The sequence below is a fragment of the Paraburkholderia caffeinitolerans genome (assembly GCF_902859945.1).
Lineage (GTDB): Bacteria > Pseudomonadota > Gammaproteobacteria > Burkholderiales > Burkholderiaceae > Paraburkholderia > Paraburkholderia caffeinitolerans.
This window is the reverse complement of sequence record NZ_CADIKL010000011.1, coordinates 171,110-217,755: the sequence shown is the minus strand read 5'-3', so window position 1 is coordinate 217,755 and position 46,646 is coordinate 171,110. Positions and strand designations below refer to the sequence as shown.

Here is a 46,646-nt window from a genome sequence, read left to right as displayed (position 1 = left end):
ACCACGAGCTTTCTCAGGTGGGCTTGGGTGGCTCCATCCAGTTTTCGGGCATCAGGTTTTGTCTTCATGCCCATATAACGCACCACGCACTATTTGGTGCACACGTCAGTAACTGGACCGCCGGGTTGAGCGCGGACGCGGTGCAGGTGCAGGTCGAGCGCGGCCACGTCGTGCTCAAGGGCTCCGTGGACTGGACATGGCAGAGCCAGGCGGCCGCGCGCGCCGTCGCCCAGTTGCGCGGGGTCGCGGGCGTGGTGAACCACATCGAAGTCAGGCATGCAGTGGCGCCGGACAAGATCAGCAAGGACATTCTCGAAGCGATGCGCCGCCATGCGGACCGCGAGGCGCGGCATATTCAGGTCACGGTCGACGAAGGCACGGTGAGGCTGTCCGGCAAGGTTCATTCCTTTGCCGAGCGCGCCGTGGCGCGTGGCGCGGCCTGGGCCGCGCCGGGCGTGCGCGCCGTGGTGGACGATCTGAGCGTGGAGTGACGCAATGGCGGCCGCGCAGGGTGGACGTTGCTCAGCCTGCCTGGCCGGCAGCGAGCGCGTCGCGCAGCGCGGCGGCAAAGCATTGGAACGACCGCAGCGAACCCGCGACGCTCTGGTATTTTTCGCGGCCGATCTGGCCGTCGAGCGTGACGAGCATGCCGGCGGAACGCGCGAGCGCGAGCAGCGCATTGGCGTCGTCGACGGCAATTGCGCCGGCAAGCGGAGCGGTGGACGGCGTGCGGCTTTCGGCGGTGGGCATGACGACGCTCCTTGGGGGTGAACGTTCGAGCGGAATTCGCTACGTCTTCAGTATGGACGGCGTGGCCGGGCCTCCCAATGAGCCGGCGCTGAAAGTGATGTAGGTCGTTTTTTGGAACCTGTAGGCGTCGGCCTACAGGGCTTGGCACCGGATCGGAGTCGATGACGTGATCGAGATCTTGACGCTGACAGCCAATCCCGCCGTCGATGTGTCGACGGCGGTGGAGCGCGTGATCGACACGCACAAGCTGCGCTGCGACACGGCAAGCCGCTATCCGGGCGGCGGGGGCATCAATGTCGCGCGCGTGATCCAGCGTCTCGACGGCGCGCAGGCCCACTGCCGCGCACTGTATCTCGCGGGCGGCGTGACGGGCGAGTTGCTGGAGCAACTGCTCGCAGCCGAGCGCGTGGACAGCCGAAGGCTGCATATCGCGGGCGAGACACGGGAAAACTTCTCGGTGAAGGAGCGTTCGACGGGCCGCGAGTTCCGCTTCGTGCTGCCTGGCGCGCCGGTGGAGGCTGCCGAATGGGTTAGCGCAATGGAGGCTTGCGATGCGCTAGTGCCTGCACCGCGCTACCTCGTGATGAGCGGCAGCCTGCCGCCGGGCGTACCTGCGCGAGCCTATGCGGATCTCGCGCAGCGGGCTCATGCACGCGGCACGCGGGTGGCGCTGGACACATCGGGTGCGCCGCTCGCGTTGGCGCTGGAAGCAGGCGTCTACCTCGTGAAGCCTAGCCTTGGTGAACTGGCCGGGCTGGCGGGGCGGCCGCTTGCCGACGAGGCGGCGCAACTGGCCGCCGCGCGCGAGATCGTGGCGCGGCGGCGCGCGGAAATCGTTGCGCTGACGCTTGGGGATCGTGGCGCGCTGCTGGTATCGGCCCAAGAAACGATACGCGTGAAGGCCCTGCCGGTATCCGTTTCGAGTGCGATCGGCGCGGGCGACAGCTTTCTTGCGGGATTGGTCGTCGCGTTGCGCCGGGGCGATGGGCTGGCGGCTGCGGCCCGTCTTGCGCAGGCGGCGGCATCGGCAACCCTGCTGACGAGCGGGACGGCGCTTTGCGACGCTGCGCAGGTACAACGGTTCTATGACGCCGGGCGCCCCGTGTACTGAGTGCGTGAGCTTTACAGCGGCATTGCAGCGGCGGCAAACGCGCTTCGCTTCCTTCGTGCGGTTCCCGGTCTCAGCGTGCCGTGCCGTCGCGCGTGGACGCGTATCTGGCGTGCGGCACAGCGAATCCCACTACGTCCGCGAGCAGCGCACGGCCGCGAGGATGGAAGCTGACCGCCGTGATGATGAAGAACGAGCCGGGCAGCGCAAGGACGGCAAGGAAGATCAGTCGCTTGTACATGGTTGCATCTCGCGGGGAAGCCAAGAATATTGGTTCAGCTTAAATCCCGTCTACCTCGCCCAATTGACCTGTATCAGCCGATCGCGCGCCGCGCCTTCAATGCGACAGCAGAACCGGCACGGTGGCCGATTCGAGCAGCGCGCGCGTGACGCCGCCGAGCACGTGCTCGCGCCATTGCGGATGGCTGTAAGCGCCCGCCACGACACAGTCGCAGCCGCTCGTCGCGCCCCACGAAATCAAGGTGTCGCCCACCGTCTCGTCCGCGTCGCTAAGGCTTTGCGCAAAGTCGACATTGACCGCGTGCCTGGCCAGCATCTGGTCGATGTTCGCGATGCCGGCGCCCGACGACGCCGCAGCGCGCGACGAAGCGGGCGTACCGATATGCAGCACCGTCACGCGCTTCGCGGCTTGCAGCAGGGGCATCGCGTCGTGCACCGCGCGCGCGGCTTCGCGGCTGCCGTCCCACGCGATCACGATCGACTCGCACGCGGCGCGCAGCGTTCCCGCGTAAGGCAGCACCAGCACCGGCCTGCCGGACGTCATGACCACGCTTTCCAGAAAGCACGCGCGCAGCGCATGGGCATCGTCGTCGGGACTCGCCTGGCCCGCGACCAGCAAATCGGCGTGGCGGCTGCGGCGGATGATCGGCTGTTCGGCATAGTCGTCGAATGCGATCCACTCGCCTTCCATGCCGGCGCGCCGCAAGTCGTGGCGAAACGATTCCTCCGCCGTGGCCTGCTGGCTGCGCCGCGCATCGCAGTATTCGCTGTAGTAGGGCGCGCAGCCGGCGACACTGAAGTACGCGCGCGCTTCCGGCGCGAACGGCGAGTAAAGGCCAATGAGGTGCGCGTCGAAGCGGCCCGCGAGCGTCAGCGCGAAGTCGAGCCGCGCTTGCGCGCGCTCGCTCGGGTCGAGATAAGCGAGCAGGGTCTTGTATGGCATGGCTGCGTCTCCTAGGGCGGTGCGTCTCGTTGTGCCGCGGGACGCGGGCGGACGAGCGGTAACACTAGCTTCGAGTGTTGTCGCTGGGATCGGGTCGATGTTCGATGCAAGTCAAACATCGACCCAGCGCGGCTTGTTTGATGCACGTCAACTGGAAGAGGGCCGCGCGCCGCAGAATCGCCTCACCAGGCCCGGACCATGCACGCGCCTCGTGCGTGGCGAGCGGGGCCGGCCAAACCGGAGAGCGGCATGCGGTGCATCCTGCGCCTCGCGTTCAAGCTGCTTGTCAACGACAGCGCCAAGTTCACGGCGCTGCTGATCGGCATCACGTTCGCGGTGTTTCTGATGGTCGAGATGACGTCCATGTTCGCGGGTATCCTCAACCGCTCGTCGTCCACCGTCATCAACGTGGGCGCGAAGGTCTGGGTGATGGACCCGGCGGTGCAGACGATCGCGAGTAGCATCGGCATGCCCGATTACGTGCTCGACGCCGTGCGCAGCATCGACGGCGTGAAGTACGCCGTGCCGCTCTATTCGGGCGCGGCGCTCGTGAAGCTGCACGACGGCACCTACCAGGCGGCCACCGTGATTGGGCTGGACGACACCACGCTCTATGGCTGGCCGAAGATGAAGACCGGGCGCATCGAAGACATCTTTGCGGAAGACGGCTTCATTGCCGTGCAGGACGCCGAGTTCTACAAGCTCGGCAGCCCCGCGCCCGGCACCGACTTCGAGCTGAACGACCACCGCGCCGTGGTGGTCGGCATTGCCGCGGTGGCGAGCGGCAGTCTGTTTGGCACCCCTACGCTTTACACGACGTACCGCCGCGCCATCCAGGACGTCCCGTCGACTCGCTACACGACCTCGTACATCCTCGTCGAGCCGAAGTCGACGGCCGACATTGCGCACATCAAGGCGCAGGTCGCCGCGCTCGGCTATGTCGCCTACACGAAAGATGAGTTCATGCAGCACATCGCCGACTTCTACAAGTACCAGACCAGCCTCGGCACCAACATTCTCCTGATGACAGTGATCAGCTTCGTGGTCGGCCTGTCGATCTCGGGGCAGACCTTCTACACGTTCATTCTGGAAAATCTCGAAAAATTCGGCGCGCTCAAGGCCATCGGCGCGAAGCGGCGCGAGTTGGTCGCGATGATCCTGTTCCAGGCGGCCTTCACGGCGCTCACCGGCTATGGCCTCGGCGTCGGCCTGTGCGCGGCGTCGATCAGCCTCGCGCGGCTGCGCATCCGCGACTACGCGGCCATGATCACCTACGGCAACCTCGCGATTGCGTTCGCGATGGTGGTGGTGATCGCCGCGCTCTCGAGCTATCTCGGCGTGCGCCGCGTGCTGCGCATCGAGCCGTTCGACATCTTCCGGGGCTGAAGCGATGACCGATTCGATTGCCATCGAGGCGCGTGCGCTCGACAAGTGGTTCGGCGAGGGCGCGGCGCGCACCCAGGCGCTGCAAGGCGTCTCCATGCAGGCGCGCTTCGGCGAGATGGTGCTGATCGTCGGGCCGTCAGGCAGCGGCAAGACCACGCTGCTCAGCGTCATCTCCGGGATTCTGCGGCCCGATGGCGGGTCCGTGTCCGTGGATGGCGTGGATCTATGGGCTCAGCCCGACGACCGGCTCGCGGAGTTCCGGCTCAACCGCATCGGCTTCGTCTTTCAGGACTACCATCTGTTTCCGCGCCTCACCACGGCCGAGAACGTGGCCATTCCGCTGATCCTCAAGCGGCGGCCCTGGGACGACGCGCTCGCCGAGGCGCAGCGCTATCTGGCGGTCGTGGGCCTCGAAAACCGTGCCGCCCTGCCGCCCGTGAAGCTCTCGGGCGGCGAGCAGCAGCGCGTGGCGATTGCCCGCGCGATCGTGAGCCAGCCCGACATTCTCGTGCTCGATGAGCCCACCGCCTCGCTCGACGGCGACACGGGACGCACCATCATCGAGTTCGTCAAGCATCAGGTGCTCAACGAGCGTCGCTGCATCATCACCGTCACTCACGACGCCCGCATCTTCGAGTACGCGGACCGCATCCTGCATATGGAGGACGGCAAGCTCAAGGACATCGTCCCCGGAGGCGCGCGATGAAGCATCGGCTTGTGTTCGCAGCGGCGTTGATCGGCTTTCTCGCGAGCGTTGTCGCGGCCTGGGTGTTCGGCATCCAGCAGCCGCCGCAGCCGCCGGTGTTCCAGCCGGCGGCCAATCCTTACGCGCACGGCGTCTATGCCACGGGCATCGTCGAAAGCGATCAGAGCGCCGGAGCGAACGTCAATCTCTATCCCGAAGTGACAGGGACGCTCACGCGCCTCTACGTGCACGACGGCGAGCGCGTGAAGGCGGGAGACGTGCTGCTCACGATCGACGATTCGGTGCAGCGCGCGAACGCGGAGCAGCTCGCCGCCCAGGCGCTTGCCGCGCAGGCCCTGCTCGACGAACTCAAGGCACAGCCCAGGCCGGAAACGCGCGACGTTGCCGACGCGCAGGTGCAGGCGGCCCAGGCCAACCTGAAGATGGCTCAGGACACCTATGCGAAGCAAAAGCAGGCATGGGACATCGACCCCAAAGCCGTGAGCCGCGACGTGCTCGACAGCGCGGAGAACGCCATGCACGTCGCGCGCGCCAACCTCGACGTGGTCGCGCGTCAGGACCGTCTCACGCGCGCGGGCGCGTGGGTCTACGACGTGCGCAACCAGCAGGGGCAGGTGGAGGCGCTGCGCAAGGCGGCCGCGTCGGCCGACGCGCTGCTCGCGCACTACACGCTGCGCGCGCCGTCCGACGGCATCGTGCTCGCGGTGAACACGGCGCAGGGCTCGTACCTGTCGCAGCAGGGCGTCTACGACACTTACACGCAGGGCATGGCGCCCGTCATCGTGCTGGGCACGGCGCCCGAGCGTCTCGCGGTGCGCTGTTACGTGGACGAGATCCTGATCTCGCGGCTGCCACAGCCGGGCCAGCTCAAGGGGCGCATGACGGTACGCGGTGCGAACATCGCGGCCGATCTCACGTTCGAGCGCATCCAGCCCTACGTAACGCCGAAGATCGAGCTTTCCGACCAGCGTGCCGAGCGCGTTGACCTGCGCGTGCTGCCGGTCATTTTCCGCATCGAGCCGCAGGCGGGCCTGCGTCTCTATCCAGGGCAGATCGTCGATGTGTACATTGCCGCGCGTTAAGCGAACTGCTTCGAGCGGGACGCGAGGGGGACGCCGTCGCGCGCGCGCGCGTGGCGCGCTGCTCGTATTCGCGTGGATCGGTGCAACAGGGCTGGCGGGCTGCGCCGTCGGGCCGGATTTCACGCGGCCGGCGCCGCCGCAGGTCGATGCGTATGTGCGTGGCGGCGCGCCCGCGTCCTTCGCGGCGGCCGGTGTCTCGCAGACCCTGCGGGCTGGCGTCGCCGTGCGCGACGACTGGTGGACCCAGTTTGGCTGCCGCGAGATCGATGCAGCCGTGGACGACGCGCTCACCGGCAACGCGACGCTCGATGCGGCCGAGGCATCGCTTCGGCATGCAGATCATCAGTTACGCGCCGGAGCGGGCGTGTTCTATCCGCAGGTGAGCGCCGCGGCCGGCGCCTCCCGGCAGCGCTATGTTCCGCTGCACGTGGGCTCCGGCATGGCGCCCTCGATTTTCAACCTGTTTACGCTGTCGGCCTCGATCAGCTATGCCGTCGATCTCTGGGGCGGCAACCGGCGGTTCGTCGAGGGGCTCGCGGCGCAGCGCGATGCGCAGCGCTACGCGCTGGAGGCGGCTTACCTCACGATCGAATCGAACGTCGTCAACACGATGATCGCGAGCGCCGGCTGGCGCGACGAGATCGACGCGACGCGCGAGATGATCGGGCTCGTGCGCGAGCAGGTCCGCATTGCCGAGGTGCGCGCGCGCGGGTACGGCTGCCTACGCGGCGGTGCTCACGCTGCAGAACGAGCAGGCCGCGCTCGAAGCCACCTTGCCGGTGCTGGAGCAAAAGCGCGCTCAGGCGGCGGATCTGCTGGCCACGTTGAGCGGCCTGCTGCCGGCGCAATGGTCCTCGCCAGAGCTTTCGCTGAACGAGATCACGCTGCCGGCGGATTTGCCCGAGACTGTGCCGTCGCAGCTCGTGCGCCAGCGGCCCGACGTGCTGCAGGCCGAGGCGCTGCTGCATGCGGCGAGCGCGGAAGTCGGCGTGGCCACGGCGGCGATGCTGCCGAACCTCACGCTTTCGGCGGGCGGCGGGCTTGCGGGTACGTCGCTCGCGTCGATGGGCGCGCGCGCAGGCCAGTCGTGGGCGCTGGCCGCGGACGTGGCCGCGCCGCTCTTCGAGGGCGGCACGCTCTGGTACGGGCGCAAGGCCGCGCAGGACGCTTACGACGCCTCGCGCGCACAGTATCGGCAGACCGTGCTGAGCGCCTTTGCGCAGGTGGCGGACGTGCTCTATGCGCTCGAGCACGACGCCGGCGCACTGGAGGCGCAGACGCGCGCGCTGGCGGCGGCGCGCGAGGCGCTGCGCTTGCTGCGCGCCGACTATCGCGCGGGAACGGTGGATTACCTCCAGATCCTCGTCGCCGATGCTCAACTGCATCAAGCGCAGATCGCCTGGCTCGAAGCCGACGCCCAGCGGCTCCAGGACACCGTCGCGCTCTATGCGGCATTGGGCGGCGGCTGGGGCGATGCCGGGGACGGCCCGCGCTGATCGACAGCTCGATGCGGCCATGGCGGTGCTCCGACCGCGTTTGTCTCTTGATGCAAATCAATGGCATGGCGCTGGCCAAACCGAAGATGGGCATCAGGCAAGGGAATGCGGCACCGGATATCCCGGGTGAGGAGGCCGACCATGTACGAGAAGATTCTGATGGCGTTCGACGGCAGCGAGACGTCGAAGCGTGCGCTCGCCGAGGCGCTGCGCATCGCGCGGCTGACAGGCGCGCAACTGTATGTAGCGAATGTGATCGACATTCTGGCGCCGTTCGGCATGGGCCTCGCGTACGTGCCGGTGGACCTGATCGCGATGTATCGGGAAGACGCCAAAAGGCTGCTGGAAGCCGCGCGCGACGAGGCGAAGGCGGCGGACGTGCATTGCGAGACGGAACTGCTGCAACTGCAAAGCGTAACCGACAGTGTGGCGGATTGCCTGAACCGCTGCGTCACGCGCGTGGGCGCGCAGCTCGTCGTGCTCGGCACGCATGGCCGGCGCGGCGTGAGACGCGCGCTGCTCGGCAGCGTGGCGGAGGAATTCGTGCGCGAGACGGACCGCCCTGTGCTGCTCGTGCGGGGCCTTTCATGAACGCCGCGTCCGCTTCAGTTGTCTGGCTTTCGCAGGTCACGCGCGCCGATCTCGCGCGCGTCGGCGGCAAGAACGCCTCGCTAGGCGAGCTGATCGCGAACCTCGCGCCGCACGGCATCAAGGTGCCGCCCGGCTTCGCGAGCACGGCGCAGGCGTATCGCGACTTCCTCGAAGCGAACCGTCTCGATGATGTGATCGCCGCCGCGCTGGACGATCTGCATGCGAAGCGGCGCACGCTTGCCGAAACGGGCGCGCTGATCCGCGCGGCGATCTTGCGCGGCGAATGGCCCGCCGCGATTGCGGACGCCATCCGCGTCGCCTATGCGGACCTGTGCCGCCAGAGCGGCCACGACAAGTTGAGCGTCGCCGTGCGCTCCAGCGCGACAGCCGAAGACCTGCCCGAGGCGAGCTTCGCGGGGCAGTTCGAGACCTTCCTGAACGTATCGGGCGGCGCGGCGGTGCTCGACGCCTGTCGGCGCTGCTACGCGTCGCTCTATACCGACCGCGCGATCAGCTACCGCCAGGCCAAAGGCTTCGACGCGCTGAAGGTCGCGGTGTCGGTGGGCGTGCAGCAGATGGTGCGCGCCGACCTGGGCGGCGCGGGCGTGATGTTCTCGATCGATACCGAGACCGGCTTCGGTCGCGTCGTCCTGATCGACGCGGCTTGGGGGCTCGGCGAGAACGTGGTGCAGGGCGCCGTCGATCCCGACGAATACGAGGTCTTCAAGCCGCTGCTGGACGACCCGGCTCTCGCGCCCATCGTCGGCAAGCAGCGCGGCGCCAAGACCCTCAAGATGATCTGCGTGCGCAGCCGCATGCAGCCGACCAGAAACGTGCGGACCTCGCTGGCCGAGCGCCGCGCCTACGTGCTGCAAGACGACGAAATCCTTAAGCTCGCGCGCTGGGCCTGCCTGATCGAGGCGCACTACGGCTGCGCGATGGACATGGAGTGGGCGAAGGACGGTGCAACCGGCGAGATCTTCATCGTTCAGGCGCGCCCGGAAACGGTTCAGTCGCGCCGCGACGCGGGCGCGCTCAAAACCTGGCACCTCGACAAAGCCGGGCCGAAGCTGCTCTCGGGCGTGAGCGTTGGCGAGGCGATCGGCGCGGGGCCCGTCTGCGTGATCGAGCAGCCGCGCGACATGGAGCGCTTCGTGGACGGCGCCGTGCTGGTCGCGCAGACCACCGACCCGGACTGGGTGCCGATCATGCGGCGCGCGGCGGCGATCGTCACGGATCACGGCGGGCGTACCTCCCACGCGGCGATCGTGAGCCGCGAGCTGGGTCTGCCGGCCATCGTCGGGACCGGCAACGCCACGCGCGTGCTGCGCAACCGCCAGAAAGTCACGGTGAGTTGCGCGCAGGGCGAGCAAGGCACGGTGTACGCGGGCATCGCGGACTTTCACGCGCGGGAGATCGACTTTTCGAACCTGCCGCCCACCCGCACCGCCATCATGCTCAATCTCGCCAATCCCGCGGCCGCGTTTCGCTGGTGGCGCATGCCCGCCGACGGGGTGGGGCTCGCGCGTATGGAGTTCGTGATCGGCAGTCAGATTCGCGTGCATCCCATGGCGCTGGTCCACTACGACCAGCTGAAGGACGAGCGGGCCAAGCGCATCATTCGCGACCTGAGCGCCGGATATGCCGACAAGACCGAGTACTTCGTGGACCAGCTCTCGCGTGCGCTCGGGCGCATCGCGGCCGCGCACTTTCCGCATCCCGTGATCGTGCGCATGAGCGACTTCAAGACCAACGAGTACGCGAACCTCGTGGGCGGCGCGCAATTCGAGCCGCACGAGGCCAATCCGATGCTCGGCTTTCGCGGCGCCTCGCGCTACTACTCGCCGCTATACCGCGAAGGATTCGCGCTCGAATGTCGCGCGATCCGCCGGCTGCGCGAAGAGATGGGCTTCGCCAATGTCATCGTGATGATTCCGTTCTGCCGCACGCCCGAGGAAGCCGACCGCGTGCTTGCGGTCATGCGCGAGAACGGCCTCGAGCGCGGGCGCAACGGCCTCGAAATCTATGTGATGTGCGAGATTCCCTCCAATGTCGTGCTGGCGCGCGAGTTCGCGCGGCGCTTCGACGGCTTTTCGATCGGCAGCAACGATCTCACGCAGCTCACGCTCGGCGTGGATCGCGACTCGGCGCAGCTCGCCGGGCTCTTCGACGAGCAAAGCGACGCGCTCAAGTGGATGGTGCGCACGGTGATCGCCGAGGCCCACCGTGCCGGCGCGAAGGTCGGCCTGTGCGGCGAGGCGCCTGCGCATCATCCCGAGTTTGCCGAGTTCCTGGTCGAGTGCGGTATCGACTCGATCTCGGTAAGCCCCGACAGCTTCGTCGCGCTCAAGCAGCGCGTCGCGGCCAGCGAGTCGGCGCGCGAACCGCATGCCGGCATGCCTGTGACGCTGGCCGGGCGGTTGCCGCTGTAAGGGGCTGCTGTGAGGGTTCGCGGTGAGCGTTTTTTGAGCAGCGCCGGACGGCTTTACATCGAGCTTGACGCTGCGGCCGGCGCGGTCTGGGCCGCCGCGTCCGGTTCACCGCATTGCGCGAGCAGCGCCGCGCGCGTGCGCTCGCGCAGGTTCGCCATGGCGCGCAAATCGTTGCCTTGCGCCTGCACCGGCGCCAGAATCTCGACCTCGATCTCGCCGCGCTCCGGAACCCAGTGCCCGTCGCGCAATGCCGCGCGTGCGCCGCGCAGCGCCACGGGTAACACCGGACGACCTGCCAGCACCGCCGCGCGAAACGCGCCCAGCTTGAATGCGCGCAGGCCGGCGGCGGCCACGAAGGTTCCTTCGGGGAAAAACAGCAAAGTCTCGCCAGCGCGGGCGCACTCGACGAGCTGCGCTTCGTCGGCGAGGCTCTGGCCATAGTCGTCGCGCGCGACGAAGCGCGTGCCGAGCGCACGCAGCAGCGCGCCGACGAACGGCTGGCGGGCAAGCTCGTGCTTGGCGACGAAATGAACCGGCGCGGGCAGTGCGGCGAGCAGCGCAATCACGTCGAGATAGCTCGTGTGATTGACGGCCAGTACCGGGTGCGCGGCGCGGTTGAAGTGCTGCGCGCCGTGCAGCGTCGTGTGCAGGCCCGCGGCGCGCAGCACGAAGCGGCACGCGCGCGCGGCCGAGCGCCAGCGGCGCCCGGGGTTGCGATCGAGCGTGACCTGCGCCCATACGACCGGAAGCGCCAGCGCGGCGAGCGATCCGCACCACAGGCCGCGAGCGATGTGCCGCAGCGAGTGGCAGGTGGCCCGCGCAAGCGGGGCCGCAGTGGCCGCTGCAAGCGTGAAGCCCTGGCGCCAGGGCGCGAACGCGCCCGATGGTTGGGCAGCGGTCGCGCCGTAGCGCAGACGCTCGATCGTTGCGGCGCGCCGGATCTTGCCGCCAGGCGTCTTGAGGATGCCATGCGGCGTGACCAGCACGACGCGCTCGGCGGGCGCGCCGCACAGCCGAAGCACTACGGCGTTGACGCGCGCGTGTAGATCGGCGCGTTCGGCTAGCTCGCCCAGCGCGGTCTCGACGATCACGACGAGGCGTTCGGTGCCCGCGAGCGGATCGGGCTCGCCACACGCGGCTACGCCGCCCGGCTCCACGCCGCTTAGTTGCCCGATCGCGTGCTCCAGTTCGTCGGGGAAAATGTGGCGGCCCGCACGGATGATGAGGTCCTTCGCGCGACCCGTGACGAAAAGCTCGCCCTCCGCGATATAACCGAGGTCGCCGCTGTCGAGCCAGCCGTCGCGAACAAGGCGTGCGGTTTGCTCAGGATTGCGAAAGTAGCCTGCCGTGGCGCTCGCGCCGCGAAACTCGATATGGCCGACGTGGCGTTCGGCGAGCGTGTGGTGTTGATCGTCGACGATGCGCAGGCGCGTATTCGCAAGCGCGTAGCCGCAGGCGACGAGCGCGAGGGCATCGGTGCCCGCGTAGGCGGGCACCGCCTCGCCGCGCATGGCGAGCGCTTCGCGCTGCACGCGGTCGACGCGCAGGCCGCGTGACGGTACGGGGAAGGTGACGGCAAGCGTGTTTTCCGCGAGGCCGTAGACGGGCGTGATGGCGCGCGCGTCGAATCCGAGCGGCGCGAAGCGCGCGGAGAAGGCGCGCAGCGTGTCAGGATTCACCGGCTCCGAGCCGCAGAACGCAAAGCGCAGCGAGGCGAGATCGAGCCCGGAGAGCGCATGCGCGGGCACGCGCCGCGCGCACCAGTCGTACGCAAAATTGGGCGCGGCCGTGATCGTCGCGCGGCGCTGCGAGATCGTTTCGAGCCAGACCGCCGGTCGGGCCAGAAACGCGAGCGGCGACATGGCGACGAGCGTAAAGCCGAAATAGAGCGGGGCGAGCCACGCGCCGATGAGCCCCATGTCGTGATAGAGCGGCAGCCAGCTCACGAGCGTGTCGTCGGGCTGCACGCCCATGAGCTCGCCCATCGCGCGGATGTTCGAAAGCAGGTTCGCGTGGCTCAGCATGACGCCTTTGGGGGCGCCGGTGCTGCCGGAGGTGTACTGGAGCAAGGCGAGATCGTCCGGACCGGTCTGGATCAGCGGTGCTTCGTCCTCGTTATGCGGCTGCGCCGCTTCAAGGGCCGTGTAGGTGAACACCTGATGCAGCGTCGGGACTTTCAGCCGGAGCAATTGCGCCACCGGGCCGAGGGACCCCGCGGCGATCAACGCCGAGACTCCGGCATTCGCGAGGATCGGCGCGTGTCGCGTGACATGCTCCTCGACCTGCGCGAGGCTCGTCGGCGGATAGATCGGCACCGGAACCGCGCCGCACAGCGCGAGCGCCGCGAAGGCGACGAAATATTCGATGCTGGTGGGCAGCATCAGCGCCACCCGCGCGCCCGGATCGACGCCACGCGCGCGCAGCGCGTTGGCCGTGCGCGAGGCGCGCTCGAACAGCGCGCCGTAACTGAGTTCCGTCGCGGCGCCTTGCTCGATGAGCGTGAGATGGAGCCGGTCCGGATGCCTGCGCGCGTGCCACTGGAGCACTTCGGCGAGTGTGCGCGCTTGCTCTGGTACGGCGGGTGCGCTGCGCGCCGCCGGTGCTGCTGGCGTTCCCGGCGTGGCTGCGCGCGTCGGGGCCTCCGCGCCCCGCTCGATGGCCGCGAGCAGGTCCGCCGGCGTGATGGCCGCGAACGCATCGGGCGGCAGCCGCACGGCAAAGGCTTGCTCGATCCGTTCGGCCAGTTCGGCGCGTGCGATGCTGTCGAATCCGAGATCGCGCTCGAGATGCGTCGTCATCGAAACGCGCCCGAGGCGGTGTCCGTCGCCGTGCAGCTCGCCGGCAAGCGTGTCGACGAGGCGCACGATGCGTGCGGCGCGGGTGTCCTGGATATCGTGGTCATCGTGCGGCGGCAAATGATTGCGTACGCCCGCGGGCAAATCGTCGTTCGTTGCGTAAGGCATGGCGGCAAGGCGCGCGTGGCGCAGGAAGTCAGTCGGGATCAGTCAGAAGGCTCGCGCGCGCGGGGAGGGCGGCGGCTGATACAGGTCAAGAAAAACACGATGCGCGCCTCATCCGACCATCGGGTTTCCGGATGACGGCGACAACTGATGCAAGTCAATCAAGCGAAGAACACGGGCGCTAGATTGAACGAGGAATGCGACTACACGCATGGACTCGTGGACTGCGAGTCACGGCACACACTCGAATGGTCAGGAGAATGAAATGAGCGATATCCCCCGGAGCATGCCGCTCCAGCCGGTTTCCCCATCGAGCATGGGCACGCGCATGGCGCAGATCGGCTTCGATCAACTCGCGGCCGCGCTGGCGCTGCAAGCGAAATGCATTGAACGCGATCGCGCCGCAGCGCAGCGCGTGGGCGACGCAATCATGCACGCGCGGGCCGGCTATGCGGGGGCCATCGCGCAGGCCTGGCAACCGATGATGCGCGAGTACCTCGCGGCGAGCGTGGCCCTGTGGGAGCAAGGTCTGGTTTCGGCTGCGCGAAACCAGGCGGCATACGGGGCGTTGCTTCGCGACGCGGTCTTCAATGCCGAGAATGCCTGGTGGCAGGCGAAACCGGCGCAGGTGACGCGGCAGGCCGGAACCGTGCCGCAGGCGGGCAACTGGATGACATGGCCGCGGCCGTTCATGGGCATGCGCCTGAACGGCGAGGCGACTCCCGAGCGCGCGCGGCACCACGCAACATCCGCCGATGCATGATCGTCGCGGCGCGGGGCGGGCACATCGAGTGGGCGCCGCGCATCTGCAAAACCGTGCGGGGAGTCCGTAATGAAAGTAAGTCCACAACCGAAGCAGGACGTACAGGACGAACGCGCGCTCGAACGCCCGGCCGCGGACCAGCACAGCGACGACGAGATCGCAGCAATGGCGCGCGCGGTCCTGCACTGGACGGCCGGGGTGCCGCAACGCGCCGTGGATGTCGAGGCGGAGGGCGGGCATATCTTCTTGCAGGGAACCGTCGAATGGGATTGGCAGCGCGAGCTCGCGATCCGGACACTGATGCAGTTGCGCAGCGTGACCGGCGTGACGAGCCGCGTGACAGCCCGCCGGCGCACCGATCCGGGCAGGATTGGCGAACGCATCCGCAAGGCATTGCAGTACTACGTTGAAGATGAGGCGGGCCGAATCCATGCCGAGATGAGCGAAGGGGTGGTGACACTCCGGGGCAAAGTGGGCTCGGAGGCCGAACGTGCCGTGGTTCGCGGCGCGGCGTGGTCGCAGCCAGGTGTGCGCGCGGTCATCGACGAACTCGTGCTAGCGTGACGCGGCACTTGTGCGCCGGGGCGGCGGCGCGCGCGATTTTCATGGGCATCGGCAGAAGCCGCCGAACTTCTCACGTCACACCGGAACAGCCGCTGCCGTGGCCAGCCATGGCACGACGTTCGCGAGGCTCTCGGTCCAGGATTCCCACCCATACGGGTTGTCGTCGAAAAGTCCCTCTCTTACAGGCGTGGCGAGCGCGCCATGGTCGAGCGGCTCGTCCAGCAGCAACTGCGGCCAACGGCAAAACGCATGTAAGGCGCGGTATTCGAGCTCGCTGACGGTCATGGTCTGGGCGACGCTGTCCAGCAGCGCAATGCCGGCAAGCGCCTCGTGATGGCGGATCAGATCGCCGACGGTCTGGGCGTCGTGGGAGTGCGCCTTGATGTAGTCGAGCATCTTCAGAACATCGCCGAGTTGAAGCAGCAACGCCCGGCGCCCGTAAGCGTCTTTCATGATTCACTCCTCGCGGATCAAAGATTCCGTCCCGTTCGACGCACCCGCACCGGGCGGACAGATGCAGAAACTCCGGGTCGCAGAACTTCTGCGCGCAACTGCAAAAAAGCGGCACGGGCATTTCAGCAGGCTGCCGTCGGCTTTGACACCAGCTCCGGCAACTGTCTCCAGCCAACCGGCGCATAGACGCTCCCGCCCGCGAGTTCGACCAACTCGGTGAAGCGCTGGAGCGTCGCGCCCGCCATGATGTGCACGGGCGGGCCGCCGAAATAGCTGTCGGTGCGCAGCCAGGGCGCACTCCGGTCGTTGATCTCCTGCACGCTGTAGGGATGCGCGTGCTCGCCCGTTTCCGGCGTGAGCAACGGCCCGTCGAAGGCGACCTTGAGAATCTGATCGGGTTCGCCGCCATAGGGCAAGCCGGCCTCGGACGTATAGGGCGAGCGCTCCCAACGGTCGCCCCACTGTTGATCGAGCGGCACGCGCGTGAAATATGCCCACGGCGCGTGCACATAGCAGAGACGGTAGGTCTCTTGAACCGGGGTCAAGTCGACGCGCGTAGTCATCGCCAGCATCCTGTTTCGCGAGCGCGGCATGGGCCGCTTACGCTGCCGCCGGCCTGCCGACGGTCTGCGCGAGAATCGGTGTCTCATCCTCGTTCAGGCGCAGCGCATCGGCGAGCAGCCGATGGTTGATCCAGCCGCGCACCACGGTGGCGAGCCCCTCGGAGGCACAGTAGAGCGAGACGTTCTGGCAGATCGCGCCGGTGGCGATGGCCGCGAACAGTTCGCGCTGCTGGCGCGGCGTGGCGAGCGCTTGCGAGCCGCGCAGCACGTACACGAGATCGAGCGGCGCCTTGCCCACGAAGTCCTGGTAGCCCGTCATGTTGCGCGCGTCCACGGCGTGCTTGAGCGCAAGCCGGTTGAGCTCGGGCTCATAGCGATAGACGCCGTGGGGCAGCGCGACATAGACATCGATCTCATTGAAGCCGTGCGCGGAGGGCGCGGTGTGGCCGCCCGTTTCGGCGCGGTTCACACCGTTCGCGGCCCAGAGCAGTTCGCCCAATGTGTCGAGCGTCATGGGCGTGTCCGCGTAGGCGCGGGTGCTCCTGCGCTGCGCGAGCGCTTTCATCAGCGGTGCGCCAGCGTCGTGTCGCGCTCGCGGCAGGTCGATGAAGGCGGGCGCTTCGCCGCTCGCGGGAGCGGGCGGGAGTAGCGGCGCGGGCTGGTAGTCGATGCATTGAAATTCGGTCATGGCGTTCTCCTGGTGCCCAGCACTCGGCATTCGCCGACGCCGGTGATGGGGGTTCTGTCATGCGGTGCGCGCGGCGGGGAGATCCTCGGCGCCGGCGCTCGCGGGCGCGCCGGTCGGCAGTACGCGCCGCCCATGCGTCTCGTTGATGATCTCCGCTGCGGAGAGGTAGAACGCAACGAGAGCCGTGAGGAGTCCCGCATATCCGCCTGCATGGTGCAGGGCCAGCGAGCCGGTCCATTCGCTGAACGCGAGCAGGAAGAACGTGACCCACAGCGCGGCGAACAGCAGTTGCAGCGCGCGCGCCGCGCGCCATGTGGCGATCCACATGTAGAACGTGAAGACGCCCCACAGCAGCAGATACCAGCCGACGAACGCCGGCACGACATGCTCGTGCAGAAACAGCAGATAGAGCGCGAGTGACCACCAGAACGCGCCGTAGGCAATGAACGCGGTGGCGCCGAAGGTGTTGCCGCGCGGAATCTCGATGAGTCCCGCGATGGCCTGCGCCGTGCCGCCGAACGCGAGCGCGCAGGCGAGCACGAGGCCGAGCGAGTCGCCGCCGAACCAGCCGGCGTTGATCATGCTGAGGAGCCACGTCGTGAGGGCGAATCCGGCGAGGCCGAGCGCGGCGGGGTTGGGGGCGGTGGGTTTCATGAGGACAGTCTCCTGGTTAATGTGCTGGCGCATTCAGGCGGCCTTGCTGAACTGGGCAATGACCGCGGGGTTTTCGACGGTCGAGGTGTCCTGTTCGATCGCCTCGCCCTTGGCCACCGAGCGCAGCAGGCGGCGCACGATCTTGCCGGAGCGCGTCTTGGGCATGGCTTCGCCGAAGCGGATCTCGCGCGGCTTGGCGATCGGCCCGATTTCGCGGCCGATCCATGTGCGCAGTTCGTCGGCCACGCGCTGCGCGTCGCCGTCGAGCGGGCACGGCCCCTTGAGCACCACGAACGCGACGATGGCCTCGCCCGTGGTCGCATCGGGGCGGCCCACCACGGCGGCTTCGGCCACCTGCGGATGGGCGGCCAGCGCGGACTCGATCTCGGCCGTGCCCATGCGATGGCCGGACACGTTGAGCACGTCGTCCACGCGCCCCGTGATTGTGAAATAGCCGGATTCGCTGTCGCGAATCGCCCCGTCGCCGGCGAGGTAGAGCTTGCCGCCCAGTTCTTCCGGGAAATAGCCGGCGCGGTAGCGCGCGGGATTGCCCCACACCGTGCGCAGCATCGACGGCCACGGCCGCTTGATGACGAGCAGCCCGCCGTGGCCGTCGGGCACGTCGCGGCCCGTTTCGTCGACGATGGCCGCTTCGATACCGGGCAGCGGCAGCGTGCAGGAGCCCGGCACGAGCGGCGTGACGCCCGGCAGCGGCGCGATCATGTGGCCACCGGTCTCCGTTTGCCAGAAGGTGTCGAGCACGGGGCATCGTCCGCCCCCGACCTGCGCGGCGAACCATCGCCATGCTTCGGGGTTGATGGGTTCGCCCACGGTGCCGAGCAGCCGCAGCGAGCCCAGGTCGTAGCGCGCCGGATGCACGTCGGGATCGGCCTGGGCCGCTTTCATGAGCGAGCGGATGGCGGTGGGCGCGGTGTAGAAGATCGACACCTTGTGGCGCTCGATCATCTGCCAGAAGCGGCCCGCGTTGGGCCAGGTGGGAACGCCCTCGAAGATCATCTGGGTCGCGCCCGCCGCGGTCGGGCCGTAGCAGATGTAGCTGTGACCCGTGATCCAGCCGATGTCGGCGGTGCACCAGAACACGTCGGAGGCGCGGATGTCGAAGGTCCACTTCATCGTGAGCGCGGCCCACAGCAGATAGCCGCCGGTGCTGTGCTGCACGCCCTTGGGCGTGCCGGTCGAGCCGGACGTATAGAGGATGAAGAGCGGATGCTCCGCGTCAACCCATTCGGGCTCGCAGGTAGCGCTCTGCGTGGCTTCGAGCTCGTGCAGCCACACGTCGCGGCCCGCGTGCCAGGGAATCGCGCCGCCGGTGCGGCGATAGACGATCACCGTATGCACGGTGTCGCCGCAGCCCATCGCGAGCGCTTCGTCGGCAATCGTTTTGAGCGGCAGATGGCGGCCGCCGCGCACCTGTTCGTCGGCGGTAATGAGCACGCAGGCGCCCACGTCGGCCATGCGCTCGTGCAGCGATTTCGCGGAGAACCCGCCGAACACCACCGAATGCGGCGCGCCGATGCGCGCACAGGCCTGCATCGCGACCACGCCCTCGATCGACATGGGCAGATAGATCATCACGCGGTCGCCGCGCCGCACGCCGCGTGCGCGCAAGGCGTTTGCGACACGGCAAACGCGAGCGTGCAGTTCGCCATAGGTGAGTGTGGTGAGTTCGCCGCCGTCCGCTTCGAAGACGATAGCGGTGCGGCTCGCACCGCCGTTCTCGAGATGCCGGTCGAGACAGTTGTACGACGCGTTGAGCAGGCCGTCGTCGAACCATTTGAAGAACGGCGCGTGCGATGAGTCGAGCGTGCGCGTGAACGGTTGCTTCCAGTCGAGATGCTCGCGCGCGAGACGCGCCCAGAATGCCTCTGGGTCGCGCCGCGCCTCGTCGACGAGCGCGCGGTAGGCGGCCATGCCGTCGATGGCGGCGCCCTCGATCAACGGAATCGGGGACATGGAGAGGGCGCTCGGCGCCGGTTCGGGTGCGGACATGGTCTTCTCGCGTGCGGGATGCGGTAAGGGCGCAGTGCAGATGCGCGCTGCCGCGCGACGCCTGGCGTTGGCGTGCGTATTGGCGCTGACGTCATGGCATCCGTTTGCCGCTTCAGTCTCGACGCCCGGCGCGGGCGCGCGATTGACTCAGATCAATCAGGGTTGTGCGCGTGGCCAGCGCGTCGCGGTGGATGCGCCAAGGCGCAGTGAATTGACCGAGATCAGTCGAAATGCGCATCGAGCGCCTATCCTGGACGGATCGAAACCGTGCCATGCGGAGCTGCGACGTGCCCACCAGCACCACCGATCCGAATACCCCGCCGACGCCCGCCGCCGAGGCCGCGCCCGTTGCCGCCGGACGGGTGAGCGCGGTGCGCGGGGCGGTCGTGGACGTGGTGTTCGAAGCGGGCCCGCTGCCGCGCGTGGAAGACGCGCTATGGATCGTCCGCGACGACGGCGCGCGGCTGACGGCGGAAGTCGAGGCGCATCTGGGCCCCACCGCATTGCGCGCGCTTGCCTTGCAATCGACTGCCGGATTGCGGCGTGGCACGCGCGTCGAGGCCCAGGGCGGGCCGCTCCAGGTGCCGGTTGGCGACGCGGTGCTCGGCCGCCTGCTGGACGTGAGCGGCACGGCCCAAGATGGCGGCCCGCCGCTCGACGCCACGGCGCCGCGCCGGCCGATCCATCGCGCAGCGCCGCCGCTCGCGGCGCTGCGCGGCTCCACCGAGATCTTCACGACCGGCATCAAGGCTATCGACCTGCTCGCGCCGCTCGCGCAAGGCGGCAAGGCCGCGATGTTCGGCGGCGCGGGCGTCGGCAAGACCGTGCTGGTGATGGAGCTGATTCACGCCATGGTGCAGCGTTACCAGGGTATCTCGGTGTTTGCGGGCGTGGGCGAGCGCTCCCGCGAGGGCCACGAGATGCTCACGGAGATGCGCGGCTCGGACGTGCTCGCGCGCACGGTGCTGGTGTACGGCCAGATGAACGAGCCGCCCGGCGCGCGCTGGCGCGTGCCGCTCACCGCGCTCACGATCGCCGAGCACTTTCGCGACGAGAAGCGCCAGAACGTGCTGCTGATGATCGACAACGTGTTCCGCTTCGTGCAGGCGGGCGCGGAGGTGTCGGCGTCGCTCGGGCGCATGCCCTCGCGGGTGGGCTATCAGCCCACGCTCGCGAGCGAGGTGGCAGCGTTGCAGGAGCGCATCGTCTCGGTGGGCGGCGCGGCGGTCACCGCCGTGGAAGCCGTGTACGTGCCCGCCGACGATTTCACCGACCCCGCCGTGACGACGATTGCCGCGCACGTGGACAGCATGGTCGTGCTCTCGCGCGCGATGGCCGCCGAGGGCATGTATCCGGCCATCGATCCGATTGCGTCCTCGTCGGTGCTGCTCGACCCGCTGGTGGTGGGCGCGGAGCACGCGGCGATCGCCATCGAGGTGCGCCGGCTCATCGAACATCATCGCGAACTGCAGGACGTGATTGCGCTGCTCGGCGTCGAGGAACTGGGCGCCGCCGACCGGCTGCTGGTGCAGCGCGCGCGCCGCCTGCAACGCTTCCTCACGCAGCCGTTCGCGGTGACCGAGGCGTTCTCGGGCCAGCCGGGGCGCTCGGTCTCGATCGCGGACACGCTGGCGGGCTGCAAGGCGATTCTCGCTGGCGAGTGCGACGACTGGCAGGAGCGCTCGCTCTTCATGGTCGGCACGCTCGCCGAGGCGCGCGCGAAGGAGCGCGCCTCGGCCACGGCTGGCGCAGCCGCATAGAGGAGGGCGCATGGGTCAAACGCTGCTCAATCTGACGATTGCCACGCCGCTCGACATGGTGGTGAACCACGCCGCGGTGCGTGCGCTGCGCGCTGAGGACGAAAGCGGCGCGTTCGGCATCCGGCCCGGCCATGCGGAGTTCCTCACGATGCTCGTGCCTTCGGTGGTGCGCTGGGTCGCGCCCGACGGAGCGCGGCGCTTTTGCGCCGTGGATGGCGGCGTCATGACCGTCATGGGCGGCCGCGTGGTGGCCATTGCATGCCGCGAGGCGATTGCCGGCGATTCGCTCGAATGGCTCGAGCGCGAAGTCGCGCGCGTGCGCGCGGCCCAGCTCGACGCCGAGCGGCGCGTGCGCGTGGAGACCGTGCGCCTGCACGCGCAGGCGGTGCGGCAGATGCTGCGCTATCTGCGCGGCCCGCTCGCGCCGGATGGGCAGGACATTCCGGCGGCAAAGGAGCGCGGGCAATGAGTGATCCGTCGCGAGCGCCCGATCCCGATCACGTGGCGCGCGCCGCACGCGACGCCGCGGGGCGCGCGGCACGCGGCCGCGCCCAGCCCGAACCGTCGCTCGGCAGCCGGCTGGGGCAGATCGGCATTCTCGGCTGGACCATCGTGCTGCCGACGCTCGCGGGCCTCGCGATTGGCCGCGTGCTCGACCGGCTGTTCGGCACGCGGGTGTTTTTCTCGGCGCCGCTGTTGATGCTTGGCGCTGCGGCGGGGCTCTGGTTCGCATGGAAATGGATGCATCGACAGGATTCTTCAGGATGACTGGACATTGGACGATCTGGGCTGTTATGGCAGGGCTTGCCACCGGAAGCGCGGTTGGCGCCGCGCACTTCGCGGCGCTGCGCTGGAACGCACGGCTCTTTGCGGCGGGCCGCACCGGCTTCGCGCTCGGCGCGCAGGCCGCGCGCTGCGGTTTGACTGCGCTGCTGCTGTTCGCGCTCGCGCGCGCGGGCGGTGCGGCCGTGCTCGCGGGCCTGGCCGGCCTGCTGCTCGCGCGTCATGCCGCGCTGCGCCTGGCGATGGAGGCGCGATGAAAGCCTCGCCGCTCGTCACCACGCCGCTCTGGCATCTCGGCGCGCTCTCGGTCACCGCGCCCGTGGTGGTTACGTGGGCGATCATGGCCTGCATGGGCATCGCCGCCACGCTGCTCACGCGGCGGCTCGCGCTGGCGCCTTCGAAAATGCAGACCGTGCTGGAGCTGCTCGTCACCACGCTCGACGCCCAGATCCGCGACACCATCGAAAGCGATCCTGCTCCGTACCGCGCGCTGATCGGCACGCTGTTCCTGTTCGTGCTCGTGGCGAACTGGTCGTCGCTGCTGCCGGGCGTGGAGCCGCCCACCGCGCATCTCGAGACCGATGCGGCGCTCGCGCTGATCGTGCTCGCCGCCACGGTTTTTCACGGCCTGCGCGCGCGCGGGCTGCGCGGCTATCTCGCGACTTTCGCCGAGCCCACCTGGGTGATGATCCCGCTGAACGTCGTCGAGCAGCTCACGCGCACCTTCTCGCTCGTCGTGCGCCTGTTCGGCAATGTGATGAGCGGCGTGTTCGTGGTGGGCATCGTGCTCTCGCTCGCGGGCCTGCTCGTGCCCATTCCTCTGATGGCGCTCGATCTGCTAACGGGCGCCGTGCAGGCCTACATTTTCGCGGTGCTGGCGATGGTGTTCGTCGGCGCCGCGGCGGGCGGCGCGCAGGCGGGCGCTCGCCATCGTGCACAGGGGCAGCCATGAACCTCATCGAAATCGTCAGCATTGCCGCCGCCGCGCTGGCGGTGTCGTTCGGCGCCATCGGGCCGGCGCTCGCCGAGGGCCGCGCCGTGGCCGCCGCGATGGACGCCATCGCGCGCCAGCCGGATTCCTCGGGCACCATCTCGCGCACGCTGTTTGTGGGCCTCGCGATGATCGAGACGATGGCGATCTACTGCCTCGTGATCGCTCTTCTGCTGCTGTTCGCCAATCCGTTCGTGAAGTAGGGCCGCGCCATGCATATCGATTGGTCGACGCTCGCCCTGCAGACCGTCAACGCGCTCGTGCTGGTGTGGCTGCTCGCGCGCTTCCTGTTCCGGCCCGTGGCGGAGATCGTCGCGGCGCGCCAGAAGGCGGCGCAGGCGTTGCTCGCGGATGCCGAGGCGAGCCGCAACGCGGCGCAGGCGGACCAGGCAGCCGCGAGCGCCGAAACCGCGCGGCTCGCGGCTTCGCGCGAGGCGGTGCTGCAGGCCGCGCAGGCCGAGGCTGATGTGCATAAGACCGCGCTGCTCGAAGCCGCACGCGTCGAAGCCGCGCAACTGCGCTCGGATGCGCAGGCCGAGCTCGAACGCGCGCGCACCGCGCAGGCCCGCGCCATCGAGGATGACGCGGCGCGGCTGGCTGTCGGGATCGCGGGGCGCTTGCTCGACCGATTGCCGCCGCAGGCGCGCGTGCAAGGCTTTATCGACGGCGCGGCCGAGGCGCTGGCCGCACTGCCACCCGACACGCGCGCCGAATTCGCCGCACATGGCGAGCCGCTTGCGCTTACCGCTGCGCGTGCGCTGAGCGCCGCCGAAGCAGCGGCGTGCGCGGCGGCATTCGGCGCGGCGCTCGGACGGCCAGTGACGTTGCAAGTGCGCGAGGATCCTGCGCTGATCGCGGGGCTCGAACTGACGAGCGCGCACGCGGCCGTGCGCAACCATCTGCGCCACGATCTCGACGCCATCCGCGAATCCTTGCTGGAGCACGGCGTTGAACGCCGCTGAGAACGGAACGGGCGAGAGCGGCAACTGGCTCGCGCGCCAGCGCGACGCGCTCGCCCGCGTGCGCCTGGCGCCGGACGCGCGAACCTTCGGACGCGTGGCGCGGGTCGCCGACGGCGTCGCGCATCTTTCGGGGCTGCCCGATGTCGCGCTCGACGAGACGGTGCGCTTCGCGAGCGGCGCGACAGGCTACGTGCGCACGCTCGACGCCGAATGCGCGAGCGTCGTGCTGCTGGACGGCGCGCAGGGCGTGGAGGCGGGCGAGCGCGTCGAGCGCACCGGCGCTGTGCTTCAGGTGCCGGTGGGCGAGTGTCTGCTCGGGCGCGTGATCGATCCGCTGGGCCGCCCGCTCGACCGTGGCGGGCCGCTCTCCCCCGGGCAGTGGCTGCCGGTGGAGCGGCCCGCGCCCGCCATCGTCGAGCGGGCCGCCGTGAGCGAGCCGCTCGAAACCGGCGTGCTGATCGTCGACGCCCTGTTCGCCATCGGACGCGGCCAGCGCGAGCTCATCATCGGCGACCGCGCGACCGGCAAGACCTCGCTCGCCGTCGACGCCATCGTCAACCAGCGCGCGAGCGACGTGATCTGCGTGTATGTCGCGGTGGGCCAGCGCGCCACGGCGGTCCTGCGCGTGATCGACGCCGTGCGCGAACGCGGCGCGCCGCAGCGCTGCGTGTTCGTGGTGGCGCCGTCGTCGGCATCGCCCGGCATGCAGTGGATCGCACCGTTCGCGGGCTTCTCGGTGGCCGAGGACTTTCGCGACCGCGGGCAGCACGCGCTCGTTGTGATCGACGACCTCTCGAAGCACGCCGCCACACACCGCGAGCTGGCGCTGCTCACCGGCGAGCCGCCGGGCCGCGAGGCGTATCCCGGCGATATCTTCTATCTGCATGCCCGGCTGCTGGAGCGCGCGGCGAAGCTGGGCCCGACGCTCGGTGGCGGCTCGCTCACCGCGCTGCCCATTGCCGAGACCGATGCGGGCAATCTCTCTGCCTACATTCCGACCAACCTCATCTCGATCACCGACGGCCAACTCGTGATGGACGCCGCGCTCTTCGCGTCCAACCAGCGGCCCGCCGTCAACGTGGGGCTCAGCGTGAGCCGGGTGGGCGGCAAGGCGCAGACAGGCGCGCTGCGCCGGGTGGCTGGACCGTTGCGGCTCGACTACGCGCAGTTTCTCGAACTGGAGATGTTCACGCGCTTCGGCGGCCTCACGGATGCGCGCGTGAGCGCGCAGATCGCGCGCGGCGAGCGGATTCGCGCCTTGCTCGCGCAGCCGCGCTTCAGCGCACTGGGTACGGGCGACCAGGTGACGTTGCTCGCCGCGCTCGCCGAAGGGGTGTTCGACGCGGCGCCCGTGAACGTGGTGGCACAGATTCGCGAGCGCCTGGCGCAGCGGCACGCGCGGGTTGCGGCAGTTAATCCGGATGACGAATCGTTGGCGAGCGTGAACGAGCTTCGCGAGTGGGTGCGCGAACGGATGGCCGATAGCACGGCCCCTGGCAAGCCTGGCAAGCCTGGTGACCCTGATGAGCCGGGCAGGGAGCGGACATGAGCGGCAGGCTCGGCGAGATCGAGAGCCGGATCGCGGCCACGCATCAGCTCGATGCCGTGATCGCGGCGATGCGCGGCATCGCGGCCTCGCGCTCGCATGAGGCGCACGCACGGCTCGCCGGCATCCGCGCCGCTGCGCAGACGGCGGGGGCGGCGATCGGCGAAGTGCTCGCTTTCGCGCCCGAAGGCGCGGCGGCCGGCAGCGCTGCGGCGCGGGACAACGCATCCGGCGGCGAGGTATGCATCGTCATCGGCACGGAACAGGGCTTCGTCGGCGCGCTCAACGACGAGTTGGCGGGACATGCGCTGCGCCACGGCGGCGCGCGTGCGTGCCGCTGGCTGCTGGTGGGTTCGCGGCTCGCGAGCGCCGCTGCATCGCGGGGCCTGGCCTGCGCCTGGTCCGCGCCGATGGTCGCGCACCCCGAAGCCGTTCCACCACTGGCGGTTCGCATGACCGATGCCGTCTACGCACGCTTCGCCGGCGGCATGCACGCCACGCGCGTGTCGGTGGTGAGCGCCCAGCCGGGCGAATCGCGCGTGCGCATCGCGCAGCGCACGCTCGTCCCGTTCGACCTCACGCGCTTTCGGGTGCCGCCGCGCCCGCAGCCGCCGCTCGTGAATGTGGCGCCTGCGCGGCTGCTGTCCGGGCTCGTCGAGTTCTATGTCTTCGTGCAATTGTGCGAAGCGCTGATGCTCTCGTTCGCCGCCGAGAACGAGGCGCGCGTGCGCGCGATGCTCGCGGCGCGCGCGAACGTGCAGCAGCGCCTGAGCGACCTCACGCAGCATTATCGGGCGCTGCGCCAGGAGGAGATCACCTCGGAGATCGTCGAGTTGAGCACCGGCGGCCAGGCCGCGCGGCGAACAACGAATTGACCAGGATCAGCCGCATGGCGGCGGGCTGCGCCATGCTACGAATTCGTATGGATAACGAACCATGGGGCGGACCATGAAAACGGATGAAGCACTCAAGCAGGACGTGGAGCAGGAACTGGCGTGGGACATGGCGCTGGACGCCTCGGGCATCGAGGCGGCGGTGAAAGAGCGCATCGTCACGTTATCTGGGCGGGTGCCCGGCTATGCGCAGAAGCTGGCTGTCGAGCGCGCGGTCGAACGCGTGGCCGGTTGCCGCGCGATCGTGGTGGAACTGTCGATCGATCCACATCCGGGCAACCAGCATCCCGACGCCGATCTGGCCGCCGCGATCATGGTCGCGTCGCGCTGGCAGGCGGGCTTGAGCGGCGACTCGGTGCGCGTGGAGGTCGAACGTGGCTGCGTGACCCTCATCGGCGACGTGGAATGGGGCTACCAGCGCAATACGGCCGAGAAAGTGGTGAGCCGCATGCGCGGCGTGGTGGGCGTGGCCAACCGGTTGAACGTGCGCAACAGCGACGCCGCGTTCGAGGTTGCGCAGCATATCAGCGCGGCGCTGGCGCGGCGGGCGCAACGCGAGTTCGCGGGCATCCACATCGACGAAAGCCAGGGCGTGGTGACGCTGAGCGGCACGGTCGCTTCGCTGCGCGAGCGGCGCGCAGCCTGCGGCGCGGCTTGGGCGACACGAGGCGTGCGGGCCGTGGTGGATCGGCTGGCTGTGCAGTGAACCGCGGTCAGGTACGGCGCGAGCGCAATCCGCATCGTTGATATGTGTCAATTGGATAGTGCCGATGGCGCGCACGATCAACGTGTCCGTGCGTAATCGTGCTGCGCGCCTCGAATATGAAAGGAGCCCTCGTCATGCAGAAGCATCTGATCGTGGTCGCGCATCCCGTCGAAGACAGCTTCACCATGAGCCTGACGCGGGCCTACGTCGGCGAGCTGATCCGTGCGGGCCACGACGTGCGCGTTCACGACCTGTATCGGATGGGGTTCGATCCCGTGTTGTCAGCACGCGAGCTGATCGACGGGAACGACGTGCACATCCGCATGGTCGACGTGCTGGTTGCGCAGGAGGACGTGCTCGCGGCCGATGTCGTGACCGCCATCTACCCGCTCTGGTGGATGTCGATGCCCGCGATGATGAAGGGCTACATCGATCGTGTGTTCAGCCGCGGCTTCGCCTACGAGGCGGAGCAGGGGAAAGTGCGCGGCCTGCTGTCCGGGCGCCGGGCGGCGGTGGTCACGGTGTCGGGCGCGCCGCTCGCCGCGCTCGTGCAGGACGGTCGTTGGCAGGCGATGGAACTGCTGCAGGACACGCACATCTTCCGCGCGGCAGGGTTCGAACTCGTTGGGCATCTGCACATCGACGAAGTCGGGCCGGCGCTGGCCCCTTCGACTGCCGCCGCCGATCTCGCGCGCGTGCGCGAGTTCGTGCGTGGGCACTTCGCTTCGGTGCATGCAGCATGAGCACGATCGCGAGGCGTGCGCGGCGTCCTGCCCCAAAGGAGCGGCAGGCGCTACCGCCGCGCGTGCGTCGCCTGATCGAGAGCCCGACCTACGTTCAGGCCGACGAGGACAGCGCCTTCCTGCGCCGCCCCGAAATGTGCGGCGTGCGCCTGCAACTTGATTACTGGAAAGCCGCCGAGAAGTTGCAGCAGCTCGGTATTCGCGACACGGTCGTGGTGTACGGCAGCACGCGCGTTGAAGCCCCCACTCGCGCGCGCCGCACGCTGGCCACAGCGCGCGCCAGGCTCAAGGCGGATCCCGCCGATGCGCAATCTCAGCGCGCCGTTCGCGCGGCCGAGGCGCGGGTCCGGCACAGCGTCTATTACGAAATCGCGCGCGAGTTCGGGCGGCTGGTCGGCAGCTCGGATGCAACGCCCAAGCTTGCGCGGCTCACGATCGTCACGGGCGGCGGCCCCGGCATCATGGAGGCGGCCAATCGCGGCGCGTCCGAAAGCCGCTCACCTACCGTCGGCATGAATATCGCGCTGCCCCGCGATCAGCTTCCGAACGCGTATCTGACACCTGAGCTGTGCTTCCGGTTTCACTACTTCGCCATCCGCAAACTGCATCTGCTGGAAAAGGCGAAAGCTGCGGTGTTCTTTCCGGGCGGCTACGGAACCTGCGACGAATTATTCGAAGTCCTGACACTTTTGCAAACCCGCAAGATCGAGCCGCTTCCGGTGGTCCTGGTGGGCGAAACCTACTGGCGCGCGCTCGTAGATTTCGAATTAATGGCCGAAGAAGGGATGATCGCGCCGGGCGATCTCGCGCTATTTCGTTTTTGCGAGAGCGCGGAGCATATCTGGTCGGCCATCCGCGGGTGGTACGACGCAAGAGGATGACCGCATGCGGACGCAGGCGCGTGCGGTGCTTTTCAAGGCAAGGAGGAGTGATGAACTGGCTCGCAGAATATTTTTCGCGCAGAACCCCGGTGGTCAATATGTCGATGTGGGCGTATCCGCCGCTTTTGCTTGGCCCGGAAGGGCCGGTCGCACAGCAGCCGCATTGCTTGCCGTACCCGGGCGTCGAACTGGTCTTCAGTCCCGGCGAGGCGGTGCGGCGCGGCGCGCACAGCGACGAGTTGCCGGCGCGATATGACATGCGGGGGCCGGCCGCGCCGCAGGCGCGTGAAATGGCCCATGGCCGTGCGTTCTTCCAGTCGATCGAGATCTTTGCTCCGTCGCGTTACAACCGCGATTTCCTCATCCGGGTGAACGACGCCTTCGCCTTCGTACCGGTCTTTTCCGCCGATGGCGCACCGGGCTTCTTCGGCAGTTGCGTGGAGCAGTCGGGCGCTTCCCCCGCGCAGCAGCAGATGCCGCTGCCATGGTGCTTCCGGGGCTATGTCAGCATTTAAATCAGGAGTGCAATTCAATGAAAACCGATATCGAATTGAAGCGCGACGTGGAAGCCGAGTTCGCGTGGGACAAGTCGATCAATCTCGCGGAGATTGGCGTGGAAGTGTCAAATGGCGTGGTCACCCTTTCAGGGCATCCGGCCAGCTTCGCGCAGAAACTCGCGGCGGAGCGGGCGGCGGGCAGAGTCTCTGGCTTGCGCGGGATCGTCGTCGAAATGGAGGTGCGCCTGCCGCGCCACGACGCGCGCAGCGACGAGGACATCGCGAGCACAGTGCGCTCGATTCTCGAATGGACCGTCGGACTGAACAACCAGAACGTGCAGGTGCAGGTCGAGAAGGGCCGGGTCACGCTGTCGGGCGATTGCGACTGGGGCTACCAGAGCCACGCCGCGCAAAGTGCGATCGCGCATCTGCGTGGCGTGACTGGGGTCACCGACAAAATCCGTATTCGCGGCGAGGCCTCGGCCGAGGACATCGCAAGCGGCATTCGGGATGCGATTCAGAGGCACGGGGATCGCGAAGCGAAGCATATCGGGATCGAGATCGATGACGGCACGGCCATCCTGACCGGCAAGGTCGCTTCGCACGCCGAGCGGCGTCTCGTGTGCGGGGCGGCGAAGGCCACGCCGGGCGTGCGCGCGATCGTTGATCTTCTGGACATCGAATGAATGGCAACCCAGGGAGCACGGCGATGTATCGCTTGTTTCGCCGATTCGAATGGCTGGCGTTCGGCGTGGTGACGGCGTCGGCCATTGCTTGCGCGGGTTTCATCGTCGTCGAGCGATGCGGCGGCGTGCCCGTGCAGCGCTTCCTCGATGCGCTCGCCGCCAATACGTCTGCTGACAACGCGCTCGCCTGCGCGCAGGCGAGCCAGTCGGCCCCGTGTGCACAACTTCAGGCCGAATGGAAGGGGGCGCAATGAACGCTGTCGCATGCTTCGCGCGCCCGTGGCATTTCATGGAGGTGCGGTAGCCATGAGCGCTCCATCGCGAATCCTCGTGGTTTTCTATTCGCGCAGCGAGACCACGGCCGAGTTTGCCGGGCGGCTTGCAGCCGAACTCGATGGCGATTATGAACGGCTGCAGGAGGTCGATTTCGGGCGGCGCGCGGGACCGTTCGGATTCCTGCGCTCGATTCTCGACGTGGTCCGCAAGCGCCCCGCGCACTTGCGGCCGATGACGCATGCGCTCGCGAATTACGACGTGGTGCTGGTCGGTACGCCGGTGTGGGCCGCCCGCGCCTCGACGCCGGTCGCGACCTGGCTTGCGCAGCACGGGCACGAGGTGCGCGCCACGGCGTTCTTCTGCACGATGGGCGCGCGCGGTAGCGAAGACACGTTCGCGCAGATGCAGCAGCTCGCCCACCGCGCGCCGCTCGCCACCTGCGCGATTTCCGCGCGCGATATGCAGCGCGATGTGGCGGTGGAGAAGGTGGCCCGCTTCGTGCTGGCGATCAAGGATGCGCTGGCCGCGCGCGAACGCGAGGTGGTGGTCCGATGAACATGGCGTCGGAGCAAGCGGTGCGCGAACTGCGCTTCGATTACGTGCTCGTGGGCGGCGGCATCGCCAGCGATGCACGCCGCGCTTCACATTCCCGCAACATGCCGCTGCCGGGCATGCAGCAGCCGGATCGCGTCGCGCGCGGCGATCCACGCCTCGTTGGTCGGCTCGACCACCACCGTCACCGCGCTCGACGCATGCGAGATCACGTGCGCATTCGCGGCGTTCGCCGCCGGGTCCAGCTCGACGCCTAGCCAGCCGAACGCCGCACAGATCCGCTCGCGCAAAGCCGCGCAATGCTCGCCGATGCCGGCGGTGAAAACCAGCATGTCGAGACCGCCCAGCAGCGCGGCGAGCGCGCCCATCTCGCGCACGATCCGGTGCGCGTACAGCGCGAGCGCGTCGTGCGCGCGGGCATCGCCGCTCGCCTCTCGCGCGAGCAGCTCTCGCGGATCGGACGAGATGCCGGACACGCCCTTGAGCCCCGACTCGTGATAGAGGATCCGGCCGAGCGCTTCGTGGCTGAGGTGCTCGACGTCTAGCAGATGCAGCACGGCGCCGGGATCGAGCGTGCCGCAGCGCGTGCCCATCATCAGGCCATCGAGCGCGGAAAACCCCATCGTCGTCGCGACGCTGCGCAGCGCGCGCATGGCGCACAGGCTCGCGCCGCCGCGGAGGTGGGCCGCAATCACACGGCCCTGTGCGCGCGAGCCGAAGGTCTCGTCGAGCGCGACGCTCAGGTATTCGTAGGACAAGCCATAAAAGCCATAGCGGCGCACGCCCTTGTCGAACCATGCATGCGGCAGTGGCAGCAGTTGCTCGTTGTGCGGCAGCGTCCGATGGAACGCCGTATCGAATACCGCAATCTGCGGGACGCCCGCAAAGGCGGTGCGCAGCAAGGCGATTGCATCGAGGCTATGCGGCTGATGCAAAGGCGCGAGCGGCGTGAGCCGGCGCAGCGCGCCGAGCACGCCGGCGTCGACGATCACCGGCGCCGCATACTGCGCGCCACCGTGCACAACGCGATGCGCGACGGCGCCCAGCGTGAGATGCGGGAGCCGCTCGCGCGTCCAGTCCACGATCTCGCGGAGGGCCCGGCGAAACGGGTCCTCGCCGGGTGCATTTTGCAGCAGGCGCTCGGGGGCCGCGTCGAAGCGGATCGCGATGCCATTGGCCGCGTCGATCGCTTCGCCTTCGTGCAGCGGCTGGCGCTGCGGGTCGCCATGCGCCGGCCAGGCGAACACGGCGAACTTGACGCTCGACGAACCGGCATTGATGACAAGCAGTGCAAGCGTGCGCATGGGTCTCCCCGGTGCGGGTTCAGGCGCCTGCCGACGGCGGCCATCGCGTGGCTCGGTGTCTGCTCCGGCAGTTGGTGCAACGCAGTGTATGTCTGGGGGCGCCCGCACGCTTGACTCAGATCAACGAGGCCCGCGCGCGGCGAACCCACAGTGGAGCGGTTGTGGCCGCGGGTCATCGCCGGATGGCGCGCGACGCGGTGCCTATCAACTGGCCGGATCGAAACAGGGGAAGAATGATGAAAGCTGCCGTGCACGATGCCGAAACGCGAATCGACGAGCGCGCGCGCGTCTCCCTTGGCGCGCCTGCCAGTGCCGCCGATTGCGCCCGGCCGGAGACGTTATCGGGCGACGAATGGAACCGGGCGGCCCACTCGGCCATGGCCCTCATGACGTTTGGCCTCTCGCCGATTTCGCTTGCGCTCGCCGCCATCGACTGGGGAGCGCATCTCGCGATTGCGCCCGGCAAATGCTTCGACCTCGCCACGCACGGGTGGCTCGCCGCGAGCTTCTTTCCCGCCGCTGTGCCCGTTGCTGGCGCGGACGCTGATGAGGAGGATGAAGGCGGCGTTGCGGTGCACGCAGGCTTGGCCGACCCGCGCTTCGCGGCCGCCGCGTGGTCGAACTGGCCTTTTCAGCTGTATCGCGATGCCTTTCTCGGGGTTCAGCGCTGGTGGCGCGAGGCGACGCGCGGTGTTCCGGGCGTCGAGCGGCACCATGCGCAACTGGTGGGCTTCGCGGCGCGCCAGTGGCTCGATGCGTGCTCGCCCGGCAATTTCATCGCCACCAATCCGCTCGTGCTCGATACGACGATCCGCAACGGCGGCGCGAATCTCGCCGCCGGCCTGCGCAACTGGCTCGAAGACGCCATGGCCATGGCCGGCAGCCTGGCCGGCGTGCATCCGCGCGGCGCGCAGAGTTTCGTGCCGGGCCGAGACGTCGCGCTTACGCCAGGCCGGGTCGTGTGGCGCAACGAGATCTGCGAGCTGCTTCAGTACGATCCGGCGACAACTGGCGTGGCCCGCGAGCCGATCCTGATCGTGCCGTCGTGGATCATGAAGTACTACATCCTCGACTTGCAGCCGCACGACTCGCTGATCCGCTTTCTGGTGGGAGCGGGCTTCACGGTGTTCGCGATTTCGTGGCGCAATCCGGGCGCAGAAGCGCGCGATCTCGGCCTCGACGATTACCTGCGCGACGGTTTTTTCGCCGCGCTCGAAGCAGTGCGCGCGCGGTGCGGCGAGGCCGTGCACGCGATGGGCTATTGCCTCGGCGGAACGCTGCTCGCGATCGGCGCGGCGGCGCTCGCACGCGATGGCCGGCGCGACGCGCTGCGCTCGATCACGCTGCTGGCCGCATTGACCGATTTCAGCGAACCGGGCGAGCTTGGGCTCTTCATCGATGCAAGCGAGCTTTCGGCGCTCGACGCGCTGATGTGGCGGCAGGGCTACCTGGACGGCGCGCAGATGTCGGCTGCATTCCAGTTGCTCAATGCCCGCGATCTGATCTGGTCGCGCATGATGAGCGAGTATCTGCTCGGGCGGCGCACGAAGCCCAACGACCTCATGTCGTGGAATGCGGATACGACCCGCATGCCGTATCGCATGCATACCGAGTACCTCACGCATCTCTTTCTCCACAACGACCTCGCGGCGGGCCGCTATTGCGTCGGCGGCCAGCCGGTCGCGCTCTCGGATATCGAGGCGCCGATGTTCGTCGTCGGCACCGAGCGCGATCACGTCTCGCCGTGGCGCTCGGTCTACAAGCTGCATCTGCTCACCCACAACGCGCTCACCTTCGTGCTGACGGCGGGCGGCCACAACGCGGGCATCGTCTCCGAGCCCGGCCATGCGGATCGCTACTATCGGTGCGCCACCCGCGAGGCCGGCGCGGCGTACCGCAGCCAGCATGAATTCGTGAAGGGCGCGCCCGTGGTAGAGGGGTCCTGGTGGACCTGCTGGCGCGACTGGCTGCGCGAGCGCTCGACGGGCGAGGCGCCGGCGCGCACGCCGGCTGCGGGACTGGGCGCGGCGCCCGGCGAATACGTGCTGCAGACTTGAATCAGGGGCGAACCCGGCACGAACCCGGCACGAATCAGACGATTCAGGCACGCACGGCGCGGGGCCCGCGCGGGTTCGCGTGCTGGCGCGAGCGGGCGGCAGCCTCGGCCTTTGCGAAAGTCGCCTGCAGCGCGGGATGCACGTCGGCGCGCCAGCGCTCGCCCGTGAACAGCCCGTAGTGGTCACACCCGTCCACGTCGAGGCGCTGCCGCGCATCCGGCGCAATGCCGCTGCACATCTCGAGCGCCGCGTGTGTCTGCCCGGTCCCGGTGACGGCATCGCGCGTGCCCTCCACGCTCAAGAGCGCGACATCGCGCAATGCCGCCGGCTCGACGAGCGTGCCGCTTGCAGCGCTTCCTGCGTTTGCGCTGCTAGTGCCGCTAGTGTTGGCCGTGCCGTCCGCGACGCGCCATGTGCGGTTCGCGAGCAGCGCGCGCTGGAACACGATATCGATGGTGTCGAGAAAGTACTCGGCGGGCATGTCGATCAGCGCGGTGTATTCGATCAACGCCCGGCGCGCGCTGGCCAGCGCGCGGGCGTCGCCGTGCGAGCTGGCATGGGCGTAGCGATCGATCAGCGAAACGTACCGCTGCGGGTAGACGATGGCGATCTCGGCCTGCTGCAGATAAGTCGGAAACACCCGCCGGCCGTGCCCCGCGAACCCCGGCGGCACGACATCGATCAGATGGCGCTCGCACCAGTCGAGCGTATGCGACGCGGCGGCGAGACCGAGCGTGCCCGGATTGATACGCGCGTCGAGCGGGCCGCCTATCAGCGTGATGCTGGCGGGCGCCGCCAGTGCGCGCTGCGCGCGCAGCGCAAGCGTGCCGAGCGCGGGAAACGTGGATTGGCAGACCGCGACAACGTGCAACGGCCGGCCGTCCTGTTCAAGCTGGCCGATGAAACCGTCGAGCATCGCCACGTATTCGTTCAGGCCGAAGCGTCCCGCCGCGAGCGGCACGTCGCGCGCGTTGACCCAGTCGGTGACGTAGACGTCGCCATCGGCGAGCAGCGCCTCCACGGTCTCCCGCATCATGACGGTCGCATGGCCGGCTAGCGGCGCGCACAGCAGCACGGCGCGTGCGGCGTTGGGGCGCGCGAAGTGGCGCAGGTCGCAAAACGGCGTGCGCGCGACGATGCTTTCCTCGACGGCGCAGCGGCGGCCCGCGAGCGTGATGGCGTCGATCGCGAACGGCGGCGGGCCGTCCGCGAGGCCCAACAGGGGCTCGTACAGATCGGCGTAGCAGGATGAAGCGGCGTGCGCGAGCGGGGGCGCAGGCCACGCCTCATAGGCGCTGCGCATGGATTGCGATGCCGCGCGCCATGCGCGCAGCCATTGGCGCTGCTGTTCGACCAGGGCATACCACATGGTTGACCTCACTGGCTTGCGGCCTTTTGTTGGCCTGAGCGGCCTTGGCCCGCCACATGCGAGTGAGCACGACGCGCTCGCGCAATGGCGGCCATGTTGTCTTCCGGCGTTTCACGCATCGTAGGCGCAATGAGCGCCCGCAGCTTCGCGAGCGGACGCGCGTTCAGCACGTCCGCCTTTTCGAGCCAGCCCCGGCGCGCCTGGTTGACGCCCAGGCGCAGGTCGTCGAGTCCGGCCACGCTATGTGCGTCGGAGCCGATCGAGACCAGCACGCCATGATCCTTCGCCATGCGGCAGGCCGTGTCGGTCAGGTCGAGGCGTTCGGGCTGGGCGTTGAGCTCGAGAAAGCAGCCGCGCGCCCGCGCCTTGCGCACGACGCGCAGCATGTCGATATCGCACGGTTCGCGGCTGCCGATCAGGCGGCCGCTCGGGTGCGCAAGCAGGGTGAAGCAGGGGTGGTCCATCGCACGCAGGATCCGCTCGGTCTGTCGCTCGCGCGGCAGGTCGAAATGGCTGTGTATCGCACCGACCACGAGATCGAGGCGCGCGAGGATCGAGTCGGGCAGATCGAGGCTGCCGTCTTCGAGGATGTCGACTTCGATGCCCTTGAGCAGCGTAATGCCCGTGAGTTGGGCGTTGAGCCCGTCGATCTCGTCGATCTGCGCGGCGAGCCTGGCGGCCCCGAGACCATGTGCCATGGCGAGGCGCTTCGAGTGATCCGTGATGGCGAGCCAGGACAAGCCGCGCTCGCGCGCGGCAAGCGCCATTTCGTGCAGGGAGGCGCGGCCGTCGCTCGCCACTGTATGTGCGTGCAGGTCGCCGCGCAGATCGGCGCGGGTGATCAACGCCGGCAATGCGCCGGCGCGCGCGGCGTCGATCTCTCCCGCGTTTTCGCGCAGCTCCGGGGGGATCCAGCAGAGGCCGACGGCCTCATAGACGGACGCCTCGGTCTCGCCAGCAATGCGGGTGTCCGCGCGAAAGACGCCATATTCGTTGATCTTGAGGCCGCGTTGCTGGCCGAGCCGGCGCAACGCCACGTTGTGCGCCTTCGAGCCGGTGAAGTAGACCAGCGCGGCGCCAAAGCTCGCGGGCTCGACCACGCGCAGATCGACTTGCAGACCGCCGCGCAGCACGACGCTGGCGCGGGTCGGGCCTTGCGCGAGCACCTTGGTGACGTCTTCGTAACTGGCAAAGCGGCCCGTGACGGCAGCCGGATCGCGCGCGCTCGCCACGATGTCGATGTCACCCACCGTGTCGCGCAGCCGCCGCAGGCTGCCTGCCGCCTCGACGCGCTCCACCTGCGGCGAGGCGGCAAGCCAGGCCAGCAGCGGCTCTGCACGCTGACTCGCCTGCACGAACGGAAAGCGGCGCGCCTTGTCGAGGCGCGCCTGAATGTGCGCGAGGATCTGCGCTTCGGTCTGCTTGCCGAAGCCGGGCAACTGGTGGATCCGGCCTTCGGCCGCGGCGCGCTCCAGTTCCTGCAGCGATTGCACGTGCAGTTGCTCGTAGAGCTTGCGCACGCGCCTGGGCCCGAGGCCCGGAATGTGCAGTAACGCCGTGATCGCCGACGGCATTCCGGTGCGCAGTTTCGCGAGCATCGAGCAGGTGCCGGTGCTCACGATCTCCTGGATCTTCAGCGCGAGGTCGTCGCCGATGGCGGGAATCGCCCTCAGGTCGGCGCCCTGAGCCACCATCGTCCGCACGTTTTGCGTGTATTCGCTCACCGAGCGGGCGGCGTTGCGGTAAGCGCGCACGCGAAAGGGATTGCTGCCCTGAATGTCGAGCAGGTCGGCTATCTCGCTGAATACTTCGGCGATATCGGCATTGTGGATGGGCATGATTTCGGCGGGTTTGCGCTGGTTTATCGGTTGACCGGATCGATGCGCCGGTGCGCAAGCGCGTCGAGCAGCGGCGTCCAGAAGGCTTCGGTTTCGTAAGCGGTGGGGTCGCCCCCGGTGTCGAAGCGGATCGCCAGCGCACGCTCCGTGGCGCTCAGGGGCTCGGCCCGCGCGAGTTGATCGGCGAGCACGGCCGGGCCGGCGTCGGACGCATCGCGCCCCAAGGCCGCCCTCGACTCGACGCGCGCGAAGAGCGTCGCGCGATCCGCCCTGAAATCGAGCAGGACGATGCGCACGCCCAGACGGTGCGCGAGCGCGATGAATGCGCTGCGGTTGCGTTCGCGCAGGAATGTCGCATCGACGATCGCCGTATAGCCGCTTTCGAGCACGGTCTGCGCGTGGGCGAGGAGGCCGCTGTAGATCGCATCCACCTGGCCGGCCGTATAGGCGCAAGCGGGCAGCCGCGCGGCATCCGGAACGCCGGCGAGACGCTTGCGCTCGGCATCGCTCGACAGGCGGATCGCGCCAAGCCGCTGCGCGAGCGCGCGGCTCGCGAGCGACTTGCCCGAGCCCGAGACGCCATGGCACAGCAGCAGCGAGGGCCGCGCATCGCTCATGCGCGCCGCGACGCCCGCCGCCACGCGCCGATAGCGCGCGGATTCGGCGGCATCGCCGCGCAGGCGCGCCACCAGCGCGCGCACGAGGGCGCGCCAGGCCGTATAGAACGGCAGCACGCGCAGCGCCGCGTAATCGCCAGTTGCGGCCAGCCATGCGTCGAGCAGCCGATGCGCGCAGTCCTCGCGTCCGTGGGCGATGAAATCCATGACCGCGAACGCGAGATCGCTCGCGACGTCGATCCAGCGCAGCGCGTCGTCGAACTCGATGCAGTCGAACATCAGCAGCCGGTTGCGCCAGCGGATCAGGTTGTCCAGATGCAGATCGCCGTGGCAGGCGCGCACGAAGCCGTTTGCGCGGCGCTCGTCGAGTTGCGGCGCGAGGCGCGTCAGCTCCGCCTCGCACCACGCGCGCAACGCGGCCTCGGCCGGCACGGCGGGGTCGAGCGCGTCGGCGAGCGGCCGCCATTGGGCGGTCACGCTGGCCGCGCTGCCGTAGCGTGCGCGCGGCGCGCGGCGGGGCGCGTGCAGGTGATAGTGCGCGAGGCGCGCCGCCAGCGCGTCGGCGTCCGCGAGACCGTCGCCGCGGCGCGTGCAGCGCGCGGAGAGCATTGCACCAGCGTCGAAGCGGCGCATGCGCACCGCGTATTCCAGCACGCGGGCATGCGAGGCATGGCGGCGGCCTGCATGCGCGGTCGACGCGGTGTCGAAGACGCAGCGGCGGCGCCGCGCGACGAGCGGCCATACACCCAGATAGAGCGGCCCGGCCAGCGCCCGGTTGAGCGTGCACTCGGCCTGCGCGCAGCGGCGGCGCCGCGCAAGCCGCGTGAGATCGGCGAAGTCGAACTTGACCGGCTTGAAAAGCTTGTAGGCGTAGCGACCAGCGAGAAATACGACCGACAGGTGCGTCTCGATGCGCCGGATGCGGCCAGCGGGATGCGGGTAGGTGCCTGCGCGGCGCAAGGCGCGATCGACGCGGCGGGCGTCGCGGCGCGCCTTGCCGCCGCTTAGCGCGAAGGGAACGTGGTGTGCGCGGGACATGGCAGGAGCACAGGTAGCGGCGCATACGCGCGTGCGGCGCACGCGCGCTCGAGCGTGATGACGCGCATGTGGCGTGCGCGGCGCGAGCCGAACAGCAGGTGGTGCAGGAGAGGCGGCAGGGTCATGATCGTAGCTCCGGGTCGAGCGGGCGCACATGGACAGACGGTGCGCCGGCTAAGTGCATTCGACCCGACCGGGGCGTGCAGCCGCTTGACCTGCATCAATCCGAATCGGAGAGGGCGCTCTTGATCGAAGTCAATTGCGCAAGGCGTCGGCGGCGCAACATAAAAGCCGCCAACGCTGGCGCGTACCGCGCCGGCCCATTTCCGAACGCCGATGGAGGGAACATGAAAGCACTGGTCTACAACGGTCCGGGCCGCTTCGCGGTCGAAACGCGCCCGATGCCGGAATTGCGGGAGCCCGGCGACGCCATCGTCAAGATGTCGAAGACGACGATCTGCGGCACCGACCTGCACATCCTCAAGGCCGACGTGCCGAGCTGCACGCCGGGGCGCATCCTCGGCCACGAAGGCGTGGGTGTCGTGCACGCGGTGGGCAGCGGCGTGAGCACGCTTGAACCCGGCGACCACGTGCTGGTGTCGTGCATTTCCAGCTGCGGGCAATGCGAATACTGCCGCCGCGGCATGTACTCGCACTGCAAGACGGGCGGCTGGATTCTCGGCAACCGCATCGACGGCACCCAGGCGGAATACGTGCGCACGCCGCATGCGCAGACGAGCCTTTACAAGATCCCCGCGGGCCTCGACGAAGCGGCGCTAGTGATGCTCTCGGACATTCTGCCAACGGGCTTCGAGTGCGGCGTGCTCAACGGCAAGGTCGAGCCGGGCAGCACCATCGCCATCGTGGGCGCGGGGCCGATCGGGCTGGCGGCGCTCTTGACCGCGCAGTTCTACTCGCCCGCGCAGATCATCATGATCGACATGGACGCGAACCGCCTCGAATGCGCGAAGCGTTTCGGCGCCACGGCGTGCATCGATCCGCGCGCGGCGGATGCGGTGGAAGCGGTCATGAAGCTCACGGACGGCGTGGGCGTGGACTGCGCCATCGAGGCGGTAGGCGTGCCCGCCACCTTCGAGCTGTGCGAGCAGCTCGTGGCGCCCGGCGGCACGATTGCGAATATTGGCGTGCATGGCGTGAGCGCGTCGATCTTCCTCGACAAGCTCTGGGACCGCAACATCTCGATCACGACGCGTCTCGTCGACACGGTGAGCACGCCCATGCTGCTCAAGACCGTGTGCGCCGGGCGCATCGATCCGGCCCGGCTCATCACGCACCGGTTTGCGTTCGACGATGTCCTCCAGGCGTACGAAACGTTCTCGCACGCGGCCAGCACGCAGGCACTGAAGGTCATCATCGAAATGTGAAGCGGGGCGGCGCACCGTGACGAAAACGTGAGAGAGGTCGGATCATGAGCTCGCGCGCGATCTCGCAAACAGGTAACAAGGCCATGCCATATCCGCAAACGCGCACCGATGCCCCGCGCGCGGCAATCATGGGCATGTGTGGGGGAGCGCCACGTATTCAGCTTCTGCCACCGGGAGAGCAGCCGGTGGGGCAGCAGGGTAGAGCGGTTGGCAAGGGCCGCCGGCGCTGCGCAAAACAGCGTGGGTCATGTACGGCGGCTTCGGGACTGTCGAGCGTTGCAGTCGTCTTCTACAAGGAGATTCTCGATCATCGCGGATTCCCGCACCGGTGCGTGCTGATGCGCGTGCCCGGCGAGTCCGTCGAACGCGACGACGCCATCGCGGGAGCCATTTTCGAGTTCGAACGGATACAGTGCGTGAGCCACTGGAACATTGCGGCGGACGGCTACGAGGTCGAGACGCAATCCGCCGTTGTTTAGCGCGGAACCATCATCTCCGGCTGCTTCTCTATCGTTTTCTGGATTTCGCTCGTGACGGCTCCAATGAGCGTCCGGTAGCCTCACTCGCCTTTGCTCATGTCGCTCTCCCCGAGACACGCCGCCCGCGTGAGCCGGGGCGAGCGTGGCTTCGGCCCCAACCTTGCGTCAGGCCGCCTTCACCGGAATTTTTTTGGCTTTTCGCGCTTCCGCTAATTTTGGTAGCGTCCCGGTCAGCACGCCTTTCTCGAAACTCGCTGCGATCTTTTCGTGATCGACGCCTTCCGGCATCTGGAAGTAGCGCTCGACGGCGCCAAAGCGGCGCTCGTGGGGGAAGTAATCCTTTTTCTTTTCCTCCTGCTTCTTGCCCTCGATCGTGAGGCCACCGTTAGCGCGCTTCACGTCTATGTCGGCGATAGCATTGTCTTCTCCGCCGACATAGATCGTCCGGATAAGCCGTGTGTCATATGCGGTGAGGCCCGTGAGCACGAGGAAGATGCTGCGAGACCGGTCTAGCGCAGCGGCATGCCGTTTCGTGTGATCTGGACGGCGGTTGCCTCGACGTAGTCGACCTTCACGCTGTCGCCTGGCTTGAGCCCGTCGATCAGGCTCTCCGACGTTGCCTGCAAGGTCATCGTGCGCGTCGGGCCGCGCACGGTGAGTTCGTGCTTGTCGGGGTCGACCTGCACGACGGTCGCCACCTCTTCGACCCTGTACAGCGACAGGGACGAACCGAGCGGCACGCCCGATGTGAAGCCTTTGTCGACGCGTTCGCGTATCCCGTTCGAATTAGATTTGTCGGCTCGCAGCAGCAATGCCTTGCTGAACGTGACGGCAACGGTGTCGCCGAGCTGTAGCCTGGCGACGTTGCCGAGGCTGGGGTCGACTATCACGTCCACGGGTTTGCCGTTATCTTCGAGCAGCGTGATGCTGTTGCGTCCGGTATCGATGGCAAAGACCACCGCATTCGCATGCCTGACGCTGGCGCCCGAGACGGCGTTGGCGGACGCCGCCTGCGCGATTGTTTCGTCGGCGGCTGCCGTGCACATCGATGCCGCGCCGATGGCGAGCGCCGCTACGCCGGCAAGCATGCCACTTCGACAGATGCGTTGCATGGTGCTTTCTCCGTGGTGTGAAAACCGTATGCTCGCCCTCGAGTGCGCGCGCCTCTGCTCGAGCGCAGCACATGATCGCCACCCAAGGAAAACACCCGTTCCAACACCCAGATTTGCTTGTTTCCACGCCGTCACGATTGATGTGTATCAATCGTTTCGCACGCGCGAGCACCAAAAGAAACCCCACGCTCCGAAAGACGTGGGGTTGTCAGCAATCTGAGTGGCTCCTTCGTCTGAAAGCCGCCGTGGCGTTGGCGGTGGGGTTCAGTGAAAGGCCAGACGTGCGACTACGCGCGTAATTTCAACCAGCAGAATTCGACTATTCAGGGGCATGCGCCTGACTGTTCGATCCTCGCGGAGAGAGGGGAAGCATGCGTGGCAGGATATTTTGGGTCTTGAAAACCCGATGTGCCAGGATTCCGGCCACGTGCAGGCCAATCAATGCAGTGAGCCCGTAGGCCGTCAGCGAATGCAACTGCCCGAGCAGGTGCGAGAGCTCGCGGCTTCTCGGTATCAGCGCAGGCAACGAAAAGAGTCCGAAGCAACTGGCGGCGTGTCCCGCCGCATTGGTCTTCATCCACCCGAGCAGCGGTATAGCCAGCATCAATATATAGAACAGACGATGCACGGCCGTTTCCACGAAGTGTGCTGGCGTGCCCACCTTGTTGACCGATTTCGGCAACCGGCCCCGCATACGCACACGGTTTACCAGGCGAATCAGGACGAGGCCCAGGACCGCAATGCCGATCGACTTGTGCAGGGTGACCAGATCCTCCCGGTCGTCGAGCATCCAGCCGATGACGAGATTTCCGGTCAGCGCAACGGCGAGCAGCCAGTGCAGCAGGCTGACCGAGAGGGGATATCGCGAGATTTTTTCCATGGACTGTGTTCGATCCTCGAGTGAACGTGCGAATCAGTCAACTGAGCAGGTTGTGATAATGCTTCCGTGTATTGTTGATTTCTTGCAGCGCTTTCTTCGCGCCATTCATGTCGTTCACACGGATGGCCTGATCCACCTCGGCCAACTGTTGCCGTAACGCTTGCATGCCTTCGTCGTAGGTGCGCTGGTCGTCGCGCCAGGTCTGACGACTCGCTTGCTGCTCGTCGCGTTCGAGCCGGGCCACATAGCCGCTTAGTTCTGGCATCGTGGTGCTGGCCATCGCGCCCTGCATGGCCAGCTTCATGTCTTTCATCAGTGCCTTGATCTCACCTGCCTGTGCGAACGACGGGGCGGCAAGAAGCAAAGCGCACAACAGCAAGCCCGCGCGAAGGGAGAGCGGAAGCCTGGCCATGTTCGTAGTCGTTTCTTGAGTGTCGATGCGGGAAGCGTAGGGGAGACAAGGTTAACGCAGGCTTAAGGACGTGCCATGCCCGGCCGATCAAGAGTTGGTGGTGTGGCCTTGGCCTACGTCATCGGGCCGCTTCAGCGAGCGTCGCCACGCGAGCTTGCGGTGCTCGATCAGTATTTTCCGGTCGATCTTCGTAAGCAAGTAGACGAAACCGAGCAACGCCAGTGGCGCGATCACGAACCAGACGCTGAAATAGCCGCCTTCGAGCTGAAATCCCGGGTCGCAACCGTACCCACCCATCATGCCAGGACTGTAGCTGGCATTGTTGGCGTTATTCGGGGCGTTGCGTTTGTCGGCGAACGCAATGGAGACGCCGAGACCGATTAGCAGCGCGATGCTGCCCTCCCATATTGATATGGATAACGAAATATTGTTCATGACGGAACTCCGCTCTGTGACAGGAAGAGAACTTTGACGGTTACCGTGAGAGGCCGCTTACGTCGCGAGAACCTGGCGAGATTGACCTGTATCAACTGCCGTGTACCGCCCACTCCTATTCTTACTTCATCGATGCGGTGTAATCATCCTGTGCCGGACGGCGCGGTAACCCGCTTGCGGGCCATGTGGGCCATGGGGCGAATTCGACAATGAACGCACGCATGCCGCTCAGAATGTTCGTCGCCATAGATACATCAGACGTTTCACACGACGTGCTGAGGTTTGTTCGCGACGTGGCGCCAATCAATAGCGTGGTGTGCATCGTCAACGTGGCACCGGGCGAAGCGTCGGTTTTGCTGCCCGAAAATGCGGCCATTCCGGTTCCCGAGTCGTCGCGCGACGATCGGGTGCAGGATAGGTACGATGCAAAGGATGCGCTTGCGGACGCGGCGGACTTCTTCGCGAACGCCGGCATTCGGGCTGACACACAGACGATCGAGATGTCCTGGCACGACGCGGATATCGGACACGCCATCGTCGCTGCGGCGACTGCGTGGCACGCGGAGCTTGTCGTCGTGGGGGCGCGGCAGCACCGACGGTGGCTGCGCTTGATCGAGGCAAGCGTCTCCGGAGCATTGACACGGCTGTGCCATTGCCCGCTGATGATCGTCCCGCATGGCTGGTCCGGTGGCGAAGGTGATTGGCCGGCACGGATGCTCTTCGCGGTCGACGCCGCGGAAGATGCACGGCATTGCGCAATGTATGGGTTGCGCTTCGCGGTGCCGAACTCGCTTTTGCGCGCGGTATGCGTTGCCGCGCCTGCCCCGGTATGGCCGGTTGAGCACCGTGAAATGGAGGACTTCGATCGCGGCGCGAAAGCCCTTGTGGCAGCCAGGCAGGTCCTCGAGCGAGCCTCGATCAACGTAACGACGGCTACTATCGGCACCGCTGAAACGAGCAACGACATCGCACGCGTCTTGGTTCGTGAGGCGGCCGAATGGCATGCGGATCTGCTGATCATGGGCATGCACGGTAGCCAGGGGCTGAAGCGTCTCGTGGTGGGCAGCGTCGCCAGTCAGGTCGCCCATCTTGCGCAGACGCCGCTGCTGCTGGTCGACGTCCCGGATGCGCCGGATGCTTGAGGCCGCATGCTGGCGCGACCCGTCTCCCCGAAGGGGGGCGGTGCCCATTCCCTCTCATTCCATTGCCGGCGGTACGAGAAGCAGGGGAACGGATGTGAGCCTCGTGGCCCGCTCCGCGACACTGCCAAGCAGCCAGCGTGTCAGGCCGCGCCGCCCATGTGTGCCAAGCACGAGTAGTTGCGCATTCCGGCGCTTCGCTTCGCGATCGAGCGTATGCGATACGTCGTCAAATGAATTCGCGGTTTTGACTATCGCGGTTTCGACGTCCCATCCTTCCTGCCTGCACGCAGCGAGATCGGCGCGTGCTTTCGCGACAGCCACGCCGCCGGCTGCGCTCAGCAGTTCCTCGAGCTTTCGTTCGAAAGCCCCGGTGCCCGGTACCAGCAACTGGTCGACCACATAGATCGCGCACCAGTGCGCGTAAGGCGTGGCAAGCGCCGTGGCCGTCCGCAAGGCGGTGAATGATGCCTCGCTGCCATCGGTCGCGAACAGAATACGCGACGGAACCTCACCCTCATCCGCCGCGTAGCCTGCGGGCACGAGCAACACCGGCCAGCGAAGCAGACGTCGTGCGAACGGCGCGGAAACCTCGCCTGCCACCCAGCGCATGAGGCCTCGAGGGTGGCTCGTGCCGAGAACGACCATGTCGGCCGGCCAGCGCGATGCGGCGTCGGCGATCGCGTCCACGACATCGCCCCCGTCCTTGCAAAGATCGATGACCTCTGCGTCGATGCGCGATCCGCAGCTGTGCAATGCATCGAGCGCCAACTGGGCGGCGTTTTCCGCGTCGCGGTGAATTTCGTCCCTCGCGGCGTCGAGCTGCTCGGCCGCCCAGGTCCCGAGCGGCACGAGGGATCGCGGGTTCTCCGCGACGCTCACGATGCGCACCGAGATGTCGGGGCGCATCGCAGGGCGCGATGCAGGGCCCAGCAGTTGGCCTAGGTATCGAAGCGCGGCCATCGACGCTGGCGACGCGTCGACGGCGACCAGGATGCGCGCAATGGGCGCGGGTGCGCTGGAGTCGATTGAGGGAGTCGTCATGGCTGTCTCGATCGGTAGTGAGGGCTGGCACGCTTACCGTGAACGCAAATCCGTCCGCGCGATTGATGAAGATCAATCGTGTGCGGTTCCGGGCGCGCATGATTCGAGTTCGACTGAACAGGACGCATAGCGGCCATGCGGGACGTCATCCACTCACTGAATTTTGTCTGGCTTGCAGTGTGCGTGACCGGCTTGGTTGCAGGCCTTGCGCTGGATGGAGCCGGCTTTCCTGACGCCGCTCGCCTGTAGTGGATGGCCGGCGCTTTGCCGGTTCTGGCGTCGCTCGGCGTCTCGACGGCCAGGGCATTGCGTCGCCGAGAGGGCGGTGTCGATATTTTTTCGGTGCTCGCCATCGCATTCGCGCTGCTTCTGGGCGAATGGCTGACGGCTGCGGTTATCGCCCTGATGCTCGCGAGCGGCCGGGCCCTGGAGGCCTATGCGGACAATCGCGTGCGCTGAAATGACCGCGCTGCTGAGCCATGCGCCACGAAACGCGACCCGTCTGGAAGCGGGACAGTGGAACAGGGTGTCGCTGGAGCATTTTGCGGTCGGCGACCGCTTGATGGTGCGTCACGCGGACATCGTGCCGGTCGGCGGAACGCTGGCTGGAAATGCCGAACTGGACGAGTCGACGCTGACTGGAGAGTCGCATCTGTGCACGCACGAAGGTGGCGCGACGGCGCGAAGCGGCGCGATCAATGCGGGGCCGACGTTCGAGATGATCGCGTCGGCCACCGCGGCGCACAGCACCTTTGCCGGCATCGTGCGGATGGTGGAAATGACGCAGCGCGACTGCAGTCCGGCCGTGCGGCTCGCTACGCCTGGTGGTTTGTCGCCTGCACACTCGTGATGGCGGGCGGAAGCTGGATCGG

General features: G+C 67.8%; 49 protein-coding genes and 3 pseudogenes (1 of these 52 cut by a window edge). 32 read left to right on the top strand and 20 right to left on the bottom strand.

The features are described 5' to 3' along the window. On the top strand, positions 1-491 hold a 491-nt coding region (locus tag HV773_RS14040), incomplete at its 5' end, for a BON domain-containing protein (protein ID WP_175195308.1). A gap of 31 nt (positions 492-522) precedes the next feature. On the opposite strand, the gene HV773_RS14035 is transcribed toward HV773_RS14040, so the two are convergent. Then, the gene (locus tag HV773_RS14035) at positions 523-750 is read right to left on the bottom strand and encodes a hypothetical protein (RefSeq protein ID WP_129563723.1); all 228 of its coding nucleotides are present in this window, start codon (positions 748-750) and stop codon (positions 523-525) included. Between the two features lie 166 nt (positions 751-916). Between HV773_RS14035 and HV773_RS14030 the strand changes: the two genes are divergently transcribed. Then, on the top strand, positions 917-1,861 hold the full coding sequence (locus tag HV773_RS14030) for a 1-phosphofructokinase family hexose kinase (protein WP_129563722.1): 945 nt from the start codon (positions 917-919) through the stop codon (positions 1,859-1,861). Between the two features lie 70 nt (positions 1,862-1,931). Here the strand turns inward: HV773_RS14030 and HV773_RS14025 are convergent, their stop codons facing one another. Together HV773_RS14025 and HV773_RS14020 are read right to left on the bottom strand one after the other, a co-directional pair. Further along, a complete protein-coding gene (locus tag HV773_RS14025; protein WP_160113480.1) occupies positions 1,932-2,099 on the bottom strand; it encodes a hypothetical protein in 168 nt (55 codons plus the stop codon). Between the two features lie 96 nt (positions 2,100-2,195). Continuing rightward, complete coding sequence (locus tag HV773_RS14020; RefSeq protein WP_129563721.1) at positions 2,196-3,041, bottom strand: universal stress protein; 846 nt, start codon at positions 3,039-3,041, stop codon at positions 2,196-2,198. A 249-nt stretch (positions 3,042-3,290) separates the two neighbouring features. Between HV773_RS14020 and HV773_RS14015 the strand changes: the two genes are divergently transcribed. The 6 genes and pseudogenes from HV773_RS14015 to ppsA all read left to right on the top strand — a co-directional run bounded on the left by HV773_RS14015 (position 3,291) and on the right by ppsA (position 10,734). Further along, entirely contained in the window at positions 3,291-4,427 is a 1,137-nt protein-coding gene (locus tag HV773_RS14015; RefSeq protein WP_129563720.1) for an ABC transporter permease, read from the top strand. A gap of 4 nt (positions 4,428-4,431) precedes the next feature. Then, on the top strand, positions 4,432-5,133 hold the full coding sequence (locus HV773_RS14010; protein ID WP_129563719.1) for an ABC transporter ATP-binding protein: 702 nt from the start codon (positions 4,432-4,434) through the stop codon (positions 5,131-5,133). Beyond that, entirely contained in the window at positions 5,130-6,215 is a 1,086-nt protein-coding gene (locus HV773_RS14005) for an HlyD family secretion protein (RefSeq protein WP_129563718.1), read from the top strand. The genes HV773_RS14010 and HV773_RS14005 overlap by 4 nt, the downstream gene beginning before the upstream one ends. Continuing rightward, positions 6,193-7,711 (top strand): annotated as a pseudogene (locus HV773_RS14000) (efflux transporter outer membrane subunit). Before HV773_RS14005 ends, HV773_RS14000 begins: the two are co-directional and overlap by 23 nt. 141 nt (positions 7,712-7,852) lie before the next feature. Further along, positions 7,853-8,302 (top strand): universal stress protein, encoded by a 450-nt coding sequence (locus tag HV773_RS13995; RefSeq protein ID WP_129563716.1) that lies wholly within the window; start codon positions 7,853-7,855, stop codon positions 8,300-8,302. Beyond that, the gene (gene ppsA, locus HV773_RS13990) at positions 8,299-10,734 is read left to right on the top strand and encodes a phosphoenolpyruvate synthase (RefSeq protein ID WP_129563715.1); all 2,436 of its coding nucleotides are present in this window, start codon (positions 8,299-8,301) and stop codon (positions 10,732-10,734) included. The genes HV773_RS13995 and ppsA overlap by 4 nt, the downstream gene beginning before the upstream one ends. A 53-nt stretch (positions 10,735-10,787) precedes the next feature. Here the strand turns inward: ppsA and HV773_RS13985 are convergent, their stop codons facing one another. Continuing rightward, the gene (locus tag HV773_RS13985) at positions 10,788-13,697 is read right to left on the bottom strand and encodes an AMP-binding protein (protein ID WP_227875506.1); all 2,910 of its coding nucleotides are present in this window, start codon (positions 13,695-13,697) and stop codon (positions 10,788-10,790) included. Between the two features lie 262 nt (positions 13,698-13,959). Here HV773_RS13985 and HV773_RS13980 point away from each other — a divergent pair, with 262 nt between their 5' ends. Both HV773_RS13980 and HV773_RS13975 read left to right on the top strand, forming a co-directional pair. After that, entirely contained in the window at positions 13,960-14,457 is a 498-nt protein-coding gene (locus tag HV773_RS13980) for a hypothetical protein (RefSeq protein WP_175195306.1), read from the top strand. A gap of 69 nt (positions 14,458-14,526) precedes the next feature. Further along, entirely contained in the window at positions 14,527-15,021 is a 495-nt protein-coding gene (locus HV773_RS13975) for a BON domain-containing protein (RefSeq protein ID WP_129563713.1), read from the top strand. Between the two features lie 75 nt (positions 15,022-15,096). Here HV773_RS13975 and HV773_RS13970 read toward each other — a convergent pair whose 3' ends face one another. The 5 genes from HV773_RS13970 to acs all read right to left on the bottom strand — a co-directional run bounded on the left by HV773_RS13970 (position 15,097) and on the right by acs (position 19,353). After that, complete coding sequence (locus HV773_RS13970) at positions 15,097-15,474, bottom strand: hypothetical protein (RefSeq protein ID WP_129563712.1); 378 nt, start codon at positions 15,472-15,474, stop codon at positions 15,097-15,099. Positions 15,475-15,596: 122 nt separating this feature from the next. Next, on the bottom strand, positions 15,597-16,037 hold the full coding sequence (locus HV773_RS13965) for a hypothetical protein (RefSeq protein WP_129563711.1): 441 nt from the start codon (positions 16,035-16,037) through the stop codon (positions 15,597-15,599). A gap of 37 nt (positions 16,038-16,074) precedes the next feature. After that, the gene (locus tag HV773_RS13960; RefSeq protein WP_129563710.1) at positions 16,075-16,725 is read right to left on the bottom strand and encodes a nitroreductase family protein; all 651 of its coding nucleotides are present in this window, start codon (positions 16,723-16,725) and stop codon (positions 16,075-16,077) included. A gap of 57 nt (positions 16,726-16,782) precedes the next feature. Beyond that, positions 16,783-17,379, bottom strand: a complete 597-nt coding sequence (locus HV773_RS13955) for an acetate uptake transporter (RefSeq protein WP_129563709.1) — start codon at positions 17,377-17,379, stop codon at positions 16,783-16,785. 33 nt (positions 17,380-17,412) lie between these two features. After that, positions 17,413-19,353, bottom strand: a complete 1,941-nt coding sequence (acs, locus tag HV773_RS13950; protein WP_227875546.1) for an acetate--CoA ligase — start codon at positions 19,351-19,353, stop codon at positions 17,413-17,415. Positions 19,354-19,676: 323 nt separating this feature from the next. Between acs and atpD the strand changes: the two genes are divergently transcribed. From atpD to HV773_RS13875, 15 genes and pseudogenes are all read left to right on the top strand, one after another. Beyond that, a complete protein-coding gene (atpD, locus tag HV773_RS13945; RefSeq protein ID WP_377729888.1) occupies positions 19,677-21,149 on the top strand; it encodes a F0F1 ATP synthase subunit beta in 1,473 nt (490 codons plus the stop codon). Positions 21,150-21,159: 10 nt separating this feature from the next. Further along, positions 21,160-21,522: pseudogene (locus tag HV773_RS13940) on the top strand (F0F1 ATP synthase subunit epsilon); the annotation flags it as partial. Continuing rightward, entirely contained in the window at positions 21,408-21,917 is a 510-nt protein-coding gene (locus tag HV773_RS37395; protein ID WP_377729886.1) for an AtpZ/AtpI family protein, read from the top strand. The pseudogene HV773_RS13940 and the gene HV773_RS37395, both read left to right, overlap by 115 nt. Beyond that, complete coding sequence (locus HV773_RS13930; protein ID WP_129563704.1) at positions 21,914-22,189, top strand: N-ATPase subunit AtpR; 276 nt, start codon at positions 21,914-21,916, stop codon at positions 22,187-22,189. The genes HV773_RS37395 and HV773_RS13930 overlap by 4 nt, the downstream gene beginning before the upstream one ends. Then, positions 22,186-22,884, top strand: coding sequence for a F0F1 ATP synthase subunit A (locus HV773_RS13925; RefSeq protein ID WP_129563703.1), 699 nt, complete (start codon positions 22,186-22,188; stop codon positions 22,882-22,884). The genes HV773_RS13930 and HV773_RS13925 overlap by 4 nt, the downstream gene beginning before the upstream one ends. Beyond that, entirely contained in the window at positions 22,881-23,126 is a 246-nt protein-coding gene (locus HV773_RS13920) for a F0F1 ATP synthase subunit C (RefSeq protein ID WP_028219903.1), read from the top strand. The genes HV773_RS13925 and HV773_RS13920 overlap by 4 nt, the downstream gene beginning before the upstream one ends. Before the next feature lie 9 nt (positions 23,127-23,135). Continuing rightward, positions 23,136-23,885 (top strand): F0F1 ATP synthase subunit B family protein, encoded by a 750-nt coding sequence (locus tag HV773_RS13915; protein ID WP_129563702.1) that lies wholly within the window; start codon positions 23,136-23,138, stop codon positions 23,883-23,885. Continuing rightward, positions 23,872-26,306: pseudogene (locus tag HV773_RS37530) on the top strand (F0F1 ATP synthase subunit alpha). The gene HV773_RS13915 and the pseudogene HV773_RS37530 overlap by 14 nt, the downstream one beginning before the upstream one ends. Positions 26,307-26,379: 73 nt before the next feature. After that, positions 26,380-27,030 carry a BON domain-containing protein gene (locus tag HV773_RS13900; RefSeq protein WP_129563699.1) on the top strand — a complete coding sequence of 217 codons (651 nt, stop codon included), beginning with the start codon at positions 26,380-26,382 and terminating at the stop codon, positions 27,028-27,030. Positions 27,031-27,164: 134 nt separating this feature from the next. Continuing rightward, complete coding sequence (locus HV773_RS36865) at positions 27,165-27,773, top strand: NAD(P)H-dependent oxidoreductase (RefSeq protein ID WP_129563698.1); 609 nt, start codon at positions 27,165-27,167, stop codon at positions 27,771-27,773. After that, complete coding sequence (locus tag HV773_RS36860; RefSeq protein WP_129563697.1) at positions 27,770-28,654, top strand: LOG family protein; 885 nt, start codon at positions 27,770-27,772, stop codon at positions 28,652-28,654. Before HV773_RS36865 ends, HV773_RS36860 begins: the two co-directional genes overlap by 4 nt. Positions 28,655-28,704: 50 nt before the next feature. Next, a complete protein-coding gene (locus HV773_RS13890; protein WP_129564434.1) occupies positions 28,705-29,169 on the top strand; it encodes a hypothetical protein in 465 nt (154 codons plus the stop codon). A 17-nt stretch (positions 29,170-29,186) separates the two neighbouring features. Continuing rightward, on the top strand, positions 29,187-29,837 hold the full coding sequence (locus tag HV773_RS13885) for a BON domain-containing protein (RefSeq protein ID WP_129563696.1): 651 nt from the start codon (positions 29,187-29,189) through the stop codon (positions 29,835-29,837). After that, a complete protein-coding gene (locus HV773_RS13880) occupies positions 29,834-30,091 on the top strand; it encodes a hypothetical protein (protein ID WP_175195304.1) in 258 nt (85 codons plus the stop codon). Before HV773_RS13885 ends, HV773_RS13880 begins: the two co-directional genes overlap by 4 nt. Positions 30,092-30,143: 52 nt before the next feature. Further along, positions 30,144-30,668, top strand: coding sequence for a flavodoxin family protein (locus tag HV773_RS13875; RefSeq protein WP_129563694.1), 525 nt, complete (start codon positions 30,144-30,146; stop codon positions 30,666-30,668). Between the two features lie 86 nt (positions 30,669-30,754). Here the strand turns inward: HV773_RS13875 and HV773_RS13870 are convergent, their stop codons facing one another. Continuing rightward, complete coding sequence (locus tag HV773_RS13870) at positions 30,755-31,969, bottom strand: acetate/propionate family kinase (RefSeq protein WP_129563693.1); 1,215 nt, start codon at positions 31,967-31,969, stop codon at positions 30,755-30,757. Between the two features lie 236 nt (positions 31,970-32,205). On the opposite strand from HV773_RS13870, the gene HV773_RS13865 reads away from it, so the two are divergent. Further along, positions 32,206-34,026: a PHA/PHB synthase family protein gene (locus HV773_RS13865; protein ID WP_129564433.1), complete on the top strand. Its 1,821-nt coding sequence runs from the start codon at positions 32,206-32,208 to the stop codon at positions 34,024-34,026. Positions 34,027-34,069: 43 nt separating this feature from the next. On the opposite strand, the gene phaZ is transcribed toward HV773_RS13865, so the two are convergent. The 4 genes from phaZ to HV773_RS13845 are packed head-to-tail and all read right to left on the bottom strand — an operon-like array spanning position 34,070 to position 39,013. After that, positions 34,070-35,395 carry a polyhydroxyalkanoate depolymerase gene (gene phaZ, locus HV773_RS13860; RefSeq protein WP_129563692.1) on the bottom strand — a complete coding sequence of 442 codons (1,326 nt, stop codon included), beginning with the start codon at positions 35,393-35,395 and terminating at the stop codon, positions 34,070-34,072. Between the two features lie 8 nt (positions 35,396-35,403). Beyond that, the gene (polX, locus tag HV773_RS13855; RefSeq protein ID WP_129563691.1) at positions 35,404-37,233 is read right to left on the bottom strand and encodes a DNA polymerase/3'-5' exonuclease PolX; all 1,830 of its coding nucleotides are present in this window, start codon (positions 37,231-37,233) and stop codon (positions 35,404-35,406) included. Positions 37,234-37,256: 23 nt separating this feature from the next. Beyond that, positions 37,257-38,888 carry a bifunctional aminoglycoside phosphotransferase/ATP-binding protein gene (locus HV773_RS13850; protein WP_129563690.1) on the bottom strand — a complete coding sequence of 544 codons (1,632 nt, stop codon included), beginning with the start codon at positions 38,886-38,888 and terminating at the stop codon, positions 37,257-37,259. Further along, a complete protein-coding gene (locus tag HV773_RS13845) occupies positions 38,855-39,013 on the bottom strand; it encodes a hypothetical protein (protein WP_160113478.1) in 159 nt (52 codons plus the stop codon). Before HV773_RS13845 ends, HV773_RS13850 begins: the two co-directional genes overlap by 34 nt. A 222-nt stretch (positions 39,014-39,235) precedes the next feature. On the opposite strand from HV773_RS13845, the gene HV773_RS13840 reads away from it, so the two are divergent. Both HV773_RS13840 and HV773_RS13835 read left to right on the top strand, forming a co-directional pair. Further along, entirely contained in the window at positions 39,236-40,273 is a 1,038-nt protein-coding gene (locus tag HV773_RS13840; RefSeq protein ID WP_129563689.1) for a zinc-dependent alcohol dehydrogenase family protein, read from the top strand. Positions 40,274-40,356: 83 nt separating this feature from the next. After that, complete coding sequence (locus tag HV773_RS13835; RefSeq protein ID WP_129563688.1) at positions 40,357-40,752, top strand: hypothetical protein; 396 nt, start codon at positions 40,357-40,359, stop codon at positions 40,750-40,752. 165 nt (positions 40,753-40,917) lie between these two features. Here HV773_RS13835 and HV773_RS13830 read toward each other — a convergent pair whose 3' ends face one another. The 5 genes from HV773_RS13830 to HV773_RS13810 form a co-directional block, all read right to left on the bottom strand. Then, entirely contained in the window at positions 40,918-41,238 is a 321-nt protein-coding gene (locus tag HV773_RS13830) for an Hsp20/alpha crystallin family protein (protein ID WP_227875505.1), read from the bottom strand. 23 nt (positions 41,239-41,261) lie between these two features. After that, entirely contained in the window at positions 41,262-41,864 is a 603-nt protein-coding gene (locus HV773_RS13825) for a hypothetical protein (RefSeq protein WP_129563686.1), read from the bottom strand. 319 nt (positions 41,865-42,183) lie between these two features. After that, on the bottom strand, positions 42,184-42,744 hold the full coding sequence (locus HV773_RS13820) for a cytochrome b (protein WP_129563685.1): 561 nt from the start codon (positions 42,742-42,744) through the stop codon (positions 42,184-42,186). A 37-nt stretch (positions 42,745-42,781) separates the two neighbouring features. Continuing rightward, entirely contained in the window at positions 42,782-43,156 is a 375-nt protein-coding gene (locus HV773_RS13815) for a cytochrome b562 (protein WP_129563684.1), read from the bottom strand. 87 nt (positions 43,157-43,243) lie between these two features. Next, positions 43,244-43,591, bottom strand: coding sequence for a hypothetical protein (locus tag HV773_RS13810; RefSeq protein ID WP_129563683.1), 348 nt, complete (start codon positions 43,589-43,591; stop codon positions 43,244-43,246). Positions 43,592-43,800: 209 nt separating this feature from the next. Here HV773_RS13810 and HV773_RS13805 point away from each other — a divergent pair, with 209 nt between their 5' ends. Further along, complete coding sequence (locus tag HV773_RS13805; protein WP_129563682.1) at positions 43,801-44,733, top strand: universal stress protein; 933 nt, start codon at positions 43,801-43,803, stop codon at positions 44,731-44,733. Positions 44,734-44,787: 54 nt separating this feature from the next. Here the strand turns inward: HV773_RS13805 and HV773_RS13800 are convergent, their stop codons facing one another. Further along, positions 44,788-45,774 (bottom strand): universal stress protein, encoded by a 987-nt coding sequence (locus tag HV773_RS13800; RefSeq protein WP_129563681.1) that lies wholly within the window; start codon positions 45,772-45,774, stop codon positions 44,788-44,790. Between the two features lie 252 nt (positions 45,775-46,026). Between HV773_RS13800 and HV773_RS37390 the strand changes: the two genes are divergently transcribed. The 3 genes in view from HV773_RS37390 to HV773_RS37380 are tightly spaced (at most 1 nt apart) and all read left to right on the top strand, a layout consistent with a single transcriptional unit that may run on beyond the window. Continuing rightward, on the top strand, positions 46,027-46,233 hold the full coding sequence (locus HV773_RS37390) for a hypothetical protein (protein ID WP_237164611.1): 207 nt from the start codon (positions 46,027-46,029) through the stop codon (positions 46,231-46,233). A 1-nt stretch (position 46,234) separates the two neighbouring features. Then, entirely contained in the window at positions 46,235-46,624 is a 390-nt protein-coding gene (locus HV773_RS37385; protein ID WP_343052351.1) for a P-type ATPase actuator domain-containing protein, read from the top strand. After that, positions 46,624-46,646, top strand: the beginning of a protein-coding gene (locus HV773_RS37380) for a P-type ATPase actuator domain-containing protein (protein ID WP_343052350.1). It continues 148 nt past the right edge of the window; 23 of the gene's 171 nt are visible here — the first part of the coding sequence; the start codon lies at positions 46,624-46,626; its stop codon lies beyond the right edge, outside the window. The genes HV773_RS37385 and HV773_RS37380 overlap by 1 nt, the downstream gene beginning before the upstream one ends.

Coding starts and splice junctions, on each gene's coding strand:
- HV773_RS13925 (WP_129563703.1), top strand. CDS start 22,186: ATGAAAGCCTCGCCGCTCGTCACCACGCCGCTCTGGCATCTCGGCGCG.
- HV773_RS13840 (WP_129563689.1), top strand. CDS start 39,236: ATGAAAGCACTGGTCTACAACGGTCCGGGCCGCTTCGCGGTCGAAACG.
- HV773_RS13965 (WP_129563711.1), bottom strand. CDS start 16,037: ATGACTACGCGCGTCGACTTGACCCCGGTTCAAGAGACCTACCGTCTC.
- HV773_RS14020 (WP_129563721.1), bottom strand. CDS start 3,041: ATGCCATACAAGACCCTGCTCGCTTATCTCGACCCGAGCGAGCGCGCG.
- HV773_RS13900 (WP_129563699.1), top strand. CDS start 26,380: ATGAAAACGGATGAAGCACTCAAGCAGGACGTGGAGCAGGAACTGGCG.
- HV773_RS13850 (WP_129563690.1), bottom strand. CDS start 38,888: ATGTCCCGCGCACACCACGTTCCCTTCGCGCTAAGCGGCGGCAAGGCG.
- HV773_RS13985 (WP_227875506.1), bottom strand. CDS start 13,697: ATGCCTTACGCAACGAACGACGATTTGCCCGCGGGCGTACGCAATCAT.
- HV773_RS13805 (WP_129563682.1), top strand. CDS start 43,801: ATGAACGCACGCATGCCGCTCAGAATGTTCGTCGCCATAGATACATCA.
- HV773_RS13975 (WP_129563713.1), top strand. CDS start 14,527: ATGAAAGTAAGTCCACAACCGAAGCAGGACGTACAGGACGAACGCGCG.
- acs (WP_227875546.1), bottom strand. CDS start 19,353: ATGTCCCCGATTCCGTTGATCGAGGGCGCCGCCATCGACGGCATGGCC.
- HV773_RS13970 (WP_129563712.1), bottom strand. CDS start 15,474: ATGAAAGACGCTTACGGGCGCCGGGCGTTGCTGCTTCAACTCGGCGAT.
- ppsA (WP_129563715.1), top strand. CDS start 8,299: ATGAACGCCGCGTCCGCTTCAGTTGTCTGGCTTTCGCAGGTCACGCGC.
- HV773_RS14025 (WP_160113480.1), bottom strand. CDS start 2,099: ATGTACAAGCGACTGATCTTCCTTGCCGTCCTTGCGCTGCCCGGCTCG.
- HV773_RS13825 (WP_129563686.1), bottom strand. CDS start 41,864: ATGCAACGCATCTGTCGAAGTGGCATGCTTGCCGGCGTAGCGGCGCTC.
- HV773_RS13865 (WP_129564433.1), top strand. CDS start 32,206: ATGAAAGCTGCCGTGCACGATGCCGAAACGCGAATCGACGAGCGCGCG.
- HV773_RS37395 (WP_377729886.1), top strand. CDS start 21,408: ATGCCGCGAGGCGATTGCCGGCGATTCGCTCGAATGGCTCGAGCGCGA.
- HV773_RS13800 (WP_129563681.1), bottom strand. CDS start 45,774: ATGACGACTCCCTCAATCGACTCCAGCGCACCCGCGCCCATTGCGCGC.
- polX (WP_129563691.1), bottom strand. CDS start 37,233: ATGCCCATCCACAATGCCGATATCGCCGAAGTATTCAGCGAGATAGCC.
- HV773_RS13870 (WP_129563693.1), bottom strand. CDS start 31,969: ATGCGCACGCTTGCACTGCTTGTCATCAATGCCGGTTCGTCGAGCGTC.
- HV773_RS13960 (WP_129563710.1), bottom strand. CDS start 16,725: ATGACCGAATTTCAATGCATCGACTACCAGCCCGCGCCGCTACTCCCG.
- HV773_RS13875 (WP_129563694.1), top strand. CDS start 30,144: ATGAGCGCTCCATCGCGAATCCTCGTGGTTTTCTATTCGCGCAGCGAG.
- HV773_RS37390 (WP_237164611.1), top strand. CDS start 46,027: ATGGCCGGCGCTTTGCCGGTTCTGGCGTCGCTCGGCGTCTCGACGGCC.
- HV773_RS13810 (WP_129563683.1), bottom strand. CDS start 43,591: ATGAACAATATTTCGTTATCCATATCAATATGGGAGGGCAGCATCGCG.
- HV773_RS14035 (WP_129563723.1), bottom strand. CDS start 750: ATGCCCACCGCCGAAAGCCGCACGCCGTCCACCGCTCCGCTTGCCGGC.
- HV773_RS14005 (WP_129563718.1), top strand. CDS start 5,130: ATGAAGCATCGGCTTGTGTTCGCAGCGGCGTTGATCGGCTTTCTCGCG.
- HV773_RS13930 (WP_129563704.1), top strand. CDS start 21,914: ATGACTGGACATTGGACGATCTGGGCTGTTATGGCAGGGCTTGCCACC.
- HV773_RS36865 (WP_129563698.1), top strand. CDS start 27,165: ATGCAGAAGCATCTGATCGTGGTCGCGCATCCCGTCGAAGACAGCTTC.
- HV773_RS14015 (WP_129563720.1), top strand. CDS start 3,291: ATGCGGTGCATCCTGCGCCTCGCGTTCAAGCTGCTTGTCAACGACAGC.
- HV773_RS13915 (WP_129563702.1), top strand. CDS start 23,136: ATGCATATCGATTGGTCGACGCTCGCCCTGCAGACCGTCAACGCGCTC.
- HV773_RS13995 (WP_129563716.1), top strand. CDS start 7,853: ATGTACGAGAAGATTCTGATGGCGTTCGACGGCAGCGAGACGTCGAAG.
- HV773_RS13835 (WP_129563688.1), top strand. CDS start 40,357: ATGCCATATCCGCAAACGCGCACCGATGCCCCGCGCGCGGCAATCATG.
- HV773_RS13880 (WP_175195304.1), top strand. CDS start 29,834: ATGAATGGCAACCCAGGGAGCACGGCGATGTATCGCTTGTTTCGCCGA.
- HV773_RS13885 (WP_129563696.1), top strand. CDS start 29,187: ATGAAAACCGATATCGAATTGAAGCGCGACGTGGAAGCCGAGTTCGCG.
- HV773_RS36860 (WP_129563697.1), top strand. CDS start 27,770: ATGAGCACGATCGCGAGGCGTGCGCGGCGTCCTGCCCCAAAGGAGCGG.
- HV773_RS13955 (WP_129563709.1), bottom strand. CDS start 17,379: ATGAAACCCACCGCCCCCAACCCCGCCGCGCTCGGCCTCGCCGGATTC.
- HV773_RS13890 (WP_129564434.1), top strand. CDS start 28,705: ATGAACTGGCTCGCAGAATATTTTTCGCGCAGAACCCCGGTGGTCAAT.
- phaZ (WP_129563692.1), bottom strand. CDS start 35,395: ATGTGGTATGCCCTGGTCGAACAGCAGCGCCAATGGCTGCGCGCATGG.
- HV773_RS13845 (WP_160113478.1), bottom strand. CDS start 39,013: ATGACCCTGCCGCCTCTCCTGCACCACCTGCTGTTCGGCTCGCGCCGC.
- HV773_RS37385 (WP_343052351.1), top strand. CDS start 46,235: ATGACCGCGCTGCTGAGCCATGCGCCACGAAACGCGACCCGTCTGGAA.
- HV773_RS13820 (WP_129563685.1), bottom strand. CDS start 42,744: ATGGAAAAAATCTCGCGATATCCCCTCTCGGTCAGCCTGCTGCACTGG.
- HV773_RS13920 (WP_028219903.1), top strand. CDS start 22,881: ATGAACCTCATCGAAATCGTCAGCATTGCCGCCGCCGCGCTGGCGGTG.
- HV773_RS14010 (WP_129563719.1), top strand. CDS start 4,432: ATGACCGATTCGATTGCCATCGAGGCGCGTGCGCTCGACAAGTGGTTC.
- HV773_RS13815 (WP_129563684.1), bottom strand. CDS start 43,156: ATGGCCAGGCTTCCGCTCTCCCTTCGCGCGGGCTTGCTGTTGTGCGCT.
- HV773_RS13980 (WP_175195306.1), top strand. CDS start 13,960: ATGAGCGATATCCCCCGGAGCATGCCGCTCCAGCCGGTTTCCCCATCG.